The following is a 57,671-nucleotide window of genomic DNA, read 5'->3' as shown; positions in this document are numbered from 1 at the left end:
GTATTAACCAAAAACGTTTTAACCAAAAAAGTTTAGTAAACCGAACGGTTTGATCAACTGGATAACGATAAGGATCATTAGGATGCAGCTCAACAAATTATTAAAAGCTCTGGCGATTGCCGTTCCAATGGCAACTTTAGCCGCATGTAGCTCTACATCAACAACTGACTCAGGCATGGGTTCAGGCCAAGAAACCGGCCAAACCACTGAATCAGGTTCTCAATCAGGCGTTCAAGTCGGTGCTGCTGACCGTGCTAAAACTCCTGAAGAAGTGCGTGAAGAGCAAATGGAAGCGCTGCGCAAAGAGCACATTATCTACTTTGCATTTGACCGTTCAAGCGTTCAGTCTGAGTACGCAGAGTTGCTAGCCGCTCATGCTGACTACTTAGTCAAGAATCCGAACGTTACTATCGTTATCGAAGGTCACGCCGACGAGCGCGGTACGCCAGAGTACAACATCGCATTGGGCGAGCGTCGTGCTAAAGCGGTTGAAGACTACCTTGTGAACTTAGGTGTTCAAGATTCACAAATCTCAACTGTTTCTTATGGCGAAGAGAAGCCGTTAGTTAACGCTTCGAACGAACGTGCGTACGCTAAAAACCGTCGCGCAGTATTGGTTTACTAATCGCCATTCGACGTTTAACTAAATAACGGATAGTTCATGAAAAAATCATTGTTGGCTATCTGTCTACTGATGCCTGCCGCCGCTATGGCGCAGGCACCAGTGTCCAGCCTAAATCAATCAGCCAGTTCACTTGAGCAACGTCTAGCCACCATCGAGCGCATGCTTGATGCACGCCAAGGCGCTCAGCTCGAAATGCTCAATACCCTTTCTTCTTTGCAACAAGACGTTGCAGAGCTACGGGGGATTACCGAAGAGCATGAGTATCGCCTTGAGCAACTACTTGAGCGTCAACGCGAAATCTATCAAGAGATCGACCGTCGCTTTAGTCAGTTTAAGCAACAAGGGGGCGGAGCATCGTACAGCATGAACGATATGCAAACCGTGCCGACCTCTAACGAAGGTGCGAGTAACGCATCAAGTAGCGGAAATAACGGCTACAGCGCCAATATGAGCGAAAATGATGCGTATGATAAAGCGATTGCACTCGTGCTTGAGGATAAACGCTACGATGCCGCGATACCCGCATTCGAGTCGTTTTTGCAAAACTTTCCAAACTCAACGTACGTGCCCAACGCACATTACTGGTTAGGTCAGTTGCTGTATGCGCAGCAAGAATACCAAAAAGCGCACGACCACTTTAAACAAGTGGTGGATAACTACCCCGACAGCAACAAGCGCGCAGACTGCTTGTTAAAGCTCGGTGTTATCGCAGCAGAGCAGGGCAAAACCGCCGATGCCAAGACGTTCTACCAACAAGTATTGACCGAATACTCGGACAGTACCGAAGCGAATTTGGCGAAGCAACGCCTGTCTAACCTGTAACATCGGTCCAACAACTGATCGAATTGTAAGCAGTCAGACAAAAAACTGAAATTATCAGTTGCATCACAGCGTTATTTAAGTAAACTATGCCGCCGTTGCCAAGGACAAATGGCAGCGGAAGGCAGTGCCAGAAAGTGGGTTGTTAGCTCAGTTGGTAGAGCAGTTGACTTTTAATCAATTGGTCGCAGGTTCGAATCCTGCACAACCCACCACTTCTTCTGCCTCGCGCCTTCGGCGCTTTTTTCGCACCGACGTACCTTGCGCATTCTGTTGTAGCTTGCGCATTCTGCGCAAGAAAAAAAATGGGTTGTTAGCTCAGTTGGTAGAGCAGTTGACTTTTAATCAATTGGTCGCAGGTTCGAATCCTGCACAACCCACCACCTCTTTTACCTCGCGCTTTCGCCGCACTGACGTACCTTGCGCATCCTGCGCAAGAAAAGATCATCCCCGATACCCCAGAACACCCAACATATTAGCCGCCACCCTTGAAATCCGATATAATCACACATACGTATATAAAACGAACATCCAAACGAAGTAACATCATGTCAGCTATTCAAACCGTCGATAACTTAGATTACGCATTTCCACCTAAGCCCAAACCCTTAACGGATGAGCAAAAGGCGGAATACAAAGCGCGCATAAAACAATTACTGCAAGACAACAACGCAGTACTCGTCGCGCATTATTACACCGATCCCGAAATCCAGGCGCTTGCCGAGGAGACGGGCGGGTGTGTCGCGGATTCTTTAGAAATGGCGCGCTTTGGTCGTGACCACGATGCCGACACCTTGATTGTTGCCGGTGTACGTTTCATGGGTGAGACAGCAAAAATTCTCACACCCCACAAAACCGTCTTAATGCCCACACTCAAAGCCGAGTGTTCACTTGACTTAGGCTGTCCGCCGGATAAATTCGCCGAGTTCTGTGACCAGCACCCAGACCGCACCGTAGTGGTGTACGCCAACACGTCTGCGGCGGTTAAAGCACGCGCCGATTGGGTTGTCACCTCAAGTATGGCACTTGAGTTAGTCGAGCACCTCGACAGCCAAGGCGAGAAAATCCTCTGGGGACCGGACCGCCACCTCGGTAGCTATATCCAAAAGCAAACCGGTGCCGATATGGTGATGTGGCAAGGTGCGTGTGTAGTACACGATGAGTTTAAAGCCAAAGCACTGCGCGACATGAAAAAGCTTCATCCAGAAGCAGCGATCTTGGTTCACCCCGAATCACCGCAGAACATTGTTGAGATGGCGGATGCGGTTGGCTCAACCTCACAGTTGATTAAAGCCAGCCAAACCTTGCCAAACGAAACCTTTATCGTGGCAACCGACCGCGGCATCTTCTACAAAATGCAGCAGTTGCAACCTAACAAGACATTTTTAGAAGCACCTACCGCGGGTAACGGTGCGACTTGTCGTAGTTGTGCCCACTGTCCGTGGATGGCAATGAACGGCTTAGTCGCAATTGCCGAAGCCCTTGAACACGGCGGCGAACAGCATGAGATTCATGTTGATCCGCAGCTCGCGAAAGAGGCGATGATCCCGCTTGATAGAATGCTCGCATTCAAGAAGTAGCATAAAAAGCGAATATACAAGTTAAAATCTGCATGATAATGTAGTTCCACTGAATAACTATTCGTGGAGATATCATGCGTCTGTATCACGCCGATGACGTCCGTGATAATTGCGGATTCGGCCTAATCGCGAGCATCGAAGGTGATGCTCGCCATGATCTCATCAGCACCGCTGTACAAGGGCTTGACCGAATGCAGCACCGTGGCGGTATCGGTGCCGACGGCAAGACCGGAGACGGCTGTGGCTTGCTGCTACAAATCCCAGAACAGTTCTTTCGTGAGTACGCCGAGCAACAAGGGTGGAATCTTGGCAAAAAATTCGCCGTGGGCATGGTGTTTTTCTCACGCAACTCGGACAAACGCGAAGCTGCACGTCATTTAATAGAGCAAGAACTACAAAAAGAGACGTTAAGTATCGTCGGTTGGCGTAAAGTCCCAGTAGATGACACCGTATTGGGTAACGCCGCAAAAGCCGCCGAACCCAAAATCGAACAAGTGCTCATCAGCGCGCCGACCGGTTGGCGTAAAAAGGACATTGAACGACGTCTCTACATGGCACGTCGACGGGTCGAGCAAAAAGTAGAGCAAGGCGTATTCAGCGCCGATGAACTCTATATCTGCTCAATGTCGAGCCTCTTATTGGTCTACAAAGGTCTGATGATGGCAGGTGATTTACCGCGCTATTATCCCGATCTCGCCAACCCCGCGTTAAAAACCGCTATTTGCGTATTCCACCAGCGCTTCTCCACCAATACACAACCGCGTTGGCGTTTAGCACAACCGTTTCGTTTTCTTGCCCATAACGGCGAGATTAATACCATTCGCGGCAATCGCCAGTGGGCACAAGCGCGCCTATACAAATTTCACAGCCCGTTACTGCCCGACCTACAGCAAGCGGCACCCTTGGTGGGTCAAAGTGGCTCCGACAGCGCATCGCTCGATAATATGCTAGAGCTGTTGCTTGCTGGCGGCATGGATCTATTTCGCGCCATGCGGCTGCTCATCCCACCGGCATGGCAGGGCGATAGCACCATGAGTGACGATATGCGTGCCTTTTACGAATTTAATGCGCTGCACATGGAGCCGTGGGATGGCCCGGCAGGTGTGGTCATGAGTAACGGACGTCATGTTGCCTGTAGCCTCGATCGTAACGGTTTACGCCCCGCGCGATACGTACTGACGAAGCACGGGATCCTCACGATCGCCTCAGAAGTCGGTATTTGGGATTACGACGAACACGACGTACAAGAAAAAGGGCGCCTCGGTCCCGGCCAAATGATGGCGGTAGATACCTACACCGGCCGTATTTGGCATAACGGTGAAATCGAAGCTGATTTAAAGAGCCGCCAGCCGTATCGTCAATGGCTGACTGAGCACCGACGTCGCTTGGTACCCTTTGACCGATGCAGTGCCGATAAAATTGGTCAGCGGCTGTACGATGACCGCACCATGCAAGTGTTCCACAAAACCTTTTTATACACCCGAGAGGAGCTTCAGCAAGTCGTGGCGGTGCTGGCTAAAGACGGACAAGAAGCCGTTGGCTCCATGGGCGACGACACCCCAACCGCGGTATTATCGCAACAGCCGCGTTTGTTGTACGACTATTTTCGTCAGCAATTTGCGCAGGTGACGAATCCCGCTATCGACCCTATCCGAGAGCGCCATGTCATGTCGCTAGAGACCATCATTGGGCGCGAGCACAACGTATTTAGTGAAGCCTCGGGCGATGCCGACCGTGTGGTCTTTGAATCACCGATTTTAATGTACACCGATTTAAAACAACTGCGCGAATTAGACGATAAGCACTACGGTCATGCCACCTTAAGTTTGGCATTTAAACCCACCGAGCACAGCTTGCAAGCCGCGCTACAGAAGGTGGTCGAAGCCGCCATTGATGTGGTGAAAAACCAACAGCGCGTGATGGTGATACTCAGCGATCGGGAGTTCACCAAGGACCAGTTAGTGATCCCCGCGCCGATGGCGGTCGGGGCAGTGCAACAAGCCTTGGTAAAAGCCCAGTTACGTTGTGATTCCAATATCATTGTTGAGACAGGCTCCGCCCGTGACCCGCACCACATGGCGGTGCTACTGGGGCTGGGTGCAACAGCGGTGTATCCGTTCCTGGCTTACGAGAGCGTTGAGCAACTGGTGCAGCAAGGCAAGCTCACCATGGATGTGAAGCAAGCGGTGATGAATTACCGCCAAGGTCTTAACAAAGGGCTGTTAAAAATTCTTTCAAAAATGGGCATCGCCAGCATAGCGGGTTACCGCGGCTCATCATTATTCGAAGCGGTCGGTCTTAACCAAGACGTGCGTGATGCGTGCTTCATCAATGCACCCGCGCGTATCAATGGCAGCGGCTTTGAAGACATTCAAACAGATTTGCAGCGCATCGCCCAACACGCCTGGTTACACCGCAAGCCACTGTCGCATGGGGGGCTGCTTAAATACGTACATGGCGGAGAATATCACGCCTACAACCCCGATGTGGTGACAGCCCTGCAAGCGGCGGTTAAGAGCGGCAAGCGCGAAGACTACGCCGTCTATCAGCGCTACGTTAATGAACGTCCGGTCGCGCATATTCGTGACCTACTAAAGCTTAACCCGAACGCCGCGAAACCCATCGCGCTCGAGCAGGTCGAGCCTCGAGAAGCGTTGTTTCCACGATTTGATACCGCAGCGATGTCAATTGGCGCACTCAGTGCCGAAGCGCATGAAGCACTTGCCGAAGCCATGAACCAAATTGGCGGGCATTCTAACTCCGGCGAAGGCGGTGAAGATCCCAAACGTTTTAACAGCCCAAAAAACTCACGCATTAAACAAGTGGCATCGGGAAGATTTGGCGTGACACCGCACTACCTGGTCAACGCCGATGTTATCCAGATAAAAGTCGCGCAAGGTGCCAAGCCCGGTGAGGGCGGCCAGTTGCCGGGCGAAAAAGTCACCGCCGAAATTGCTCAGCTGCGCTTTGCGGTGCCTGGGACTACACTGATATCACCGCCACCGCATCACGATATCTATTCCATTGAAGATCTCGCACAGCTGATCTTCGATCTTAAGCAAGTGAATCCAACAGCTTTGGTTTCGGTTAAACTCGTTTCCACACCGGGGATTGGTACCATCGCCACCGGCGTTGCTAAAGCCTATGCCGACCTCATTACCGTATCAGGTTATGACGGTGGCACCGGCGCGAGCCCACTCACGTCGGTCAAATACGCCGGTTCACCGTGGGAGCTGGGGCTAGCCGAAGTCCATCAAGCGCTGGTCGAAAATAACCTACGGCATAAAATTCGTCTGCAAGTCGATGGCGGTTTAAAAACTGGCCTCGACGTGGTCAAAGCCGCCATTCTCGGTGCCGAGAGCTTTGGCTTTGGGACCGCCCCCATGGTGGCGTTGGGGTGTAAGTACTTACGTATCTGTCACCTAAATAACTGCGCGACCGGTGTCGCGACGCAAGACGAAACCTTGCGCAAAGAATTCTTCCGAGGCTTACCCGAACGCGTGGTCACCTTGTTTGAGTTTATCGCCGAAGAGGTGCGCGAGTGGTTGGCCAAGCTTGGTCTAAACCGCATCACCGATGCGATTGGCCGCGTAGATTTGCTGGAGCGCTTGCCCGGTGACACGCAACGACAGCAGCATATCGACCTCGAACCGCTGCTCGCCGCCGCAGGAAGTCGTTCGGAACACCCCAAATACTGTGTTGAAAACAATCCACCCTATGACAAAGGCGAACTCAATCAACGCTTGATGGCACTCACCCAAACCGCGATCGATGAGCGGCAGGGCGGCAGCTGGTCGCTGGCTATTCGTAACGACGATCGCTCAGTTGGCGCAACCCTCAGCGGCTATATCGCTAAGCGCTATGGCAATCAGGGGATGGCAAGCCACCCGATTCAGCTCGACTTTTTAGGAACCGCGGGACAAAGCTTTGGTGCCTTTAACGCCGGCGGCCTTAAGCTCAAGCTCACCGGCGATGCCAACGACTATGTGGGTAAAGGCATGGCGGGTGGACGCATTGTCATTCGACCGCGCCCCGGTGTCACGTTTGCCAGTCACGACGCCACCATTATGGGCAACACCTGCCTATACGGCGCGACCGGCGGACAACTCTATGCAGCGGGGTGTGCCGGTGAACGTTTTGCGGTACGTAACTCAGGCGCAACAGCCGTGGTTGAGGGTATTGGTGATCATGGTTGCGAATACATGACCGGCGGTATCGTGGTTGTGCTAGGTGAATGCGGAATTAACTTTGGCGCGGGCATGACCGGCGGCTTTGCTTATTTGCGTGACAAACACGGTGATCTGCATCGCCGTCTAAACACCGGGCTGGTCGAAGCGGTTGCCGTGGATAAACCCATCATAAAAGAACATCTGCGCGGACTCATCAACGAACATCACGAAGCAACACAGAGTGAGTACTCACGTATGCTGTTGACCGAATTCGATACTCGGGTCAACGAGTTCGTCATCGTAAAACCTAAGTCCGCCGATATGGCTTCGATTTTAGGGCACCGTGCCCGCTCGACCGCCGAATTACGTGTGCAGGTGATGTAATGAATAAAAACGTATATCAATTTTTAGACGTACAGCGCATCGACCCACCCAAGCAACCGGTGGCATCGCGGCGTATCGAATTTAAAGAAATCTACGAACCCATGACCGATGTGCAATTGCAAGGTCAGGCCGATCGCTGTCTGGATTGCGGCAACCCCTATTGTGAATGGAAGTGTCCCGTGCACAATTACATTCCGCAATGGTTGCAGTTGGCGAACGAGGGGCGAGTATTTGAAGCCGCTGAGCTGATGCACAAAACCAACAGCTTACCCGAAGTGTGCGGACGCGTGTGCCCGCAAGATAGGCTGTGTGAGGGCGCGTGTACTCTCAACGATGATTTTGGTGCGGTCACCATTGGCAGCATCGAGAAGCAAATGGTCGACCAAGCCTTTGCTCAGGGTTGGCGACCCGATTTAAGTGCGGTGGAAGCACGCACCGAAAAAGTCGCCATTATTGGTGCCGGTCCTGCCGGGCTTGCGTGTGCCGATGTGCTGGTGCGGAACGGCATCAAACCCGTGGTATATGACCGTTATCCCGAAATTGGTGGCTTGCTCACTTATGGTATTCCACCATTTAAGCTCGATAAAAACGTACTGAAACTACGGCGCGAGATCTTCAGTGGCATGGGCATCGAATTTAAACTCGGTGTTGATGTTGGAAAAGACGTTAGTTTTGACGACATCATGACACAAAATGACGCCGTATTTTTAGGCTTGGGGACCTATAAAGCGCTTGATGGGCGCCTTGAAGGTTTGGACACCCCCGGTGTCTATCCGGCATTACCGTTTTTGATTGGCAACACCCAACGACTCCTCGACAGCCCCATGCCCGACTATCCGTTAATTGACGTCAAAGATGAACAGGTCGTCGTGTTGGGCGGTGGCGATACCGCGATGGACTGCGTGCGGACATCCATCCGGCAGGGCGCGGCTTCGGTCGTGTGTGCTTATCGGCGCGATGAACACAACATGCCCGGCTCGCGCCGCGAAGTGCAAAATGCGCGTGAGGAAGGCGTGCAATTTGAATTTAATTTACAGCCGTTGGCGATAGTTTCGGACGAGGCGGGGCATGTCGCGGGCGTAAAAATGGTCAAAACCGAACTGGGTCAGCCCGATGAGCAAGGGCGTCGGCGTCCGCAACCCGTACCCGATTCAGAATTTATCATGCCTGCAACCGCTGTGCTGATTGCCTTTGGCTATCAACCGAATCCACCCGAGTGGCTCGACGCACACCAGGTCGAGTTGAGCGAGTGGGGCACAGTGCTTGCCACCGCAACGCCCGATGCCATGGGTCGTTTTGCCATGCAAACCAGTAATCCCAAGATTTTTTCCGGGGGCGACATGGTACGCGGTGCGGACCTGGTGGTCACAGCGATAGCCGAGGGCCGTACCGCGGCAGAAGGTATTCTCGATTATTTGGACAGCACCGCAGATAATCTTTAAGATGAAGCCCATGAATATACTCTTATTAGGTTATGGCGATATCGCCCAACGCAGTGCCCGTCTCATGGTCGCCGAACAGCATCATGTGATTGGCGCGTGCCGACATCCCGACGACAAGCCACTGATCCCCGGTGTTGAGACCGTCAGTGCCGATGCCAGCAACGAGCAAGACCTGCGCGGTTTGTTTAACGCGCACGGTAAAATCGATCTCGTGGTCGTAACATTAACGCCCAGCGAATACTCCGAAGAAGGGTATCGTCAAGGCTATGTCGTGCCGTGTCGACACTTACAACAGATCATCAGTGAACTCGATTACTCTCCCTACGTGATTTATGTGTCCAGTACCGGCGTGTACGGCCAGCACGAAGGTGAATGGGTAGATGAATCCTCACCCACCGCCCCCGACTCCGACTCCGGTAAAATGCTGTTGCAAGCCGAGTACTTAATTCGTGACTTACCCGTACCCTCAACGATATTGCGGTGTAGCGGTATTTATGGCGAGGGGCGTGACTTTATGCGCAAACAGCTGCAAGCGGGCAAAGCCACCTTGCGTGACAGTTGGACCAACCGCATTCATCAAGATGACGTGGCGAGCTTTATATACCACTTGGTGCGCTTTCCGCAGCATCGACACCGGATGTTTTTAGTGTCGGACGATCAGCCCTCAAAGCAGTATCAAGTCTACCAATACCTCGCCGAACAAGCCGGTATTACACTGAACGAACCGGTGCAGCCAGGACCCGGACCGCGTGGGTCAAAACGCTGCAGTAACCGGTTATTACGCAGCACCGGCTACACGTTAATGTACCCGACTTACAAAGAAGGGTTGGCGCACACTGAATAGCCGATTCATGTAAAAAATGCGTAAAACGTGCCGTATGACTATCTTCATATTTGCAGAGCGGTTATTTTATATTCAAACAGTGTAAATGTAACAAATTTGTTGTTGCGTAAAGATTCGGCGTTTGGTCTAATACCGCTCTTCCTTGTAGGACATAACCTAACTATACTGTACTGTCGCGACGTAAAGTCGTGTCGACGCATGCCTGTTTTACGGCGTGTTAAAATTCGTAACTGAACAAATAACTGTAACGGTGATTGGGGACCGCAACTCATGGGCGGTAGCGTGTCCAATCGTCGGACCATCTAAACCAGTGCTTAATATTGTGTCAGTCTGTGATAAACTTTGCGCCACTGAGCGATTAAAATCACAACAAAATAACCTGTTGGAATCTAAATGAGACGTTTACTAGCCATTTTTGCAACCACCTTATTGGTATCGAGTTGTGCATGGGCGCCAGGCGCGCACCTAGACAGTGATGAAGACTACGCCAGCGGCGAACCGCTCTCGCAAGAGGAGCTGAATCAGCGCGTGGATATTCACCCCATCACTCCACAATTATTAAGCCAACTCCAACAGCAACAACCCCGCACCGAATTACTCCCCAATCCGCAGCTTGAGCAACAACGACAAGATTATGACTACGTCGTGGGCCGCGGCGATATTTTAAATATTACCGTTTGGGACCATCCCGAGCTCACCATTCCGGCAGGCTCTATGCGCGGTCCGGCTGAGGCGGGTAACTGGGTACACAACGACGGCACTATTTTTTATCCTTACGTAGGCAAGCTTGAAGTTGCCGGTAAACGCGTAACACAAATTCGCGATATGATCACCGAACGCCTCTCAACCTACATTGAAAAGCCACAAGTGGACGTCACCGTGGCGGCATTCCGTAGTCAACGGGTTTATGTCACCGGTGAAGTGAAAAAGCCGGGCACCTTGCCCATTAGCAACGTACCCCTCACGCTGATTGAAGCCGTCGCGCAAAGTGGTGGTCTAACCGAAATGGCGGATTGGACCGACGTCATACTTAAGCGCGGCGATGATGAGATGCAGTACTCACTGCGCGAGCTCTATCAACAGGGCAACACCCAAGAGAACGTGATCCTGCAGGCGGGCGATATCGTCAACATTGCCCGCAATGACTTCCGTAAAGTGTTTGTCCTGGGTGAAGTGGGTAAACCCCAAAGCTACCCGATGGGCCGCTACGGTATGAGCCTTGCCGAGGCGCTGAGCGATGCCGGGGGGCTATACAATACCACCGCCGATGCCTCAGGCATTTTTGTAATCCGCCAGCCTGAGCCAGATAGCGATAAATTGGCTCAGGTGTTCCAACTCGATGCCAGCAACGCCACCGCATTGGTGATGGCGGAGCAGTTTGAGATGCAACCTCGCGATATCGTGTTTGTAACCGCCGCGCCGGTGGCACGGTGGAACCGTGTGATGAGCCAGATCTTGCCGTCATTGACGGGGATTTACAGCGTGACACGCGCACGCAGTGATTTACAAGACTAATACGGGCTCGACGAGACGACTATGTTTGACCGAATTTTAGTGGTATGCACCGGCAATATTTGCCGCAGCCCCATTGGTGAACAGTTGCTACAACAAGCGCTGCCGCACAAACACATTGCCAGTGCTGGCGTAGCGACGGAGCGTTCGGGCTTAAATGGCCACGACATTGATAACGATGCGGCGCAGGTGGCACGTGACAGTGGCATGACCCTAGTGCCCCACCAAGCGCAACAACTCACCAGCGAGTTGGTGAATAACCACGACTTGATTCTGGTGATGGAACAGCGGCATAAAGAAATTATTAGTGAGCGCTACCCACAAGCACGGGGCAAACTCATGCGTTATGGCGAATGGCTGGCGCGCCCAGAGGGCGGCACCGGCAAAGATATTGCCGACCCCTATAAAAAGAGCTTAGAAAGCCATCAGCAAGTGTTTAATGAACTCAAGCAAGCCAGCGCAAGCTGGACTCAAAAATTAAATTAACCCGCGGTAGGACAGTTGAATGAGTGAGCGTAATCCACCTTCTAATACATCACATAACAACAACGAAGATGAGATTGATCTACGCCGACTAGTCGGTGTGCTGTTAGATGCCAAATGGTTAATCATTGGTATTACGTTTTTATTTATGTTGGGCGGCGTGGCGTATGCCTTGCTCGCCACGCCAATATATAAAGCCGATGCACTGCTACAGGTGGAAAAAAAGTCTTCGGGTATGCCGGCTCTGTCGGAGAATATGGCCGACATGTTCTCGCAGGAGAGTGAAGCCGATACCGAGATACAGATTATGACCTCGCGGATGGTCATCGGCGCCGTGGTGGACCAACTCGACTTAACCACCGTCAGCCAACCAGACTACATGCCGATTGTGGGTGAGTTTTTAGCCCGCCGCAGTGAGGGCAACGATGAGCTCACTATTAATACCTTTAAGGTGCCACAATATGCGGTAGGTAAGGGCACGCAGCTGACATTACGCGATGCCAACCGCTATGAGCTTACCTTTGAGGATGAGGTGGTACTAAAAGGTAAAATAGGTGAACTTGCCGAGCAGGGCGACTGGCAACTTGAAATTACGCGGGCGCAAGCGAGCAATACGCAAACCTTTAATTTAACCAAACTCAGCCGTTTGCAAGCCATTAATAACTGGAAAGCGCGTTTAGCGGTGGGTGAAAAGGGTCGAAAGACAGGCATTTTAACGGCTAGTATCGCCTACCATGACGGCGATCAGGCGGCACGGGTTTTAGATGCGATTACCAATGAGTACATGCTGCAAAATATTCGCCGCAATGCCGCCGAGGCACAAAAAAGTCTGGATTTTGTGCAAGAGCAACTGCCTGAGCTTAAAGCGGAACTGACGGCAGCGGAAGAGAAGCTCAACCAGTACCGCTTAAGCAATGAGTCGGTCGACCTAAGCCTAGAAACGGAAGGCATGCTTAAGCAGGTGGTTGAATATGAAAAGCGCCTCAATGAGCTCAGCTTTAAAGAGGCAGAACTCGCCCGTTTATACACCGAGCAACACCCTCAGTACCAAGCGCTGTTAGAGCAAAAGGAGCGCCTGCAAAACGAGAAAAAAGCGCTGACTAAACAGATTAGCGAATTGCCTGAGACTCAACAAGAAGTGCTGCGCCTAACCCGCGATGTAGAGGTGAACCAACAAATTTACCTGCAGTTGCTGAACCGAATGCAAGAGTTGAATGTGATGAAAGCGGGTACAGTGGGCAATGTGCGGATACTGGATGAGGCGGTCGTCCAACCAGATCCCATAGCGCCGAAAAGGGCATTAATCGCAGTGATAGCCACCTTATTAGGCGGGATGGTGTCGGTCGGCTTTGTGTTTGTCCGAGCCCTATTTAACCGAGGGGTGGAAAGTGCCGAGCAGCTTGAAGAAGTGGGCATTAATGTGTATGCCAGCGTGCCCAAGTCGGATGTGCAGTTAAAACTCGAGGAGCAAATTGCCAAACAACGCAAAGGCCGAAGCAGTAAATCGGTGCCTAGCTATGTGCCGCTACTGGCTGTGGCTGAACCGACCGATTTAGCGGTAGAAGCCTTACGTGGCTTACGTACCAGCTTGCACTTTGCCATGCTTGAAGCGAAAAACAATATATTAATGATTTCAGGCCCGAGTCCCGGGGTGGGTAAATCATTTATTACCGCTAACCTCGCGGTCGTTTTAGCACAGTCCGGTAAAAAAGTGGTGGTGATTGATGTCGACTTACGTCGCGGGTATCTCCATGCGCTATTACACTCCGGTAATGAGGACGGGCTTTCTGACTATTTAGCCGGTGAAATCACTACCGAGCAGCTTATTAAAGGCACCGAGGTAGAGGGGCTGGATGCGATTAACCGCGGTACGGCACCGCCGAACCCGTCTGAGTTACTCATGCATGAGCGATTTAAAAACCTGTTGGATGAACTGAGCGCCAAGTACGATTACGTACTCTGTGATACACCACCGATATTAGCAGTGACTGATGCCGCCATTGTTGGTCGCTATACGGGGACAAATCTATTAGTAACCGGCTTTGCTCAGAATCCCGTTAAAGAGGTGGAGGCGACCATAAGCCGATTTGACCAAAACGGTGTAACGATAAAAGGTACCATACTGAATAAGGTCGAGCGCAAGGCAAGTAGCTATTACAACTATGGGTATGGCTACGCATATACATCTAAAAACGATTAACCAACTTATTTTATTCGCACACCTCTGTTATCAATGATTGTCTCGGGTCATAAGACCCGAGACACGACACAAGTTTTAAATACTGAGATAAGCACATGGAATTGAATCAGGTAAAAATAGCGGTGATTGGACTCGGTTATGTTGGACTGCCGCTTGCCGTGGAGTTTGGTAAAAAGTACGACACATTGGGCTTTGATATTAATAGTAAGCGCGTTGCGGAGCTCCAAGGTGGCACAGACCATACCAAGGAAGTGGAGCCAGAAGAACTAAAAAAGGCAGAACAACTAAAGTATAGCGCGGATGTAGCGGATCTTGACGAAGCAAACGTTTACATCGTCACAGTACCCACCCCGATAAATAAGTTTAAACAACCCGATTTAACCCCGTTAATTAAAGCGTCTGAGACCATTGGTCAGACGTTGAAAAAGGGGGATACGGTGATTTACGAATCAACGGTATACCCGGGGGCAACCGAGGAAGACTGTGTGCCTGTATTAGAACGGGTTTCGGGCTTAACCTTTAATCAAGACTTTTTTGTCGGCTATAGCCCAGAACGAATCAACCCAGGTGATAAAGAACACCGCGTAACGACTATATTAAAAGTAACCTCCGGCTCAAATCCAGAAACCGCAGAATTTATAGATGCCTTATACCGTTCAGTGATTACTGCAGGTACGCATAAAGCGGAAAATATTAAAGTTGCTGAGGCGGCGAAGGTTATCGAAAATACGCAACGTGATGTGAACATTGCGTTGATAAACGAACTTGCCATGATTTTTAGTCGCATGGGAATCGATACTGAGGCGGTATTAAAAGCCGCTGGCACCAAATGGAATTTTTTACCCTTTCGGCCAGGCCTTGTTGGTGGTCATTGCATTGGTGTTGATCCGTATTACTTAACGCATAAGGCGGAGTCTATCGGTTATCACCCAGAGATGATTCTTGCCGGTCGACGTATTAATGACAACATGAGTCGCTACGTAGCCTCGGAGTTTGTAAAAGCCCTTCTGCAAAAGGGGATCACTGTTAAGGGTGCTAATGTATTGCTCATGGGGTTAACCTTTAAAGAGAATTGCCCAGACATACGCAATACCAAAGTGGTTGATATCATCGACGAACTCAAGCAGTACGGCGTTAATGTAGACGTTTATGATCCGTGGGTTAACAAGCAAGAAGCATTACATGAATATAGAGTTGAAGTGATTGATCAACCAAACGAAGCATCGTACGAAGGCGTTATCGTTGCAGTGGCTCATAACGAGTTTAAAACACTTGGAATAGAGGGCATTCGGGCGTTAGCGAAACCGACTCATGTAATCTATGACCTGAAGTACATTATTGACGCTAACTCCGTCGATATTCGCCTTTAAAGAGTTCTCACACATCAATTGTTAAAAATACCGAGGGAAGCTACCTTATGTCACGGTACGAAGAAGTTAAAACACAACTTAAGTCTGAACCTAAGATTTGGTTAGTAACAGGCGTAGCGGGTTTTATCGGCTCCAACTTACTCGAAACCCTTCTAAAACTCGATCAAACGGTAGTCGGGCTGGATAACTTCTCTACGGGATTTCAGCATAATTTAGACGAGGTTCAGTCACTGGTTACGGAAGAGCAGTGGGCAAATTTCGAGTTCGTAGAAGGCGATATTTGCGATCTTGAGACGTGCCGAGGCGTGATGACAACGGATAAAGGACAGAAAGTAAACTATGTTCTTCATCAAGCAGCATTGGGATCGGTACCGCGGTCGATCAACGATCCCATTGCAAGCAACAAAAGCAATATCGACGGCTTTTTGAATATGTTGGTTGCAGCGAAAGATGCGGAAGTGGATAGTTTCACGTATGCGGCCAGTAGTTCGACCTACGGCGATCATCCTGCTTTACCAAAAGTTGAAGAAAATATCGGAAATCCCTTGTCACCTTATGCGGTAACGAAGTATGTAAATGAGCTATACGCCAGTGTATTTGCAAAAGTATATGGCTTTAAAACGATTGGCCTACGCTATTTTAACGTATTCGGTCCTCGGCAAAATCCTGATGGCGCTTATGCAGCAGTTATTCCTAAATGGACTGCGGCTATGATTAAAGACGAAGAAGTGTTTATTAACGGAGATGGTGAAACCAGTCGTGACTTCTCGTTTGTGGCAAATGCGGTGCAGCTAAATGTGTTAGCGGCGACAGCTGATGACGGTTCAAAAGACGAAATCTACAACATGGCGTTAGGTGACAGGACTACATTAAACAGCTTGTTCCACAGTATTAAAGATGCTCTAAAAGATAACTTAGTTCAATATAATAAAAAACCAAATTATCGCGAGTTTCGTGCAGGCGATGTGCGTCATTCACAGGCTGATATTTCTAAGGCGAATACGAAACTAGGTTATGAGCCAAGTCATCCCATTCAAAAAGGTGTGCACGAGGCAATGCCTTGGTATGTTAAAAGTCTAACTTAAGTTGAATTCAGATAATAACCGCAACACTCATGTAATGGGATAGGTCGGAAGGAGGTCAGCTACCCACATGTGGTAGTCTTACTTTTCGACCAAAAAAAGTGAGCTCTAACATGAGTTATCGGCAGCTGACCGAGGGACAACTATACCCGTTTTCTGCGTTGCTCTCAGAAGAATTTTCACAACGAGAGATTGCAAGAAAACTGAACATTGCGCCCTCGACCGTCCATCGAGAGTTGCGACGTAACAACAGTTTATGAGGGTCTTATGACCCTCAACTGGCTCAAGAGCGCACGCTAAAACGGCGTTTAAAGCCAAAGCCCAAAAGGGTTTGCGAGAATACGCGAAACGCTGTAGAGCTGATGCTCGAGATGGACTGGAGCCCGGAGCAAATATCGGCTATCTGCACTCGAATAGGCTATCCAGTCAGTCACGAGTGGATTTATAATTATGTATTGGCTGACTTTTATGGCGGAGGTGGTTTATTTACTCACCTTCGCCACCGGTTAAGACGCTATAGAAAACGCCTGCACAAGCAGCGTGGTCGCATTTTAGGCCGCCGCTCGATACACGTCGGCCTGCAATTATTGATGACCGAGAACGCTACGGCGACTGGGAAATTGATACTGTTATCGGCAAGCGCGGAACCGGGGCTATCGTCACTCTGCTTGAGCGAAAAAGCCGTTTTTATCTTGTAAAAAAAGTTACAAGTAAACAGGCTGAAGTCGTTGCTGACGCGACTATAGAAATGCTGCAGCCCTTTAAAGCTCGGGTTCTCAGCATTACGGCCGACAACGGTTTAGAATTCGCGGGTCATGAACGAATTGCAAAAGAGCTCGAGACCGACGTTTATTTTGCTGACCCGTATGCTTCTTATCAGCGCGGCGCGAACGAAAATGCGAACGGCTTATTGCGTCAATACGTGCCAAAAGGTACTGATTTGAGCACTGTAACCAACGAGCTGATGGCTAAATACCAGCAGCGCTTGAATTTACGTCCCAGGAAAACACTGGGGTTTATTCAGCCAGACATAATTTTTAAAGAGCAATTGCAACAAACTATGAGTGAGCGTTGCTGTTATTAGTTGAATCTAAGTTGTGTGAGATGTTAATCATTCTTGTGCTCCCACTTTTGACTGGTTAGTACAAGTAATAGAGGCGACTCAAATTTTTTAAAGCATCTATTTGTTAAGTAGCAAAAGGAAAAGTCTACAAGCGACTTTTTCGGTTGATAATAGAGTCTATAAATTTAAATTGGCGTGTAAGACTAAGGCTTAATATGAAGGAAATAATTAAAAAACTAATTCGTAAATTCGCGTCACTTTTAAACGACGAAAATAATGCGCGTCTATATTACTTGATAAATCACTATAAGTTACCAAACTTAAAAAAACCTTCGACATTTAATGAAAAGATATTGCACGCGAAATTATATAAAAATAACCAACAATTAGGATATCTAGTTGACAAAATAAAAGTAAGGCAATTTGTTCGTGACAAAATAGGAGAAAAGCACCTAACTGAACTTCAGTATACAGGTAAAAATATTGACTCTCTACTTAGGAACGATATTAGATATCCGGTTGTAATAAAAAGTAATCATGCCTCAGGTCAATATAAGCTTATTAAGAGTCAAGCAGAGATAACTCCAGCTATTAAAAAAGAGATAGATAATTGGCTTAATGTAGACTACTACGTTGAAGGGCGGGAAAAAATCTATGCAGCCATAAAGCCGTTGCTTTTAATTGAGTCTATGCTTTTGGACGAAGATGGAAAGTTGCCGAAGGATTTTAAATTTCATTGTTTTAGAGGAAAGGTTGCGTTTATTCAAGTAGACGTTGATAGGCAACAAAATCATAAACGAGTATTTTATGACGAAGATTGGAATAAGTTAGACTTTACTTTATGTATAAATCGTTTTGGTAAGCCTACTAAGCCAAATGATGTTGATGTAAAGAAACCTATGAATCTGGAAACAATGCTGAATATTTCTTCAGTTCTTTCGGAACCATTTGATTATGTACGCGTAGATTTATACAATATTAATGGTTCAATTAAATTTGGTGAGATGACCTTTCATCACGGCGGAGGATATGAGAAGTTTAGTCCCAGTTATTTTGATTACCTTTACGGCCAAAAATGGGTCGGCGAAAAAGCATGCAAATAGCACTTTTTATAATATTCTTTGTTAGCTGCATCTTTTCAGTAATATACTCGAAAGACTTATTTGCTCCTTCAAAGGTTTTTTTGAGTATTATTTTAGTATTCTTCTCTGCAGCATACTTCCAACCGATAGAATCGGAAAGCTATTTTCTTATTTTGTTGTTAATTTGGTTGTTGCCAGTAGTTTCAATTTTTGTAGAGCGTATCCATAACGACTCTAACTCATCTGGAATTGCCTCTAGGTTATCAAAGAAGAGGGCAATATTTACACCAAAGTTTCACCTAAGACTTTGGATTGTTTCTGGGATTCCTATAGCTGCACAACTTTTAATGATATCTAAATTTGGCGGGATTTTTGGATATTTAGATAGTATTGCCTTGAGAGTTGATGCGTGGAAGGGTGAAGGAGTTTTATTATTATTAATTCGAATTATTTCAGTTGTAAATCTTATCTACTATTATCTTTTACGGACCTCAGCAAAAAAAACAAAGCTTGACTATATCTTCTTCAGCTTTAATTTAATTGTTTTTATTACAATCGCGCTCTTGTCGGGGTCACGGAGCATGCTTCTATGGAACTTTGTGTACATGCTTGTAATAAATAATGTTATATCAAAGAAAATCAATCTCCGTACCGTTTCTATAGCTGTTGGAGTGATAGTATTTATTGCAATGTTCTTAGGCGTTGCCCGTGAATCTATAAATGTTGATAATACCAGTCTCATAGACTTGACTGGCAACGTATTAAAAAGTGATAACTTTAACTATGGTCTCGATCCGATAAAAATTTATTTAAATAATGCTGCGGAAAATGAAAATGTAGAGCTATCCTTGGGAAAAACCTATCTCACCGTTTTTACGAACTTAATACCAAGAAACTTATGGCCTTCTAAGCCTGACACCGGGGGTGTTGTCTTTACTAAGAGGTTGTTAAATAATAAATTTAATGGTAACTCGTTCATATCTACAGGGATTTTCGGGGAAGCCTTTATAAATTTTGGACTCTATGTTGGGGTGGTGTTCGCATATGTTCAAATTTTATTATTAATTTTTGTACTTGCAAAGGTTCGCTCTAAGCTAAAAACCACCGATTCTGATTTATACTTAGTGAGCTATCCTGTTTTACTATTTGGATTACCTGCCTATCTCTATTCAGAGTTTACAACCAACACATTAAGCATATTCTTTTTCAAAATATTCATATCATATTTAGTCCTCGCATTTATAAAAATAAAGGTTAAAAATTAAGATGAAAACTTATTTTGCTTTGGGTGATGTGTACATCGATAATTTCGAAGACTGTAACAAATTAATTTCTATACTGTCCAAAGTACTCTTAACTTCTGATGAGGTGTTTATTAACCTTGAGGCTCCGATTACCAAAAATAGTCGAAACATTAGAAAGACTGGCCCATGTTTAAGAATGGATCCTAAATATTGGACCTCTATATTCGAACGATTTGGACAAAAAATAATATGTTGCTTAGCTAACAACCATATCTTTGACTTTAATCAAGAGGGTCTAAACGATACTATAAAAATGTTGGAGCAATATAATGTGAAATATATCGGTTTATCATCTGATGATGGTCACGTTAATCCCGTTTTCATTGATGATGATTTGTATGTATTAAATGTATGTGAGTCCGAGTGGTCGGTTTCCAAATTTAACAATTTTGGTGCAAATCAATTTGATTTGATTGACGTAATCCGGCACTTGGAAACTAGCAAAGAACTCGGTTTGAAATTCGTACTAATTTATCATGGGGGGGTAGAGTATTACGACCTGCCCACCCCGGAAATAAAAAGAAATTTTGACTTTCTTATTGAACAAGGTACGTCATTGATACTAGCTCACCATACTCATATAATTTCCGGTAAAAGTTCGGGTATCAATGGGGTTGCATATTTTGGTCTAGGAAATTGCATATTCAGTAAGATATCTAGCTCACGTCAATCTGAATCGTGGTACTACGGGCTCGGTGTTGAATTCAATTTTAATTCATTTGGCGTGGTAACTAGCGAATATTTAATTGATAGTTCTAGTGAAAATGCGACAATTAATTCAATTAATGAAACCAAATATTCTTCGAAATTTGAGAGAATTAATGAAACCATAGCTAACCAAGAGTTATTACTGAGAAAGTATGATGAATTGGTCGACTCAGTCGCTTATGACTATTTAGAATTTATAAAATTTGAACCTAATATACGCAGAGCTCGTAAATTACTGAGATTTAACCGTTTATTCGCTGTCAACAATTTTTCATTTCGGCTTCGCAACTTTTTGACGTGTGAATCTCATCGTGAAGTATTAATCCGAGCTTTAACAAAAAAACTCAAAAGAGGCTAATATAATTGAGTAAGGATTCCTTTTTTTCGTTCGTTTCTTCTATTATTATGCGAACGACCATGTTAGGTATCTTTGTATTGTTATCTCATTTCTTTTCATCGTTAGAGTATGCTAACTTAGCTCTTGCAAGAAATATCGGAAGTATAATCGAAACAGTTGTTGGAGTTTCGGGGGCTTTAACTGTAGCGTCAATTTTAGGAGGGAGATATAAAGCATTTATAAATAAAAATAGCATTTTTAATTTAAAGTATTATCTCCTGTCCTTCGTTTTAGTAAGTTTTTTCACTAGCTATGCTTTAATTGAATGGTTAGACTTAGAGTTAGTGAACTGGCTTGTATTATCTTATTTTATAATCGCTCAAAGCTTATTTCAGTTCTTGTTCTTTTTAAGTAAAGGAGTCTTTGAGAATAAAAAAACATTTTTCTTATCCTTAATATATTGTCTAACTAATATAGTTTTTATTTATGGACTTTTTTATTTAAATATTTTAAATGTAAACTTTGTGCTTTTAGTTGTTGCCTCAGCCAGTTTGTTTGGCTCTTTATATTATTTTTTCAGTTTCATTTTAGATGAAGGTAAAGTCACAAGGCAATCAGCGTCTATTCAAGAAGTTATTTCTGCGAAACGTTTTTCTGTTAACTTCTTAAGAATATCTTGCTCATCAATTTTCGTACCGTTATCGATTGTATTAGTTGGCTTTTGGTTTTCGAACTATATTGGGGCTCCTGAGTTATATGCATCCTTTAATTTTTCCTTTTTAATTTTTGGAGCCTGTTTGTTTTTCCCGAATATTTTTTCAGAATTTATATTTGGTAAAATGAATGTGGGTTTGTTAGAAATCCATAAATCTTTTTTAATCAAGGTGTTAACACTGTTGCTGGTTGGTTTTGCTAGCGCAATCGTAGCGTATGCATTTATTTCGTTTTTCGAAGGTCTGATTCCATCGCATTTTAAAGATATTAAATCAACATTACTTATCCTGCTTTGCGCAGTTCCATTCTCGTCGGTACTACCTCTACTTGGTAAAATCCTTATTACAAAGCAGCTCAATGGTATGAATCTAGTTTTTAACTTTTGTTGGTTAGCGAGTTTGTGTATTGGTTTATTTGTTGGCGAGCGATTTTTTGATTCGACATTGAAAGTCGCGTCAATTTCATTTTTTGTAAGCTACGTTATCTCGTTTGTAGCTCAATTTGTTTTCGTTTTTAAGAGAGTGGTTTATGTCACGCATTGCGATAATCGTTAGAGGTGATCCTTTCGTTTCACCGACAGTCCCTAATTATATTAGATCATTTGTTGAGTTGGGATATGAAGTAACTTGCATATGTAGCACATGGAGTGGTGAAAAAATCCCCAACGTTGAAGTTATTTCTACTGGTATCAAACTTACAAAGCTTCCAGTTGTAAATAAATTAATGTCATATCTACATTTCTCTTTAAAAGTCAATAGATTGCTAAAAAGCTTGAATGAAGTAGATAAGATTTGGGTCGCGCGTATTGACACAGCAATTTGTTTGCGAAAAGGCGTTGTTAGTAAATTTGATTCTGTTTTAGCACTACACGAGCTACATGATGAATTTCCTCTTTGGAGGTACCTAACCTCTCGAATAATTCACAACTATAATAACGTTGTTGTTAATGAGATAAATCGGGCTTTTATTGTAGCCGCGTTTTACGGATTAAAGACTATTCCGAGTGTCATTCCTAACATACCGAAGCTGAATATCGATGAAATACCATCACTCAACGCTGATATTTCTGAGCATATATCTAAGGACCAAAGAGTTATTAAAATAGCTTACCAAGGTTCTTTAAAGGCAGATAGAAACCTCGATCCTGTAATAAATGCGATCAGCAAGTTGTCGTTTCCCGTTCAGTTAATCATTTTAGGTAAGGATATCCACCATAGGCTTGAGGCTTGGCGTTCAATACTTCCTGATATTTTGCATATAGACTGGATTGCTCCTCCTGGGCACCTAGCCGTAACGCGCGAAATTGATATTGGTATAGCGGTTTATGACCTAGACTGTTTGAATTCTTTATTTTGCGCTCCCAACAAAATTTGGGAGTATTCATTTTTTGGTAAGCCAATTTTAGCGCAGCAAATTCCTGGTTTAATTAAACCTGTTATTGATAATGATATCGGAGTTGTATTCGATATAAATTCTGAAAATAGTATCAGAGAAGGTTTGGAGAAAATTGTTAATAACTATGATTACTATTCGGAAAATTCGACTAGATTTTTTTCAAGCAACAATTTTTCTGATTATGTTGCAAGGGTTTTACAGTTGGGAGACAAATAGTGAAAGTGCTAGTGTGGTGTCCAAATAACAGAGTCGGCGGCGCCCTTCAGAATGTCTGTAACTTTATTGTTGAGACTTCAAAGCTTAATGATATTGAGTTTCACTATGTCGTTTCAAAAAGATGTAAAGATTTTTTATATCGAAATAGACTTTTAGCCACTGAGAATTTCACCTTTGTGGAAGATAGTTCGAATTTACTTTCAAAAATTTTTCTTAGTCGTAAGATCGAAAAAAAGTTTATTCCTGATATAGTTTATGTTATGGCTGGCCCGTCTTATACCGCATTTAAGGCACCAGTTTTGCAAGGAGTCAGTGACGCGTTTATAACGCATGCGCCCTTTTCGTCATTTTTCAAGAATAGAGGGCTAATTTCGGCTTTGGCTCTTAAAATAAACAGATTTATTAAAGGCATTATAATAAGGGTATTTAGCGACTATGTAGTCTTTCAAACCGAAACTGCAAAACACGGATATTGCGCCCGATACTTTTTAAATGAACGTCGAGCATATGTTATACCAAATGCCATTAACAGATGGTTTATCAGAGCCCGAAAGGAAGGTGTTTATAAAAAGGAGTTTGGCGATAGAGGCGTCACCTCCGTTTTTGTTCCGTCAGTAAACCATCCCCACAAGTGTTTAAACCAAGTTGGCGAGTTAGCGTATCTAGCTCGAGACTTAAATATAAAATTTTTTGTCACCTTGCCAGAGTCAGATTACGGCGATTTGTTCAATAAACTTCCGAGTGAAGTGATGTCACAGATAATAAATATTGGACCGTTTAGTCCTGAAGAAGGTCCAGCTTTATATAAGGCTGCTGATGTCGTCTGGTTACCTAGTATTTGTGAGACATTCTCGACGTCTTATATAGAAGCTATGGTTTTTAATAAGCCGTTGTTAGTTCCGAGTCTTGATTTCGTTAACGAGATTTGCGGTGAGTATCCTTTCTATTACAGACCAGACGATTTGAATGGTATTCTAAATATGATTTCGTCTTCCGAAATTTATGAACGAGGAAAACGCGAAAGCATTGGAGAAGGCGTACTCGCTCGTTATGGTAGTCAAGAGCGTCGAACAAGAAGAATTATTGACCTATTACGCTGTTGCATGATCAGCAATACAAAGTAAAGGAGTTATAATGAAAAGGCTTAAAATTTTTGAATGTGAGCAAAAGGTATTGTTGATCACTGGTGGAACCGGTTCATTTGGTAATGCAGTCTTACGCCGTTTCTTAGACACAGATATTTCTGAAATTCGCATTTTTAGTCGTGATGAGAAGAAACAGGATGATATGCGTAAGGCATATAACAGTCCTAAACTAAAATTCTATATTGGCGATGTAAGGGATTACCAAAGTGTGTTGAACGCGACACGGGGTGTCGACTACGTTTATCATGCGGCTGCTTTAAAGCAGGTTCCGTCGTGTGAATTTCACCCCATGGAAGCAGTTAAAACTAATGTTCTGGGTACTGAAAATGTTCTCGAGGCGGCAATTCAGAATAACGTAAAGCGGGTTGTATGTCTCAGCACCGACAAGGCTGTATATCCGATTAATGCCATGGGGATATCCAAGGCGATGATGGAAAAGGTCATGGTTGCTAAGTCACGCAATGTTGACGAGAATCAAACAGTAATTTGCGGGACTCGCTATGGCAATGTGATGGCATCCCGTGGATCTGTAATTCCATTATTTGTCGACCAAATACGGGCAGGAAAACCAATCACTATTACCGATCCGAATATGACTCGCTTCATGATGACGCTAGACGATGCTGTCGATTTGGTTCTGTATGCATTCGAACATGGGACAAACGGCGACATTTTTGTGCAGAAGGCTCCGGCAGCAACGATTGAAACGCTAGCAAAAGCGGTACTATCGTTAGGCAAAATGGACGACCATCCATTGCAAGTTTTGGGTACTCGTCACGGAGAAAAACTGTATGAGGCGCTTCTATCTCGCGAGGAAATGGTTTGTGCTGAAGATATGGGCGAATATTACCGCGTGCCTCCTGATTTACGCGATCTAAATTATTCGAAATATGTAGAGCAAGGTGACTCTCGTATTGAAAAGGTCGAGGATTATAATTCGCACAATACTGATCGGCTGGATGTCGAGGGAATGAAAAAATTGTTGTTGAAACTCGAGTTTATGCGAGCCTTTGAAAAAGGTGAGTACGTTAATCCGGTTGGCTAAGCGAGTAGGTTGTATATGAGAGTGTTAATTACAGGCGCAAATGGTTTTGTCGGTCAAAACCTTACTACCCATCTAAATGAGATCAATGGTGTTGAAGTCATAAAATACACGCGGTCTAATTCTCTTGATGAACTCCCTTATCTTTTGGCAGGCGTTGACTGCGTTGTTCATCTTGCCGGTGTTAATCGTCCGGAATCTAATGATGAGTTTGCCAAAGGTAACTCTGACTTTACCAAATCTTTGTTGAGCGTTTTATCTCAGCAAGATAGAAAGATACCCGTCATTTACAGCTCCTCCATCCAGGCGGAAAGAGACAACCCCTATGGTACCAGTAAGCGTTTAGCGGAAGATGCTGTGGTTTCATACGGTGAAGAGAATGACGTCGCTGTTAAGATTTACCGCTTAGCTAATGTATTTGGCAAATGGTGTCGGCCGAATTACAACTCAATGGTAGCCACGTTTTGTTACAACATATGCAATGATCTTCCGATTCAAATAAATGATGAAAGTGCCGAAGTTTCTTTGGTCTATGTTGACGATGTCTGCAAAGAGTTCATTAAAGTAGCTAAGGAGCTTGCTAGCAATAGCGAGCAGAGAACCGAAACTTTTGGTGAAGTAGCGCCCGTATATAAGCAAACAGTTGGTGAAGTAGCTAAGCTGCTACACGAATTTAAAAAAAGTAGAGATACTCTCATTTCTGCACGAGTTGGTGATGGTTTTATTCGCAAGCTATATTCAACTTATGTTAGCTACCTTTCAACAGACAACTTCTCTTACAAAGTACCTAAATACGGTGATGAGCGGGGCGTTTTCGTTGAGATGTTGAAAACAAAAGATTCCGGTCAGTTTTCGTTCTTTACGGCCCATCCTGGTATTACGCGCGGCGGTCACTACCATCATACCAAAAATGAAAAATTTTTAGTGATAAAGGGCAGAGCTCGTTTTTGTTTCCGACATATGATTACCAATGAGTTTTACGAGCTTATAACAGATGGTGATACTCCAGAAATTGTTGAGACTGCGCCTGGCTGGAGTCATGATATTACTAATATCGGTGACGGAGAAATGGTTGTCATGCTGTGGGCAAATGAAATTTTTGACCGTGAAGCTCCTGATACCTATGCAGCGCCAGTAAAGCTAACCGATTAATAGATTTAAGAGTAACCGAAATGGAAAAGCTGAAAGTTATGACAATTCTGGGAACACGCCCAGAGATTATCCGTTTGTCGCGCGTGATGGCAGCGCTTGACCACGTTGTGGACCATAAGATCGTTCACACAGGTCAAAACTATGACTATGAACTAAACGATGTTTTTTTCGAAGAACTCGGCGTACGTCAACCCGACCATTTTTTAAATGTTGATACTTCGAGTCTTGGAAAGAGCCTAGGCGAAATCCTGATGAAAACTGAACAGGTTATTCTTGAGGAAAAGCCTGACGCGGTATTGGTGCTGGGCGATACAAACAGCGCAGTCGCGACAATGATGGCGAAGCGCATGAAAGTGCCGACTTATCACATGGAAGCCGGAAATCGTAGTTTTGATGCAAATGTGCCGGAGGAAATCAATCGCAAGTTAGTTGATCATTTAGCCGACTTTAACTTAGTGTACACTGAACATGCGCGACGTCACCTTATTAGTGAAGGGCTTTCCCACCGGTATATATATTTAACGGGTTCGCCAATGCGTGAAGTTCTTGAACATGTTGAGCCACAAATCGAAAGTTCAACAGTCCTTGAGAAAATTGGGCTGAAGCCGAAAGAGTTTTTTATTGTCAGCGTGCATCGTGAAGAAAACGTTGATAGCAAAGAGAACCTACGAAAAGTCGTGGATGCTCTGAAGGCGCTGCATCAACAATATGGCTATCCCGTGGTTGTTTCAACCCATCCCAGGACTCGCAACCGGCTAGAAAAGCTTGGTTTAGCGGATAACAATGATGGAATACAATTTTTAAAGCCCTTCGGATTTTTCGACTATAACAAGCTGCAGAAAGAAGCATTTTGTGCTATTTCAGATAGCGGAACTATCAGCGAAGAGTCTTCAATTTTAAACTTTCCAGCTGTCACTATGCGTCGTTCTATAGAAAGACCAGAGGCTCTTGATACCGGCGCAATAGCGCTCACCGGACTCGATGTTGACACACTACTTGCGGGTGTTGAGATCGCAACAGCAAACCGCGAAATTTTTTCGGGATCACAACGCGAGATTCCAGAAGAGTATAAAATCGGAAACACATCGGAGCGGGTAGTGCGTCTTATCACAGGTACGGCCAAACTAACTCCTCACTGGAAAAATATGGATAGTTTTAGTCGGTATGATTGGTAACAAGATATTAGTAGCTGCGGAATACATTAGCCCATCCACAAATTCAACCGGTGCGTATTTTTTTGATATAATTGAAAAAATATGTATGGAGAAGATCAGTGTCGTAGTGATCGCGCCGAATTCAGAGCATAATCGAGCAGCTATAACTGAGTTAAAAAATAGATTTCCAAAATTTATTAATTTTGAGCCATGTATGACTAATAGTAGTTCTCAAGGCGACTCATTAATAAAAGCTTTTCATCTTCTTTCGATAACATTTCATTTGTATAGAGGAATAAAGAAAAGCTCTTCTAAAGGCGATACGGTATTTTTTGGAACCAACCCTACCTTTCTTTTGATTTTGGTGGCCTTTTTGCTAAATGGAAAAAGTTTAAAGAAAGTCTTACTCTGCTATGACATATTCCCCGATAACCTTTTAGCTAGCAGTCATAACTTGCTATCAAAAATTGCTGGAGTTTTAGTTAAACCTATTTTTAAACGTGCGTTTAGAACAATCGATTCGATTTTAGTAATTGGTCGATGTATGAGGGAAAAACTTATAGCTAAAGGCGTTTCAGAAAATAAAATATTATTAGTTAATAACTGGTGTGATGGTAAAAAAATATATCCAGAAGACAATGAAAGAGATTTTACGCAATACATAAAATTTCAGTTTTTTGGAAACTTGGGTCCTCTCCAAGGGGTGATGAATATAGTAGAATCATTTAAATATGTTTTAGCTGAAAACGTAATGTTTACTTTCATTGGTCGAGGGAAACTTTATGAGAGCTTAAAAAAGGTTCAGAAAGAGAATCAGACAAAAGTTAAAATTTTTGTTTCAACACCTAACGAAGATGACAATAAAAATGATATTCTGAATAATTGTGATATCGCGGTAGTTTCTTTGAATAAGGAAATGACAGGGCTTGGAGTACCGAGTAAAACATACTACTCTCTAGCCGCCGGAAAACCTATTTTTGTGATAGCTGATCGGAGAAGCGAGCCCTCATTGTTGGTTAACGAACACAAGATTGGTTGGGTCGCATCAATTGACTCTTCTAAGTCTATAGCAGAAACTATTGATTCAATATGCAAAATTAGTAACTTCCCAAAAAGAGAAAGAGTTAGGAGCGTATTTGACGTCCATTTTAATAAGGATGTCAGTGTGTCTAAAGTTGTTAATTTTATTCTTGGACAGCAAAAATGAGAATTTTGGTTTCAGGTAGCACTGGCTTTGTTGGAAGTAATTTAACTAATGAACTCAATGAAAGAAATTTTGACTTTGGTATCGTAAAACGAACTTCAAATTCTTTTCATTTCCAGCCACATACAAATTATGATGTTCTAATCCATTTGGCCGGACGGGCTCATATTCTTCGTGAAGAATCGTCTGAGCCTAGAATAGAGTATCACAACGCGAACGTAATGTTTTCCGAAAACCTTGTGAAGCAGGCAGTGAAGGCTGGAGTAAAGCGAGTGGTTTTTGTGAGTAGCGTTGGCGTTTATGGCTTAACAAAGTCAGATATTAAAATTACTGAAGATTCGCTAACGCTTCCTAAAGAAGACTATGCTGTCTCAAAATTAGAAGCCGAAGAATCTTTAACTTCACTTTCGAAAGCATTAGATTTTGATTTAGTGATTGTCAGACCTGCATTAGTTTATGGTCCTGGTGCACCAGGAAATATTAGAAGATTAGTGAATTTGGTAAAATCATCCTTTTTATTACCTATAGGTGAAAGTAATAATAAAAGATCGTTTTTATCAGTAGATAATTTAAGTGACTTTTTGATATACGTTTCATCTCACCCAAAAGCAGCGTCTGAGGTTTTTAATCTCTGTGATTCCGATGATGTCTCGACCAAAGAATTCCTGGAAATACTAGCTAAAGGAATGGGAAAGAGGAGGTTGGTTTTTATGTTTCCAAAAGTGGCTTATTACATTATATTTCGATCAATCGGAAGAAAGAAAATGTATGAACAACTTTTTCTTAGCTTAAAGTTTGATTCATCTAAGGCTAAAGATCTCCTTAATTGGTCACCTCCATTCTCAATCCATCAAAAGCTAAAAGAATTTGGAAAACATATCAAAAATAATCGTTGAGGTTTATGTGAATAGTGTTAATTTAATTGTGGTGGCTCATCCTGATGATGAAATCCTTGGGTTCGGTGCGTCTGGTGCTAGGTTAGTAGTTGAAGGAGAGACAGTTCAACCGGTAATTCTCTGTGGCAATGTTGATATTCGCAGTAAGCGTCCAACTGACAAAGAACTGTATAATGATATGTGTGCGGCTAACGAAAGTCTTGGATTTTCGGAACCTATATTAGGGGACTTTCCAAATATAAAAATGAATACCGTTCCACATGTAGAGATTGTGCAGTTTATAGAAAAGCAGATAGAGCGGTTTAGACCAACACGAATTTTCACACACCATCCTGGTGATCTTAATGACGATCACGTTCAAATATCGAAAGCGTGTCAAGCAGCCTTTCGTTTATTTCAACGGAGAGAAGATATTAATGCTCCAAATTCACTTTATTTTATGGAGATACTTTCTTCAACTGACTGGTCATTCGCTTCAACTGGCGAGAATTTTATTCCAACAACGTTTTTTGAAATAGACCAAGAAGGCGTTGATAAAAAGTACACAGCCCTTAAGAAGTATCGTAACGTTGTGAGGCCTTTCCCACATCCACGCAGTTATGATGTTTTGAAAGGATTAGCTGCATATCGTGGTGGACAATCCGGGCATAATTATGCTGAAGCCTTTCAATTAATATTTAGTCGAGAACTTTAAAGTAATATGAAAATTTATGAGAGTAGTTTTAAACGTTTGTTGGATATTTTTCTGTCAATTGTTGGCATATTGCTCTTATCCCCAATATTTATTTTAACAGCCATTTTTATTAAGCTTTTCGACCCGGGTCCCATTATTTTTATACAAGTACGTGTAGGGAGAAACTCGAGAAAGTTTGCTTTCTTTAAGTTCCGTAGTATGCCTGTTAATACCGGCAATAAAGCTTCACATGAATTAGGCGACGTTAAACTCACTTGGATAGGGCGATTTATTAGGAGGTCAAATATTGATGAACTTCCTCAGCTTTTCAATATTTTGATTGGCGATATGAGTGTTGTGGGCCCTAGACCTCCAATTCCCCAGCAACAAGAGCTTTTGGACTTGCGAATTGAAAATGGCTCGTACTCTTGTCGACCAGGGTTAACGGGCTTAGCTCAGGTGGAGTCTTATGATGGTATGCCTACAGCTGAAAAAGCATATTTTGACGGTAAATATTCAGCTAATATCTCTTTTTTAGGAGACTGCATTATCATTATTAAGACCTTTTTGTATTTGTTCAAAAAGCCCCCTGTTTATTGATGAATATGCAAAATAGGAAGATTAATAAATGCCGAAAATAGGATTTGTAACGTGCGTTCAACTCGGCTTGTCGTGTATGGAAGCCATTTATGATGCTGGTGGAGAGCTAAGTCTCGTAATTACTCTTAATGACGATCAGGCTAAAGATAAATCAGGTAGGGTATACCTAGATGATTTTTGTGAAACTAGAAGTATTCGATTAGTAAAGTCAAGTCACATTAATAATGAGGATGTCGTCAAAGCTATTGACGAAGCAAATTTGGATTGGTTATTTATAATTGGATGGTCTCAATTGGCTAGCAAGTCAGTTTTAAGTAGGCCTAAAAAAGGGTGTCTAGGTATTCATCCGACGCTTTTACCGCAAGGAAGGGGACGAGCATCAATACCGTGGGCAATTTTAAAAGGTTTAGATAAGACAGGTGTGACTCTGTTTAAGCTTGACGAAGGTATCGACACTGGTCCTATTGTTTCTCAGATTGAAATACCTATCGACTCAGACGATAACGCTACAAAACTTTATGCTCGGGTCAAAGAAGCTCATGTGGCTCTAATGTTAAGGGTGATTCCTAAAATTATGAATAATTCTGTTGAGCTGGCCACTCAAGATGAATCCTTTGCAACTTATTGGCCAGGACGAAAGCCCGAGGATGGTGAAATAGATTTTACAAAATCCGTTCTCGAAGCTTATCGTTTAGTACGCGCAACTTCAAAGCCATACCCAGGAGCGTTCTATTATGAAAACGGGTATAAAGTCGTTATCTGGGATGCTAAAGTCGTTGATAAAGCTACCAGTCGAGCATTAGCCTTTTCAGACGGTTGGTTAGAGCCTACCTCTTTAGAGGTTGTAAATTCTTCACTTGGATAAATTTAATACTGTTGTTTCCTAGCGCATCCGGAGACTGTTTAGATTATCTTTTTATTGGCTAAGCTAAAAAAAGGAGAAATGACAAGAGATCAAAGGCATTTTCGGTATGGAGCGATATAAAAGATGTATTCCGCTATTTAGCCTAGTTGTCTAGTTTGCGATTCCGATTATTTGATAAACGGTGGGTTGTTATTTTCATGTATGCGATGTTCTTCTGGATAGCGTAAAGAAGCAATCGCCTAAAAATTGCTATTTCCATATAGTCGCTGTGTAAATTTTTTGATTGATGAGGGTGGGAGTTGTTCGCAAACACCTTGTTTCATTAGGTAAGACAAGGACGTATGGATAGCTTGTAGTGCTTTGCCAGCAACGCTGATAGTAAGCGTCAGGTAAAGTAAGAGCAAAAATAGCAGTCAAACAAATCAAAAAACGTAAAGCCGACGCTTGCCAAAAAAGGAAAATGCTTGGTCAATATTAGACCACTGTTAGTGCTGTCAGATGACCTCAAAGCCTTACACGGGAACAAATAAAGACAAAACGAGCGTGTAAGGCTTCTCGATTACTTAACGAAACATTTAATAGTGGCGCCCCCACCCACACACCATTGAGTAGCGATCATTACGAGTAAAAGACAGCGCACAATGGTGGACTGGCTTAACAGTCCAACTCCGTGAAAACCAGTTGTGAGAGCTGCAGTAAAATAACGATGGGGATTAGCATGAGGAACATCGCATTACAATGGTCTGTAACTTAGTGCAGTATGGCGATTTACCAGCCTCGTAAATTCTGCCGTTACGGCCAAATGTTGGCACTTATAGTGGCTCTGAACAACCCTTTACTGGTTGTTGTAAAGCACGGCAATTGAAAAATCGGCGAAGAGCTCTTCCAGAATGAATATAAGCTGCCGGCTGGTTACATAGCAAGCGGACTAAGTCAGGCTCGTAACTGTGGTATCAGTTATTGTCACTCAAATGTTGAAGGCGTTGCTGCTAGTGCTTGTAATCAATTCTCGGTATTTACAGCCTCTAAACTGTCGGTTTGGGAATCCATCAATCAGCATCTGATGAACTAACAAAAAATTAGTTGAACGAAGGTTGCTGGCATAATCTAAGGGTTCTGCATTTAGATAGGGAGACACAGATGGGCTCGTTCAAACTGAAGCCACCGTTAACCAGCTTAGGCATGCAGGTATCTTATAATCGGTTTCGCGTGAGCAACCGACAATCCGAATTTACAGTTCTTTCTTCTAGACCATAAAGTAGAGTCTGAAATGGCTACACAAACAGTTTAGATAATTTAGCATACTCGGTAGTGGATGATGTACATCGTTAATATTTGTAATACACATCATCTGTACACAGGTATGAGTTTTGTAGTACCAAGCAGCTCATACACCGAGGAAAACACTTCCATATTAACGGGAAGTCCGGCATTACATAAGCAGCACAAACGCAATCGCTGCGAGAGCTGGTGATGAAAAGCCAGAGGTTGGTTGTGGAGTGGTGAGGTCGTGTTGAATCCATCCAACGGCGAGGGCGTGAGCATAATACTGCGGTTGCTAAAAGAGGACTTTTTGGACGACTGGGCTGAAAGGTACCCATTAAAGGCCAACAACTTTGCTCAACTTGAAACCTCTTGTGTCAATGTGTGCTACTAACGAAGCTAAAAATAAGAGTTATTATAAAAGGTTCTGTAAGCTCAGCATGTCTACGCTTGCTCCCATCGGAACTATTATTGTATTAATTAAGGAATTTTTAAGAAATGAAAGTTTTACTCGCATTTGGCACCCGTCCAGAAGCCATTAAAATGGCACCATTAGTTAAAGTGCTTGAAAGTGATCCTGCATTTAACGTTGTTGTTGCCGTTACTGCACAGCATCGAGAAATGCTGGATCAGGTGCTAGAGTTGTTTGAGATAATGCCTGACTACGATTTAAATATTATGAAGTCGGGACAAGACCTTTACGATGTATCCAGCGCAGTGCTTCTCGGCATGCGGGATGTATTAAAAGAGTCACAACCTGACATCGTATTAGTTCACGGTGATACCGCGACAACGTTTGCTGCATCCTTGGCCGCTTTCTATGCGCGTATTCCAGTGGGTCACGTCGAAGCGGGCTTGAGAACCCACGATCTCTACTCACCTTGGCCCGAAGAAGCTAACCGCCAATTGACAGGTCGTATTGCACAATGGCACTTCGCACCGACGGCAAGAAATCGTCGCGATCTATTGGCCGAGCAAGTCAACGAAAATCAAATTTTAGAAACGGGTAATACCGTCATAGATGCACTGCAGTGGGTTACACAAAAAATAGAAAGCTCTGATGAGCTTAAAGCTGCTATCAGTGAAAAACTGCAACAAGCGGGCCTTACAACCTCATTGTCTGATAAACGGTATGTGCTCATTACCGGACATCGACGCGAAAACTTTGGCCAAGGCTTTGACAACATCTGTTCAGCCCTTAAGCAACTAGCCGAAAGCTACCCCGATGTCCATTTTGTTTATCCAGTTCATTTGAACCCGAATGTACAGAAACCCGTTCGTTCATTACTCGCCGACCTCAGCAATGTTCACCTGATTGAACCACTCGGATATGAACCCTTCGTATGGTTGATGCAAAACTGTCAGTTAGTGCTCACCGACAGCGGCGGCGTTCAAGAAGAAGCGCCAGGTCTCGGTAAACCCGTGTTGGTCATGCGCGATACGACAGAGCGCCCAGAAGCGGTTGAGGCAGGCACTGTGAAACTCGTCGGCACAGCGGCTGACACCATCGTTTCGGAAGTCTCACGCTTACTCAGTGACGATGACGCATACGCCGTCATGTCTCGCGCCCATAATCCTTATGGTGATGGGAAGGCGTGTGAGCGTATTCGTGATTTTCTGTCTAAGAACATGACTCGAAACTGATTAACCATGCAAACCTACGAATTTTCCCTCACCTTTAGTCTTGCGGGAGTCGATGATCCTAAGCGTGTGGTACAGCATCTGTACCACACCACTTGTCATGATACGTTAATTTGTATCATTGACGAAGAGCACATTGAGGTGTGTTTTGAGCGCGAAGCACCGTCGTTATCGCTCGCGCAAGAGCACGCTATATCCGATGTGGTCGATTCTGTCTCTTATGCCAGCTTTATTGGTGCGGGTACGAAGCGTAAGCACGCTTAACGGATTTTTTGATTATGTCTCAACAAAACGCCACATTTATCGTTCAGTTTTGGGAAGTGATTTTCCGCTTTCTGTCCAAGTTGTCGGTGTTTTTTGTTGTCCGTAAAGTGGTTAATCGCTTTTTGAGTAAACACCAACAGCATATATTTGTTGAGGGGTGGGCGCTGGGTCATCTGTTCTTGTCCATTTTGGCAATACCCGGTGTGCTGTATATCCCTTATGCGTGGGTCGGGTGGGCGATAAGCTTGTACGGCTTAGTGCGCGTATTTGAAGTGGTGGTGTACCAAGTTAATGTTTTACTGTTTGACCAGTTTCGACAGCCCAACCGAAGCCAACCCTATGAGGTATTAAGCTATCGTCGGTTGATTATTCTGCTCATCCAAAATTATTTTGAGATTATCTTTTGGTTTGCAGCGCAGTATGTGTTCTTTGGACAACTGTTTAGCTTTTTAGTAGAAGGCACCGCCGATAGTGTATTGGGTGCTGTGTATACGTCATTTGTTGTGATGACAAGCTTCGGTGTCGAGAACATCTCTCCCTCAGGCGTCTTAGCGTATACCATCGTCATTGCTCAAGCGATGATAGGTCTGTTTATGACGCTACTCAGCCTCGCTCGTTTTATTGGACTTCTCCCCGCCCCAGGCACGATGACGAAAGAAGAGCAGTCGTAGCTATCTCCCAACTATAAAAAAGAGCCCCTCTGCGAGAGTCCCAGCCATGGATTATGAAAGTTTGCAGAGGGGCTAAAGGCTTCAACGTTCATCCTTGAACACCGTGTTGAAGCATCTTTATTAAAAGCCATCGTAGGTCATAAGTCTTTAGGTGTTCGTCGTATCGTGATGTAGGACGATGTCACTGTTTACAGCGCTTTGATAAATGCCAGTAGCGCTTGCCGTTCGGCGGGTGTGAGATCAAAGGGTGTGAGCAACTGCGTGGTGGTTGGGTAGTATTGCTCTGCGGGCAGTGTTGCTGGTCGACGGGGTCGTGCGCCGCCGTGCTCGTACATCCGTATAATGCCTTCGAGTTGGGTAAACAAGCCATTGTGCATCCAGGGTTTGGTTGCCATTAAATGACGCAGTGAGGGTGTTCTGAACGCACCCATGTCTTGATTCTTACCTGTGATCTCGTAGCGTCCGAGATCTTCAAACTTCCTTCCAAAATAGTGCAACCCGGTATTATGAAAGCGTTGGTCCGACAGTAGCGGTCCGTTATGACACTTGATGCAACCGGCTTTGGTACGAAACAAGTGTAAGCCTTGCAATTGCTGGTCTGTGAGTGCATTTTTGGCTTCTTGCCAGTCACCTGCCTCTATCGCCAATAAAAAGGAATCGAGCGGTTGTGTCTTGGGGTCATCCATTAACGTACGCTGAAATTCTGCTAACGATTCGGCAAGCAGTTCTGATGACAACAAAAAATTGGACGATATCAGGATGATAATATTGTTAAGTCTATGTTATCATCCTGTTTTTTTTGAATGGGAAATTTAATATGTTTCGTTGGTTTTTAATCGTTTCGGTATTACTTATCACCCCTCGTGCATTCGCTGTCGACGAATATTCGACTGCGTCAGACGGTGAAAAGAAACTGATTAAGCAAATTGTAGAAGTTCTTAAACTCGAACCGAGCACAGAGGTTGAGAAAAAAATATACGACCGTATCGACTTTGTATTTGATACAAAAAACTGGAACTCATATTGGTTAGGCTATAACGACCTAGAGTCCTCAAAAATAAAAGATCCGGGCGTTACGTTTGTCGAACAATATATCAACACCAGCGATAGCGGCACATTTATCATCAGCTTTTTATACGATAAAGAAGCCAAACAAATTTTGGTGACCTCTAAGCAAATTCGCTATGCTTCAAAAGACATTGCATTAGATGCTTTCAAAACCACCAAAGCCGACGAAGAAAAATTTTCCGTGCTTCATGAAACCGCCAACTATGCCTTATTACAAGAAAAAGGAAAAGTCAGCTATTCTAATTTCCACATCGGCGGCAACGCCGGCATAGTCGTCTACATCGAACAAGGCATCATCGACCTGTAGGTCGCGCCTTTGGCGCGACGATCGACACCGCCCCGTGCGCCGGTGTGCGATAGCGCCGCCACCCCGTAGGTCGCGCCTTTGGCGCGACGATCGATGTTGGCACGATAAGGAGAGAACAAATGAATAAACATCAAGGTTCTTGTTTATGTGGGGCCGTGAAGTTCGAGGTCCAAGGCGCGTTTGATAGCTTTTATCTGTGCCATTGCCAGCATTGTCAAAAGGATAGCGGCTCTGCCCACGCGGCTAATTTGTTCTCTCAATCGGCTCGTCTTTTTTGGCATTCTGGCGCCGACGCAGTCACCTCTTTCACATTAACCGGTACGCGGCATCATAAAAGCTTTTGTAAGCACTGCGGATCGGCCGTGCCGAACACACAAATCGCGGGTTTGCTCGTGGTTCCAGCCGGTAGCCTAGACACAGATCTCGACATCCGTCCGACCGCACATATTTTCTCATCCAGCCGCGCACATTGGGATAACCCCAACATCAAAACCCCCGTGTTCGACCGTTTACCCCGGTAGGTCGCGCCTTTGGCGCGACATCAAATATCGCCCGTGCGCATAATGCGCACGCTACGCGGGTGTTGTACGTCGCGCATTGTGCGCGACATCAAATATCGCCCGTGCGCATAATGCGCACGATTCGCGGGTGTTGTACGTCGCGCATTGTGCGCGTCATCAAATACCGGCCCGTGCGCATAATGCGCACGCAACACGCGACGATCATGATGGAAACTTTTCAGTTTATTTACAGCCACACCTTTCTCAAAAAACATTTATTCAACATTTTCTCATGATAATTTAGGATGCACTGTGAATAATTTAAAAACGTTCTTGCTTGTAGGTATGGTCTCGCTTGTTTCTGCTTGTAGCAGTATTCCGTTAAGCACCATGGTCAAATTGATGGATCTTAACCCTTTAGAGGCGGACCCGAACCAGATTATTGTGGCAGTGAAATCTCCGGATGGAGTCAGTGTTAACGACGGTGATGTAGTGCTAGATTTTAGTTTTAGAACAGGCGAACCTGAAAGCAGCTTTAACCATACTTTTCCGGTTATAGTTGATTCAGATTACGCGTTATCCGCGGAGCTGAAAGACGAGCTTGAGAACGATGAGCAGTTTACCGTAATGCGTTTATCTGAGGCTGATGCTCAACGCATGAAGAGTGGACAAAAAACAATTCGTGAGTATCGCAGTCAGCATGAGGAAGGCGGAGCTGGCAGCATAAATGTCAGATTAATCTCGGCATGTCAAAGCGGTGGTTCTGCTTGGAAGGATTCGGAGCTTGACGTTTATCTAAAAACCGACCAAAGCGATGAATTTTTATTGTTTTTAGACGACATAGAGCTTAGCGAGTTGGACGTCAAAAACGGTTGTTAACCGTATTACGAGCCCGTGGGCACAATGCGCACGCTACGGTGATGCCGAACGTTAAACCGGACGTACGTCGCGCCTTGGGCGCGACAATCGATGCCGCCCGTGCGCACAATGCGCACGCTACGGTGATGTTGAACGTTTAACCGGACGTACGTCGCGCCTTGGGCGCGACAATCGATGCCGCCCGTGCGCACAATGCGCACGCTACCACATGTCGTAATCGGCGAAATTGTCGTCCACCCATGCGTCTGTGATGTATTGCCATGATTCTGGGTAACGACCTTGCTTTAAATACGTGTTGAGGGTTGAGTAAGGCCATTCTAAGGCATTCTTGACATAGCCATGTTTGACAGGATTAAAGCAGCAATACAGCGTATACATGTAGAGCTCTTGCTCATTACGAATGATTCGGTCGTAGAATCTATTGTGCCAAAGGCTCCCTTGCCGTCGTCGGCGTTTGGAAAAATTAGATTGTGAGTTTTTATAGGAAAACTCGGGTAGGGCGCGCGTGGTGAGCGCTTTAATTTTTCTAATGCGCAGATCGACTTTTTGGTCGGCAACGCCAATCAACAAATGCATATGATCGGGCAAAACAACCCACGCCTGAATATCAAAAGGGTGCGATACCATGGTCGTGCGCACAGCATTGCGCAGCGCCTGAATAACCGGCTGGCGCGTTAGGTGAGGCTTGCGACCTTGAGTAGCGACGGTAATAAAAAAATAGTAACCGTCTTCGAAATAGCGACGAACATTTTTCATGCCGCTTATTTAAGACCAAAAGTCCCACCACAACATTTTAAAATCGTGTACGTAGGTCGCGCATTGTGCGCGACATCAGATGTCGCCCGTGCGCCAGAGGCGCACGTTACGTCGGAGGTTGATATCACCGCCATTCCGTAGGTCGCGCATTGTGCGCGACGATGGGTTTGTCCCCGTGCGCCAAAGGCGCACGTTACGCCGGTGGTTGATATCACCTCCGTGCAGTACGTCGCGCATTGTGCGCGACATTGCTATTAAACCGGCTTTACCATGATGAAGTTTTGTAGCTCTTCGCCGCGCACTTTGACGTGTTGTGATGTGCTTACGATAAAATCGAAGCGCTCGAAAAAGGGGCGTGCGGTGATGCTGACATGTGAGTAAAGCTTACTGATCCCGCGGGTTTTCGCGTCACCTATTATATGCTGCATGAGCACGCCGCCTACGCCCTTTCGCTGATATTTGTGGTGACAGAAAAAGTGGTCGATAAGACCGTCTTGCTGAAGATCTGCGTAACCTGCGATATCGGCGTTTAATTCTGCAACGTATGGCGCGATTTTATTCATCTTACGTGCCCACTCATTCGAATCGTAATCGCTTGGTGCCCAGGCTTCGACTTGTGCTTGCGAGTAGTCTTTGATGTTGATGTTTCTCACGGTGTCGAAAAATATATCTCGCAATGTTGCCGCATCGGTCGGTTTATAGCTTCGTATTTTGATGTCGTACATGTTTGTGTTGTTCCGCTTTTTGGATATCACCGCCATTCCGTACGTCGCGCATTGTGCGCGACATCAGATGCCGCCCGTGCGCCAAAGGCGCACGTTACGTCGGTGTTGTAGGTCGCGCATTGTGCGCGACATCAGATGCCGCCCGTGCGCCAAAGGCGCACGTTACGTCGGTGGTGTAGGTCGCGCATTGTGCGCGGCATCAGATGCCGCCCCGTGCGCCAAAGGCGCACGCTACGCCTAAATTTTATATTGGTAATCGGTTGTTTCCATGTGTTTTGTGAAAATATCACGAGAGATGGCGATGATTTCGGCGCCTTTTTCATCGTTCGTTTCGTGTGGAGGCTTCATGACTACCGCGCCTAAGTCACTGCCACATTCGTTATCTTTGGTGTTATAGCTTACACCGAAGCCTGGACGGCCATCTGTTCTCAGCCGATATTCGCGAAGCATATCGTTTATTACTTTTGAACCTGCTGCGACGGCTGCTTGTTCAGTTGAATAACAATAGGTTGCTACATTATTTTCTTTAGTTGTTGTGCAAGCTACTAAATTGGTTAATAGTAAACAGATAATAAAAATATGCAGTTTGAATTGATTAATCATTATATTGAATCACTTATATAACAAACATGATTTTTAACTTAGCAACTTTGTTCGGCTATTAAAAATAAATGGAGGGTATACATTGAAAAAATATTTATTTTTTTTGTTCTTGGTGAGTTGTTCAGCATGGAGTGATGTAATTCCAAATGCTCCTCATATCTATGTTGAAGGGTATGCTGAACAACGTGTTAAGCCGGAAATAATCGTTATTAGCGCGTACTTGAGGCATACCGACAAGGACGCCTCCGTCGCCAAAAGTGAAGTTGATCGGCGGTCAGTTGAGCTGTTTGAAGTAGTCAAAAAAATGGGAATAGCTCAAGAAGATATTCGAGCGACGCCACTTAGAATTGCGCCGCACAATGAGTATAAGAACGGCGAGGAAATTAATTTAGGCACGCGCGTCGTGCGCAGTATCGATATTACGTTACGTGATCTTTCCTTATATAACGAACTCAATCAATCGCTGGTTGATGCGGGCGTGTCAGAGACATTAGATGCTGAAGTTAAGGTTGAGAATCCGCGAGAGATTAAGAAGCAAGTGCTGTTTGAGGCATTAAAAAACGCGCGTCAAAAAGCCGAACAACTTGCTGAGCTAAATGGTAAGAAGATAAAAGATGTGTATTCAATCTCAGAATTTAAAACACGTGATGAAAGTGTTTACGATTTGATACCCTCGCAAGAAATTTATGGTCAGTCTTCTAACGAACTTGCCGGTGTATCGGTAAGGTTTCGTGCTGCGCCCCAGCAAGGCGGGCTTTTTGAAATAGGCGAAATGACCGCATCCGCCACCGTATATGTCGTGTTCACCATACAGTAGGTCGCGCCTATGGCGCGACGTTGGGTTTGTCCCGTGCGCCCAAGGCGCACGTTACGTTGGTGTTGTAGGTCGCGCATTGTGCGCGACATCGAATTCCGCCCGTGCGCAAAATGCGCACACTACGCGGTGGTTGATACCGCCGCCATCGTAGGTCGCGCCTTTGGCGCGACGACCCGTGACCGATATCACCGCCATCGTACGTCGCGCATTGTGCGCGACATCGAATCCCGCCCCGTGCGCAAAATGCGCACGCTACGCGACCGATCCAATCGGCAGGTGATGCCGTAGGTATAGGTGAATGGAATTTAAAGGTAGGAGGAATAATGAGCAATACTGAGAATGCAAAAGTCGCTGGATTTACTGCTCCGGGTTTGAAAGAGGATGCTGCTCAAAAGGCTATCGCTCTGCTCGATGACCGCTTGGTTGCGCTTATCGACCTTCAACTGACTTTGAAACATGTTCACTGGAATGTGGTGGGTCCGAATTTCATCGGTGTGCATGAAATGCTTGATCCGCAGGTTGATGCGGTGCGAGAAATGACAGACACCATTGCAGAGCGAATCGCGACGTTAGGTGGTGTACCTGAAGGAACGCCAGAGGCGGTTGTGAGAAAGCGCTCTTGGAAGGATTATTCAATCGGCAAAGGGCTTGTAGCTGAACATTTATCCGAACTGGATAAGGTCTACAATGGCGTGAATGGTGACCACCGCAAAGCCATTGATGAGCTGAGCGAGATTGACTCCGTATCAGAGGATATGCTGACAGGTCAGCTCGGCGACTTAGAACAGTTCCAGTGGTTTGTCCGCGCGCATATCGAGTCGTCTTCGGGCGAATTGAAACGGTAACGTAGCGTGCGCATTTTGCGCACGGGCGGGATTTGATGTCGCGCCAAAGGCGCGACGTACGGCATGGCGGTGATATCGACCACCGATGTAGCGTGCGCATTTTGCGCACGGGGCAAACGCAATGTCGCGCACAATGTGCCACGTACGATGCCGGCGGTATCAACCGCCGGCGTACGTCGACAGGCGGGGCGGCCTAGCCGTAATATTGGACGCCGATTTCGATGCGTTTGCGGTCGTTTTTGACTCGCCATCGGTTGGTGTCTCGCAAGGAATAGATACATCCGCAGTATTCTTGCTGGTAAAACCGTTCGCGTTTTGCCAGCTCTACCATCCTGCTGGAGCCCCCTTGCTTGCGCCAGTTGAACGTCCAGTATGTCACATCGTCGTAGCGAGCGGCTGCGCGTTCTCCACAGTCGTTGATTTGTTGCATGTTCTTCCAACGCGAGATTCCCAAACAGCTCGTAATGACGTCAAAACCATGCTCATGAGCATACAAGGCGGTGCGTTCAAACCGCATATCAAAGCAAACCGTGCAACGTTCGCCCCGCTCTGGTTCCCACTCTAAACCACGCACACGTTCAAACCAGTTTTGGCTGTCGTAATCGGCATCAATAAACGGAATGCCCAACTTCTCGGCAAAGCGAATGTTTTCTTCTTTGCGAATCAAATACTCCTTTTCAGGGTGAATATTCGGATTGTAGAAGAAGATGGTGATATCGATACCGGCATCCACCATTCGTTGCATGACGTCCCCTGCGCAGGGGGCACAGCAAGAGTGCAGTAAGACTTTATTTGATTCGGTGGGTGCTTCAAGCACGATGCTTTGTTGCTTTGCCATGGTGGATTCCAGTTATTTGAGCATAAGGTCAGTATTGTGCATTTTTCGGGGCAAAAATAAAGTCAGCGTGCGCATTTTGCGCACGGGTCGATATTTGATGTCGCGCCAAAGGCGCGACGTACGATGCAGGCGGTACCAACCACAGACGTAGCGTGCGCCTTTGGCGCACGGGGCGATATTTGATGTCGCGCACAATGCGCGACGTACGATGGTTGCGGTATCAACCACCGACGTAGCGTGCGCATTTTGCGCACGGGGCGATATTTGATGTCGCGCCAAAGGCGCGACGTACGATGGTGGTGGTATCAACCACCGACGTAGCGTGCGCCTTTGGCGCACGGGCGGGATCCGATGTCGCGCCAAAGGCGCGACGTACGATGCTGGCGGTACCAACCACCGCGTAACGTGCGCATTTTGCGCACGGGCGGGATTTGATGTCGCGCACAATGCGCGACGTACGATGCAGGCGGTACCAACCACCGACGTAGCGTGCGCATTTCGCGCACGGGGCGATATTTGATGTCGCGCACAATGCGCGACTTACGATGGCGGCGGTATCAACCACCGCGTAGCGTGCGCATTTTGCGCACGAGACTGTGATTTATGGTTTTTTTTGAGCCAGTTGCTGCGTGAACCAAACCTGCGTTTCCTTGGAGTTCAGCGCCCCGATTTTATTAAGCAATTGTTCAGTTTGCGTTACCTCATGAGCCGTATACCACGCCAACAATTGCTCAAAATTATCAGCCCCCATGCGATCGGCAAGCCGCTTAAGCAGTAAAGGGCCTAACCCATAGTTGACGCGATGGGAGGCTCGTTTGGGGTCATCCGAACGCCATACAAACTCGACGCCTTTCGCTAAGTTATGCCAACGTTTAACAGCGTCGGCATAGGCTTCTTTGCCAAACCGTTGTTTGAGCTGCTGTGCGGAAATGTACTCAGCAAATGACTCCATCATCCAATAGTCATGAGACATGGCATCCGCAAAGGGGGTCCAGTTGTGTGCGAGCTCGTGGCAGATGTATTGATAGTCCGCCTCCCGAGAGGAAAGGCTACTTTTACTCATTGATATGTAGGGCCCACGTGCAAAGCTGGGTCCGCTGCGGTCAAGAATAATTAAATCGGCATGATCGAGTGTATTTTCTGCACGCATTGTAGCGTTAAGAGAACTGAGGCATTGAGTAGCGTCATCGGCTAGATGTTGTGCTTGTTTTGCGTCAATGCCTTGGTAAATCACCTCTACATGCTCGGTTGTTATGACTTGAGGAGATTGCTGAGCAAATAATACAACATCAATCGCAGGCATTTGGTTGCGGACCATGACGGTGTTTTGGGTAGGTCTCTCTTGCTGTCCAGGCGAGTAGACGCGCCAATTGGAGGGGACGGTGAGTGCAAGCGTCCCCGTCATTTTGGTGGCAAAATCAGCAATAAATGGATGCCATGCCGAATCGAGGCTCAAGTGCGCGCCTTGTGCGTTAATATAGTTGCCGTGCCCAGCTTCCGCATTGATCGCGCCGCTGTATTTTAGCTTGACCTTATAATTGCTTTGACCGGTTTTTTTAAAGTTCAGTGTAATGCGGTTCCAAGGCGGCACGCGAGGTGATGACTCGATATTTGAGGATGCCAGTTGTGCACCGGATATTTCGGTCACTGACTGTTGTTTGTTGAGCAATAGGGCGATCGCTTGGTGCGTCAGTTTTTCTGCTGGGATCGTGAGTGTTGTGTCGGCTGTGAAGCGCGAATCGTTGGGTTGGAAGACAACGTTGGTATGGTATTTAATCGTGGTGTCGGCTTGTTGCTGGGTATTGGCTAAAAGTTGCGCCGGCATAACCAAAGCAAGCAATGCGGTCATTAAATAAATTTTCATTGTTGTCTCCGATAAATTTGATGTCGCGCACAATGCGCGACGTACGACGATGATGATATCGTACACGGGCCGGCATCGGGTGTCGCGCCAAAGGCGCGACGTACGATGGTGGCGGTATCAACCACCGACGTAGCGTGCGCATTTTGCGCACGGGGCGATATTTGTTGTCGCGCCAAAGGCGCGACGTACGATGGTGGCGGTATCAACCACCGACGTAGCGTGCGCATTTTGCGCACGGAACGATATTTGTTGTCGCGCCAAAGGCGCGACGTACGATGGTGGCGGTACCAACCACAGATGTAGCGTGCGCATTTTGCGCACGGAGCGATATTTGTTGTCGCGCCAAAGGCGCGACGTACGATGGTTGCGGTATCAACCGCCGACGTAGCGTGCGCATTTTGCGCACGGGGTAATCCGCGTGTCGCGCCAAAGGCGCGACGTACGACGATGATGATATCGTACACGGGCCGGCATCGGGTGTCGCGCCAAAGGCGCGGCGGATTAAATTAGGTATTTCTCCCAATGTTTAAATTTTAACCATGTGTCTATTATCTCGCCATCATTCGTGTGTGGGATAAGTTGGTGGAAAAAAATTCAATTTCTGTGTTGATACTAGATGACGAGCCATTGGTATGTCAGACGGTCGAAACCATGCTGAATGCCATTGGTTGTTTAGCACAATCAACGTGTAATCCGACTCAATTTATTGATCTTGCCTGCGCCGAGTCCTTTCACCTATTGATTGTTGATTTAATGATGCCGCTGTTGAGTGGCGAAGAGGTCGCCGCGTTATTGGCCGCGGAATCTGTCAACACGCCTTTAATCATCATGAGCGGGAGTGACTCTAATTTATTAAAGACTGCCGCGCTTTCCGCTAGAGAAAAAGGGCTACAAGTTATTGGTACGCTTCGAAAGCCATTCTTTGTTAATCAGCTACAAACCGTTTTACAACGTCTGACGTCATCTTTGAATAGCGCTGTTCATCAGCCTGCTGCTCACAGTTACACGCGTGATGATGTGCTAAAAGGTATTCGTGACCACGAATTTTTTTGTGTTTACCAACCCAAGGTTGGACTGCCGACTCGCGAGCCTGAGGGGGTTGAGGTGCTGTTACGGTGGCAACACCCCATACTAGACGCCATTCCGCCGAGTGAATTCATTATTTTTGCGGAGCGTGAAGGACTGATTGACGACTTGACTCAATTTGCCATCGCTGAGTCACTCACGTGGTTCTCCGAGATAATTCAACGTGTTGCGTTAAATAATTTATCGATCGCGATTAATATTTCGGCACTTGTATTTAGTAAAGACTGGTTGCTCGATTTTCTCATGGCGACGTGTCAGCAAAATGCCGTGCCACCGCAACGGATCATATTAGAAATTACTGAGAGCGCGGTGCTGGATGATCAGGCCGATGTGTTAAAGCGTGCACTTGATCTAAGGCTGCGTGGGTTTAGATTTTCGCTAGATGACTTTGGCACAGGTTACTCGTCGCTTAAACAGTTAGTCCGGTTACCGCTGAGTGAACTTAAAATTGATAAAAGCTTTGTGCTTTCCCATGAATACAGCGACGAATCAAAACAGATTATGCGCGCGATCGTGGAGTTGGCGCAATCATTGGGACTGAAAACGGTGGCTGAAGGGGTTGAGCGCGAAGAGATAGCCACTTATTTGCGTCAAATTGGCTGTGATACGTTACAAGGCTATTTGTTTGCAAAGCCCTTAGAAGGGAGCCGTGCCGAAGCGTGGTTAATGAAGCAAGCCGCCGCGACGAGTCAACGACGCAGCAGTTTAGCGCGCGCTATTGTTGGTCCTTGCGAGAAACGTAGTGTTAATTTTAGCTATATTACGCATTTTATTCAGTATTTTTTGCGATTTGATGTGGCATTTATATCGTTAGTCGAAGGCGATCATGTATTTGTGCGTTCCGCGGTGGGAGTCGAGGAAACGATTATTCCGCTTAACCAATCGCTCGTACAGTATGTTATGAAGAATAACCGTACCACGACGTTCGACAACTTTACCGCTTTGTCAGGAATGAAAGTCAACCTGTCGCCTTTGTTGAGTCATGGTCTCAACTTTTATGCCGGTTTTCCGTTGTACAATTCGAACGGTCTGTTTATTGGCTCTTTGTGCGCATTACACCGAAGCGCTCGACGTTTGAGTTTAAAAACAATTGAGGTCTTGGAAAAGCTGGCGCACTTGGTTGAATTCGAAATACATCATTTTATCGAGACTTCTAAACATGAGCATATGTTGGCGCGTCTTGATGAAGAGCGCTATAAGCGATTGCTTGCGATCGTGAAGGATACTGATTTGTCAGCGACACTGATTCGATTGACCCCTAAAGATAGTGCACTGTTTCCTGTCGCTCCGCTTAATGAGGCTTTGCGACAATCTGTGCAGGCATGGGATTACGTATGTTCTTTGGATAATGTATCAGCGTTGGTGTTATTGATTCATCCGACTGGTGAGTCACCCGTTGAATTCGTCTTGCAGCGTCTTGAAACACGTTTAGCCGATATGTATGACCAAATCTCCATTGAAGTAGCTTGGACCGAACAACAAACACAACAACCCCATTCATTACAATCATTATTCGGCCGCCTCGCCGACATCAACACCATCGCGTAGGTCGCGCCTTTGGCGCGACATGCGGATTTGCCCCGTGCGGTAGGTCGCGCCTTTGGCGCGACATGCGGATCGGCCCCGTGCGCAAAATGCGCACGCTACGCCGGTGTGGGTGGATCCCCCGTGCGGTAGGTCGCGCCTTTGGCGCGACATGCGGATCTTTCCGTGCGCAAAATGCGCACGCTACGCCGGTGTGGGTGGATCCCCCGTGCGGTAGGTCGCGCCTTTGGCGCGACATGCGGATCTTTCCGTGCGCAAAATGCGCACGCTACGCCGGTGTGGGTGGATATCCCCGTGCCGTAGGTCGCGCATTTTGCGCGACATGCGGATCGCCCCCGTGCGCAAAATGCGCACGCTACGCCGGTGTGGGTGGATATCCCCCGTGCCGTAGGTCGCGCATTTTGCGCGACATGCGGATCGCCCCCGTGCGCAAAATGCGCACGTTACGCCGGTGTGGGTGGATCCCCCCCGTGCGGTAGGTCGCGCATTTTGCGCGACATGCGGATCTTTCCGTGCGCAAAATGCGCACGCTACGCCGGTGTGGGTGGATCGGCCCCGTGCGGTAGGTCGCGCATCATGCGCGACATGCAGATCCCCCCCGTGCGCCAAAGGCGCACGCTACGCCGGTGTGGGTGGATCCCCCCGTGCGCAAAATGCGCACGCTACGCCGGTGTGGGGGGATCCCCCGTGCGCCAAAGGCGCACGCTACGGGGTGATGTGGGGGGTGTGTTGGTCGAGGGTGGTGTTTTCGACGATGATTTTGTGGTCGGGTAATTCTTGCCAGATGCCGTTGACGGCGAGCTTTGATAGTTTGTCGCGCGGGCAGTCGCTGGTCATTTCCAATACAATGTATTGCTCACGGGCGAAGGTCATGGTTGACCAAGGTGTGTTTGTGTCCAGTGTGAGCTTACACGGCTCTGAATGCGATTGGATGATCAGTGTCTTTTGCGCGAACAGCTGTAACTTGTCTAGATTTTGATTCAGCATTTCACCACTAATACGATCCTCGGGCATCCAGGTTTGATTCAATGCCAGTAGATCGTGGAACGTTAGTTGCCAACGAATCTGCATGCCGTCGGCTTGCCCTTTGAGGTTAATAAATGAAGTACTAAACGTATGTGCCATACCTGTAGGCACCACGCCCACTAGCAAAACCAGTGACAACAAAATAAAGCGAATCGAGCTCATGGTGCAGACTCCTGCGTCGGTTGCAGCGCGTTCGCTGCAGAGAGTAAACGATAATCGAACGGTTCTTGTGCCACTTCTATATTTTGCTGTGCCCAATAGCGTGCTTGCTCAGCATCGGGCTCAACATAGGTAAAATAATAGGCAATATCGGCGCTGTGCAGCTTTTCGTCGCGCATCACGCGTAGTTGCATCCGCTCACGCGCATAGTCCTGCCAACAATGGCCCTCTTGATTACGCTTTTCAGCCCAGGCTAAGCGAATGGTGATGCTATCAACGGGCGTTTGCTTGCAGTCAAGCATGAGTGCATCCGGGACTTGCGCATCGGTATCCCATAAGTAGCTGTCTAAGCGTCTTTTTTTATCGACCACGTTTAGAGGTGTTGGCATCGATGCAGTCCATCGCTGAGCGGCTTGATAATCACCTAACAGCAAAGCTTGCTCCGTTAGGATTTGTAGCCGCCAGTGCGCAATGGCTGATTGTGCCTGACCCGGCTGTTGTTCGTGCAATTGTGTTAAACGCGTATAGGCGCGCTCAAGGTTTCCTGACCGTCCTTGCACTTCGAGTAGACAGGTTGACACAACACCCAACGCGGCGCTGCCCATTAAATCGGTGCAATGCTGTTTGGCAGTGTCTGTTTCGTTTAAGGTGAGTGCGATGCGCGCCAACATAAGCTGAGCTTGCACATCGCGTGGAGATTCTTCGAGCACGCGATTAAGTACGGTGCGCGCCTCGGCAAACTGATGTTGATACTGCAATGTATCAGCGATGGCGATGAGCCAATCGCGTTGCGAGTGGTCAGATCCCACGTCGGCGATGAGCTTATTCGCCAGATTAAGATAGTGATGACCTTGCTCGATACGTGCCTCGCGAAGGTATCCAGTCAACAACGCTGAGGCCAAATGAATGTTTTCGGGATGCTTTTGTAATGCCGCTTCAGCTTGTGTGATATCGGTAGGCACTGTGGCAGCCTCAGGCTGCCACAGTACGTCGCTTTGATCCGATGGTGCGCTGATAAGGCCCGTCATCAAAATCAAGGCACTTAACATCATTGCTGACCCTCCGACACTAAGTCGGCAAACTCAGCCGTGTTAGCCACATCGTCAGTAAACTCACGACCATTGACTGATAGTGGCTGTGCGCGCTCATCTTGATTAAATGCATCGCGCACATAGGCTGCCGTCGACACGGTTTGTGCTTCAACCGTAATCATGACATCACCGGTATCACTGAACTCACCGTCAGAGACGCTGTAACTGAACATCGCGGTGCCGGTATACTCCATTGGCGGCGTGTAGTTAAAAGAACCATCTGGGCTGACCGAAAGCTCACCGACGTCGACTTCTGAAGCCAACGAATAGGTCAATTCGTCGCCGTTGCCGTCGAAGCCTTTCAATTGCTCCATTAGCGTGGTATCCGCCTCGACCCTGTAATTAGCGTCACGCGCAGCGGGCGGCAAGTTGTCATCGCTGTCACCACCGCAACTGGCAAGAAGCACCGTAGCGGCTGCGAGCGAGAGTGTATGTAGTTTCTTCATCATGTATCCCTCCTCAGCTTACTGGTTTGGTGAACCTGCAATGGGGGTTTTTAAATAAGGGAATTGCGTATCCACGTAGCTCGCGTCGATTGGCGCGCCATCGGTAAACGGTACGTTACCCACGGGTGCCTGATCGGGCGTACAGAATCCGAGGTTGGTGGGCTCGCCGTTGACTGGGATGTCGTGGCAAAGCGCTCCCATGACGACACGCAAAGCAATATCAACCACGTCATCTCCTGGGCGACGTCCATTTGGGAAGCCTGCTAAATCATCCCCGGCTACGCCAAAGGCGGACTGTTGGTCGGCCGGTGTCGCTGGAATAGCAGTATTCAAACGCAACATCTCGGAAGCGGTAACGGTCGCTTGTTGGTTGACCCCTTCAAAACCGGTCAAGAACGCGGCAACGAGATCGGTACGCGGATAATTACTCGGTGCGAGTGAATCGATGTTGGTTCCTAAAGTGGCGTTCACCGGCTCGTTGAACAATACATCTAAAATGACCGGTAACGTCGGGTGTGTCACATAGTCGGCAAATTGACCATCGTCGCTGGGGTGTGCTGAGTTAAAGGTGTCTTTATCGTCGATACCAATAACGAGTTCATTCACCAGTGGCGCACCTAAACGTGAGACCTGCACTAACGCACCGCCGTTCACTTCGGGCTTTTCGAAGTTCGCATTTGGGTTTTGCAGACGCGCTTGGGGCACATGGGCAGTGGTCCATGCTCCTACGACACCATTACCGTTGCCAGTGACACAACTTTTCGGTAACTCAAGTGCGATAGTATTCACATTTTTGTCTGCTAAATCGTCATTAGCATCACTTTGTTCGATACCGCCCGGAAAGGCGCCCGCTTCGATAGGCACATAGTTGACCAAATCAAAGGTCTCACCCAGATTAACTACGAACGGGTCTTTGCGTTGACCGACAAATAAACGGCCGGGCGCAGAACAGTTGGGGATATTGATCTCGTAAACATATTGGTTGGCATAATCAGAGTAGCCAGAGGCACTGCCAAAGGTTTTCTCACCCACAAATGCAATGGGCTTGGTGAACGATTCAGCGCCGCCCGTCGAGGTTACCGGCGACGACATCCCCGACATTTGGCCACCGCTAACGACATTAACGCTGTACTGTTCGTTAAAGTTAAGTGCGCTTTGGTCCATTGCCGAAACTTGTCCGATAAACTTCAGCGGTACGCTGACATTTTTATCGCCCACTGGCAGCTTAACGCCCCCATTAGGCAGGGTGTGGTCGAAGCGAAACTCAAAGGTTAAATCCTCTTGAGCGTCACCGTCGCTGTCAAAATGGATCGCGTAGACGGCGGCTGGATCCATGGCAAAGTAGTTTGGACCGCCATAAGCATCCTGTAAGGGTACATAGTTGGCTATGGCAGTGATGTAATCTTCGCGCCCTGGTTCATAACTGTTAAACAGATAAAAGTCAGTGGAATCAAGCGCAGGAAAGCGCGAAATATTCGGTGCCTCGCGGTGGCTCGACGCATTCGCATCTAGGCTGGTTACCACACCTACGGCCGATACGGTTAGAGCGACAGCGCCGGCAAGCGCTGAGTGTTTAAATGCTGTGTTTTTCATAACAACCCTCTCTGGTTTTTATAGGTATTCATCACCTATCCGAACCAGAGAGGGCTTTGGATGCAAAAAATCTAAATTTTTTTTACAAAGTTATAATATCTGTTGTGTAGAGGACCGGCCCCGTAGGCGCTCCGGTCGTGGAACCGCCTGTTGGCTCTAGGCTGACTGCAAGCGCTCCGACGCGAGCTAACTGAAATTCAGCCGGTGGATTCAATGCCGTTGGCTGTGTTGATTCGGGTAACAAACCGAGTGACACCGGCGCGCTCCCATCCTTCGGCAACATCCAAAGCTCGTAGTCTTTATCAGTACGTGCTTCAACGTTCGCCTGAGCGGTGGCTTGAATTTTGTCGGGCTTCACATTGAGTACCCACAACGTACGTTGCTGTTCGCTTTGAATCAGCGCGATACGTTCACTCGGAGGCGCCTCGGGTGTTTGGGTTTGTAGTTGCACAACCACGATCATCAGTACCGCGGCGGTGGCTGCCGCCAAACCACCAAATAGACGCCAAAAAGGAGCGCTATTTTGGGATGGCTTAAATAATGTTTGCTGTATCTTTTGCCAAACTTGAGGTCGGGGCTTCATCGGGCTCAGTTGCTCGGTAAGTCCATTAAGATGCTGTTCCCAAAGCGTCACTTGCTGAGCAATGCGCGAGTGCTGGCTAATGAGGTAACGAAAGCGAACGCGTGCCTGGCCTCGCATGAGACCGATAACATAGCGGTGAGCGAGGGTATCGATCAGTGTATCATTTTGGTAATTCATGATTGCAAACACCTCTTCAAGCTATCTAAGCCACGACGTATCCAACTTTTGATTGAGCCTAAAGCTTCACCGAGATAATCGCTGACTTCGCGGTGGCTCAAACCATATAAAAACGCAAGGTGAATAGACTGTCGCTGTGTACCGTCTAGATCCGACATGCAATTTTCCAGCTTATCGGCATCGGGCGCTGCTGTTGGGAGGCTGTCGCTGGCGCGTTGATCGAGTAATTGCTCGATATCTTTGCTGGTAAATGGTTGGCGATTTGCGTTTCGCAGCATATCGATTGCGCGGTAGCGCACCATACTGGTTATCCAGCACATAACCGACCCCGCATCACTGCGGTAATCCGAGGCGGCATGCCAAATTTTTAAATAAGTATCTTGAAGTGCTTCTTCAGCGAGCGCACGTTCCCTAAGAATTGCGTAGCTCACGCTCATTAGCTTTGGGGACGTAGCTTGATAAAATCGCTCAAACGCAGAGCTGTCGCCCAGCGCGATGCGATGCAACGCGTGTGAAAGTTCGTATTCAGTCATATATGCCCAATTGTATTTAACATTCAAATAACAACATAGCAAAGAATCAACCCAAACGCTCGTGGTAGGTCGCGCCTTTGGCGCGACATCCGGATCTTTCCGTGCGCAAAATGCGCACGCTACGCCGGTGTGGGGGACATTACCGGCATCGCCCCGTGCGCAAAATGCGCACGCTACGTTGCGATTTCGGTGCGGGCGCGGCCGGCGGCTTTGGCGCGGTAGAGGGCGTGGTCGGCGTGACGCATGATTTGGCTAATGTCTGGTGATTGTGTGTTGGTTGTGGCAATGCCGACGCTTGCGGTACAACTGAGGGTGGCATCGAAGTAATTTAATGTGATGTCTGAAATAAGCGCTTGCACCTGGTGGGCAATAGCGACGAGTGCATCTTGTGAAGCTCCGGTTACCGCGATGGTAAATTCCTCGCCCCCGGTTCGGGCAACAACGCTATTTTTATTATTTAGACTACGCAGCGCTTTACCAATTGCGGAAAGCAATTTATCGCCAGCTTCGTGACCAAAGCGATCGTTGATCGATTTAAAATGATCGATATCCAATAAGATAATCGCAAAATAAGCGGTTTGTACTCTTAACTTTATCAATTCATCGACATAGCGAAAAAATGCACGTCGATTATACAAGCCAGTCAGACTGTCTGTTTCGGCCAGGGTTGTCAGTTCTTTTTGAGCGCGCTGCAAAGCCTCTTCGGCTTCCTTACGTTCGCTAATATCGGTCGCCACCTCGAGTCTAACCAAGCGGCCGTCATGCCACTCAATTAACCTATCGCGGCACTGGTACCAGCATTGATTACGTGTGTTTTTAAACTCCCAGACTAGCACATCACCATTGGCGGGTAGCTTTGCGTTTGTGCAAAAATCGCACGGACGTGTCTGATTTTTTTGCAAGACCGCGTAGCAGGGTAAATGAGCAATATCTGAGAAGTTATCGGCATGAGCGATATGACGCAGTGCGTAGGTGTTCATGAACAACAATTCGTGCGTATCCGTATCAGCCACGTATACGACAGCGTCTAAGTTGTTCAGTATATTTTCGAAATCGGCAGGTTTTATTTGCCGTTCTTCATGCATACCTGCTCCTATGGCCCTGTACGTTTTGGGTGGATACCACCACCATCGTAGGTCGCGCCTTTGGCGCGACATGTGGATCTTTCCGTGCGGTAAGTCGCGCCTTTGGCGCGACATGCGGATCTTTCCGTGCGCAAAATGCGCACGCTACGACGTTTGGGTGGATCGCCCCGTGCGCCGATGGGGGATACCACCGCCACCGTAGGTCGCGCCTTTGGCGCGACATGTGGATCTTTCCGTGCGCCAAAGGCGCACGCTACGGCGTTTGGGTGGATCGCCCCGTGCGCAAAATGCGCACGCTACGTTTTGTTTTTTATTTCATGGTACACTTCTTCGCGGTGAACGGGCACTTCTTTCGGTGCTTCGATGCCCAATGTGACCTGCCTTTCTGTCGCGTTGACCACAATAATTTTGACTTCGTCATTGATAATCAGTGATTCACCAATTTTTCGGCTTAATATCAGCATAGCCACCTAAAAGTTGAATGTTTGTTTTATCACTATATGCAAGATCACGACATAAGTTTACGACTATATGAGTAAAAAGCGGTTAATGTGTCAACTGACGTCAAACAACGCCTAACAGTAAACTACGAGGTATGTTTCATCAAAGTCACACGACTAAATGTTGATTTAAACCGACAAAAACAGGTGCGAAAAATTCGTTTTCGGTTTATAAAATAAAAATCAGGCACTGATGCCGTGTTTGTAGTGAGATTTTTGAATTGAAGCCATATCAACTGACTCGTAGCGGGTTGCGCACGCTTAAATCCTTTATCGATAAAGGTACTACCTTTTCGGTACTTGATATTCAGCTCTCGGCGACCGCATTTTTTGAACCTTCTGGCCTTGACTCTACACCGAATGAGCAACGTGATAAGGCGTTTGTACACTTATTAACTCAGCGTCTTAAGCATCATGCGTATACGGATTCGCTCGCCTGGATGCAGCGCCCCAAAAGTCCGGCTATCCGACTGCACTTGTTTCAACGAATCGTAGTCACCGAGCTTCAGCTCAGCGAGGCTCAGCGACTTTGTATTGTCTGGCAGGTGGTCTCGGATAATGCCGATGGCGCATTTATGCAATTTGACTCAGCGTTGCAAACCCAGTTACTGATCAAACGGTTGCTCGAGCAGCCCGCTGTTGCTGAAGTTGTTGCCGAAGAAATCCTCACTATTTTACAACCGCTATTAACATTTGACGGCCGTTAGGCACCCATTAATAGGTAATTTTACTTATTGTTGCGCGACGATCGTTTTTTTAAACTTTTGCCCAATAATCGTAAAGCGAGGTAGTGGCGATGCGCTATTATGTTTTGGGCATTGGTCAGTTAGATAACGGACAAATAAAACGGTTGGTACACCAGCACGGATGCATAAAAACCAAAGGTAAGCCTGGCGTTGTATCGTTGGGAAAACAAATGACGATCCAGCACGCCATGCTGGAGGCGCAGAAGCTCTACCGCGATATCGAGAAGTGCGATCAATGTGTTTTGAAGTGATTAAAAAATAGTCTGTTGTTATTGGGTCGGTTGGGCTATGATGCAAATTAGGTTCTAAATGCGCCATGGAAACGACTGACGGGATGTCTAAAATTTATAAACGCCAGCAACGGTTGATCTCTTCACAGCTGGTTATTATCGCAATCGGCTTTCTTGTATTCGTTGTATCTTTAGTCGGTTTACATATCAATAAAGAACGCGAAGTCGCCTATCGAATTGATACGCTGGAACTGTTGGATGTGGCAGCGGATGATTTTGGTAGTGGCTTGCTTGGGCTGTCGATGACACCCGATTCGGATGCGCTGCAACAAGCCTATTACGTAGGACGTATCCAATCGGCACTACATAACTTTACCACCGTCAGTGAACGACTCAATAATAACGACCTCAGAGATAAATTTCGTGCATTGTTGAGAGACTTCCAAACCGAGCTCAATGATGAGGATGGCTCACCCCATTTAAACGACCAAGCGTACAGCTTCCAATCCCAAGTACATTTATTAGAACGACAGTTAATGCGCAATTTGATTAATGATCGCGAAACTCAGCAGTTCTGGTTTTTTGTGTCCCTGTTTGGCACGATCTTAGTCATGGGCTTTATTATTCTTGCGATGTTGCGTTCAGAGTATCGTCGCAACCGTATCGAATTAGAACTACGCCAAAGTGAAGGACGATTTCTTGAACTCGCTGAGCGCATTGACGAGATCTTTTGGCTAGAAGACTTACAAAGCAATGAATTAGTCTATTTGTCACCGGCATTTGAACGCGTTTATGGAGTATCCATTGCTGAGGTGGTGGAAAACACTGAGCGTTGGTTTGATTGTGTGCATCCTGATGATAAAGCAGACATTCTGGCACTGCGCGAACGTAGCTTTTATGAACCTGTAGTGATGGAATACCGAATTATCCGACCGGATGGTGCTATCCGTTGGATCAATGACCGTGTATTTCCAATTTATTTAGAGGGTGATGATCCCACTGGTAAAGCAAGTCGATTAGCGGCGGTGGCATCGGATGTGACCGAGCATAAAGAACTGAGTCAGCAATTATTTGTATCACAGAAAATGGAAGCGTTGGGTCAGCTTACGGGCGGCATATCGCACGACTTTAACAACCTGCTTACGGTTATTATGAACAATGCGGAACTGCTCGCATGGCAACTTGCCGATGATGATCGATTAAAGCGAACGGCACAATTGATCATCAAAGCCTCAGAGCGGGGCGCGCGCTTAAATCAGCAGTTGCTGGCGTTTTCACGCAAACAAGACCTGCACCCCGAAATGGTAGAAATGCGTGGATTGCTTGAGGAAACGGTTGAATTGCTGGAGCGAACACTGCCGGCGCGCTATTGCGATAAAGCGATGGCATTATTTGCTCAGTTGGCAGAAGAACGGAATTTAAAACTCAGTCAGTTCGATGGGCGCATTTTTGGCGGTGGTCAACTGACCGCAGGTGAGCGCATGCGTAGCGTTTTAGGCGAAGAACAACTACGCCCAGTGGGGCAAAAAAATGCTACGGCAGCCTTTCAGGCATTACTTGCGCATGGGGTCAATATTAAGGAAGCGGATGTAGGCGAGTTCGGTTATCGAAAAGTGCGTTTGAACTTACTGAATGGTGAGTGTGAAGTGCAGTTCGAGGCCTGTTAATGCCTCGAACTGAATAACGTTAACGAACAGTTACATTGCGTCGTGCTAGGAAGTCGAGTAGCCAACCATGCCCCTCGACTGACTTAGAAATGCGAATGACTGT

55 protein-coding genes, 2 tRNA genes and 1 pseudogene (1 of these 58 cut by a window edge) are annotated in these 57,671 nt (G+C 46.4%); 40 read left to right on the top strand and 18 right to left on the bottom strand.

Translation table 11 applies throughout. The features are described from left to right. The first annotated feature begins 82 nt into the window (after positions 1–82). The 31 genes and pseudogenes from pal to AC3AP5_RS08480 all read left to right on the top strand — a co-directional run bounded on the left by pal (position 83) and on the right by AC3AP5_RS08480 (position 35,899). Positions 83–625 carry a peptidoglycan-associated lipoprotein Pal gene (pal, locus tag AC3AP5_RS08630; protein WP_006954945.1) on the top strand — a complete coding sequence of 181 codons (543 nt, stop codon included), beginning with the start codon at positions 83–85 and terminating at the stop codon, positions 623–625. 36 nt (positions 626–661) lie between these two features. After that, on the top strand, positions 662–1,447 hold the full coding sequence (ybgF, locus tag AC3AP5_RS08625; protein WP_286682056.1) for a tol-pal system protein YbgF: 786 nt from the start codon (positions 662–664) through the stop codon (positions 1,445–1,447). 136 nt (positions 1,448–1,583) lie between these two features. After that, a tRNA-Lys gene (locus AC3AP5_RS08620) sits at positions 1,584–1,659 on the top strand. 92 nt (positions 1,660–1,751) lie between these two features. Beyond that, positions 1,752–1,827, top strand: a tRNA-Lys gene (locus tag AC3AP5_RS08615). 165 nt (positions 1,828–1,992) lie between these two features. Continuing rightward, on the top strand, positions 1,993–3,024 hold the full coding sequence (gene nadA / locus AC3AP5_RS08610) for a quinolinate synthase NadA (RefSeq protein WP_006954949.1): 1,032 nt from the start codon (positions 1,993–1,995) through the stop codon (positions 3,022–3,024). Between the two features lie 74 nt (positions 3,025–3,098). Beyond that, entirely contained in the window at positions 3,099–7,577 is a 4,479-nt protein-coding gene (gene gltB, locus AC3AP5_RS08605; RefSeq protein ID WP_487326519.1) for a glutamate synthase large subunit, read from the top strand. Next, positions 7,577–9,019 carry an FAD-dependent oxidoreductase gene (locus tag AC3AP5_RS08600; RefSeq protein ID WP_487326518.1) on the top strand — a complete coding sequence of 481 codons (1,443 nt, stop codon included), beginning with the start codon at positions 7,577–7,579 and terminating at the stop codon, positions 9,017–9,019. Before gltB ends, AC3AP5_RS08600 begins: the two co-directional genes overlap by 1 nt. Positions 9,020–9,029: 10 nt before the next feature. Further along, positions 9,030–9,863 (top strand): SDR family oxidoreductase, encoded by an 834-nt coding sequence (locus tag AC3AP5_RS08595; protein WP_487326517.1) that lies wholly within the window; start codon positions 9,030–9,032, stop codon positions 9,861–9,863. A 393-nt stretch (positions 9,864–10,256) separates the two neighbouring features. Further along, positions 10,257–11,378: a polysaccharide export protein gene (locus AC3AP5_RS08590; protein ID WP_487326516.1), complete on the top strand. Its 1,122-nt coding sequence runs from the start codon at positions 10,257–10,259 to the stop codon at positions 11,376–11,378. Between the two features lie 21 nt (positions 11,379–11,399). Beyond that, on the top strand, positions 11,400–11,861 hold the full coding sequence (locus AC3AP5_RS08585) for an arsenate reductase/protein-tyrosine-phosphatase family protein (RefSeq protein ID WP_487326515.1): 462 nt from the start codon (positions 11,400–11,402) through the stop codon (positions 11,859–11,861). 19 nt (positions 11,862–11,880) lie between these two features. Continuing rightward, positions 11,881–14,058, top strand: coding sequence for a polysaccharide biosynthesis tyrosine autokinase (locus AC3AP5_RS08580; protein WP_487326514.1), 2,178 nt, complete (start codon positions 11,881–11,883; stop codon positions 14,056–14,058). Positions 14,059–14,153: 95 nt separating this feature from the next. Beyond that, positions 14,154–15,428, top strand: a complete 1,275-nt coding sequence (tviB, locus tag AC3AP5_RS08575) for a Vi polysaccharide biosynthesis UDP-N-acetylglucosamine C-6 dehydrogenase TviB (protein WP_487326513.1) — start codon at positions 14,154–14,156, stop codon at positions 15,426–15,428. A gap of 47 nt (positions 15,429–15,475) precedes the next feature. Continuing rightward, positions 15,476–16,513, top strand: a complete 1,038-nt coding sequence (locus tag AC3AP5_RS08570; protein WP_487326512.1) for an NAD-dependent epimerase/dehydratase family protein — start codon at positions 15,476–15,478, stop codon at positions 16,511–16,513. A 110-nt stretch (positions 16,514–16,623) separates the two neighbouring features. Beyond that, positions 16,624–17,594 (top strand): annotated as a pseudogene (locus AC3AP5_RS08565) (IS30 family transposase). Positions 17,595–17,788: 194 nt separating this feature from the next. Then, the gene (locus tag AC3AP5_RS08560) at positions 17,789–18,676 is read left to right on the top strand and encodes an ATP-grasp fold amidoligase family protein (RefSeq protein WP_487326511.1); all 888 of its coding nucleotides are present in this window, start codon (positions 17,789–17,791) and stop codon (positions 18,674–18,676) included. After that, entirely contained in the window at positions 18,667–19,920 is a 1,254-nt protein-coding gene (locus AC3AP5_RS08555) for an O-antigen polymerase (RefSeq protein ID WP_487326510.1), read from the top strand. Before AC3AP5_RS08560 ends, AC3AP5_RS08555 begins: the two co-directional genes overlap by 10 nt. A gap of 1 nt (position 19,921) precedes the next feature. Further along, positions 19,922–21,025, top strand: coding sequence for a CapA family protein (locus tag AC3AP5_RS08550; protein WP_487326509.1), 1,104 nt, complete (start codon positions 19,922–19,924; stop codon positions 21,023–21,025). 59 nt (positions 21,026–21,084) lie between these two features. Then, on the top strand, positions 21,085–22,272 hold the full coding sequence (locus AC3AP5_RS08545) for a hypothetical protein (RefSeq protein ID WP_487326508.1): 1,188 nt from the start codon (positions 21,085–21,087) through the stop codon (positions 22,270–22,272). Then, complete coding sequence (locus AC3AP5_RS08540) at positions 22,247–23,329, top strand: glycosyltransferase family protein (RefSeq protein ID WP_487326507.1); 1,083 nt, start codon at positions 22,247–22,249, stop codon at positions 23,327–23,329. The genes AC3AP5_RS08545 and AC3AP5_RS08540 overlap by 26 nt, the downstream gene beginning before the upstream one ends. Continuing rightward, complete coding sequence (locus AC3AP5_RS08535; protein ID WP_487326506.1) at positions 23,329–24,453, top strand: glycosyltransferase family protein; 1,125 nt, start codon at positions 23,329–23,331, stop codon at positions 24,451–24,453. Before AC3AP5_RS08540 ends, AC3AP5_RS08535 begins: the two co-directional genes overlap by 1 nt. 10 nt (positions 24,454–24,463) lie before the next feature. Next, the gene (locus AC3AP5_RS08530) at positions 24,464–25,519 is read left to right on the top strand and encodes a polysaccharide biosynthesis protein (RefSeq protein WP_487326505.1); all 1,056 of its coding nucleotides are present in this window, start codon (positions 24,464–24,466) and stop codon (positions 25,517–25,519) included. A gap of 15 nt (positions 25,520–25,534) precedes the next feature. Further along, the gene (gene wbjC, locus AC3AP5_RS08525) at positions 25,535–26,668 is read left to right on the top strand and encodes a UDP-2-acetamido-2,6-beta-L-arabino-hexul-4-ose reductase (protein ID WP_487326504.1); all 1,134 of its coding nucleotides are present in this window, start codon (positions 25,535–25,537) and stop codon (positions 26,666–26,668) included. Between the two features lie 20 nt (positions 26,669–26,688). Next, positions 26,689–27,843, top strand: a complete 1,155-nt coding sequence (gene wecB / locus AC3AP5_RS08520) for a non-hydrolyzing UDP-N-acetylglucosamine 2-epimerase (protein ID WP_487326503.1) — start codon at positions 26,689–26,691, stop codon at positions 27,841–27,843. Continuing rightward, positions 27,833–29,029 (top strand): glycosyltransferase family 4 protein, encoded by a 1,197-nt coding sequence (locus AC3AP5_RS08515; RefSeq protein ID WP_487326502.1) that lies wholly within the window; start codon positions 27,833–27,835, stop codon positions 29,027–29,029. Before wecB (AC3AP5_RS08520) ends, AC3AP5_RS08515 begins: the two co-directional genes overlap by 11 nt. Next, positions 29,026–29,922, top strand: a complete 897-nt coding sequence (locus AC3AP5_RS08510) for an NAD-dependent epimerase/dehydratase family protein (protein WP_487326501.1) — start codon at positions 29,026–29,028, stop codon at positions 29,920–29,922. The genes AC3AP5_RS08515 and AC3AP5_RS08510 overlap by 4 nt, the downstream gene beginning before the upstream one ends. Then, positions 29,894–30,616, top strand: a complete 723-nt coding sequence (locus AC3AP5_RS08505; protein WP_487326500.1) for a PIG-L deacetylase family protein — start codon at positions 29,894–29,896, stop codon at positions 30,614–30,616. Before AC3AP5_RS08510 ends, AC3AP5_RS08505 begins: the two co-directional genes overlap by 29 nt. Before the next feature lie 6 nt (positions 30,617–30,622). Next, entirely contained in the window at positions 30,623–31,195 is a 573-nt protein-coding gene (locus tag AC3AP5_RS08500) for a sugar transferase (RefSeq protein ID WP_487326499.1), read from the top strand. 76 nt (positions 31,196–31,271) lie between these two features. After that, on the top strand, positions 31,272–32,060 hold the full coding sequence (locus AC3AP5_RS08495; RefSeq protein ID WP_487326498.1) for a formyltransferase family protein: 789 nt from the start codon (positions 31,272–31,274) through the stop codon (positions 32,058–32,060). A gap of 1,761 nt (positions 32,061–33,821) precedes the next feature. After that, a complete protein-coding gene (gene wecB, locus AC3AP5_RS08490) occupies positions 33,822–34,967 on the top strand; it encodes a non-hydrolyzing UDP-N-acetylglucosamine 2-epimerase (RefSeq protein WP_487326497.1) in 1,146 nt (381 codons plus the stop codon). A gap of 6 nt (positions 34,968–34,973) precedes the next feature. Next, complete coding sequence (locus tag AC3AP5_RS08485; protein WP_487326496.1) at positions 34,974–35,228, top strand: hypothetical protein; 255 nt, start codon at positions 34,974–34,976, stop codon at positions 35,226–35,228. A gap of 14 nt (positions 35,229–35,242) precedes the next feature. After that, complete coding sequence (locus AC3AP5_RS08480) at positions 35,243–35,899, top strand: hypothetical protein (protein ID WP_006954988.1); 657 nt, start codon at positions 35,243–35,245, stop codon at positions 35,897–35,899. A gap of 188 nt (positions 35,900–36,087) precedes the next feature. On the opposite strand, the gene AC3AP5_RS08475 is transcribed toward AC3AP5_RS08480, so the two are convergent. Next, positions 36,088–36,639 (bottom strand): cytochrome-c peroxidase, encoded by a 552-nt coding sequence (locus AC3AP5_RS08475; RefSeq protein ID WP_487326495.1) that lies wholly within the window; start codon positions 36,637–36,639, stop codon positions 36,088–36,090. A 77-nt stretch (positions 36,640–36,716) separates the two neighbouring features. Between AC3AP5_RS08475 and AC3AP5_RS08470 the strand changes: the two genes are divergently transcribed. Further along, positions 36,717–37,274 (top strand): hypothetical protein, encoded by a 558-nt coding sequence (locus AC3AP5_RS08470; RefSeq protein WP_286682343.1) that lies wholly within the window; start codon positions 36,717–36,719, stop codon positions 37,272–37,274. Between the two features lie 119 nt (positions 37,275–37,393). Next, the gene (locus AC3AP5_RS08465; protein WP_006954998.1) at positions 37,394–37,795 is read left to right on the top strand and encodes a GFA family protein; all 402 of its coding nucleotides are present in this window, start codon (positions 37,394–37,396) and stop codon (positions 37,793–37,795) included. Positions 37,796–37,815: 20 nt separating this feature from the next. Here AC3AP5_RS08465 and AC3AP5_RS08460 read toward each other — a convergent pair whose 3' ends face one another. After that, positions 37,816–38,049: a hypothetical protein gene (locus tag AC3AP5_RS08460; protein ID WP_487326494.1), complete on the bottom strand. Its 234-nt coding sequence runs from the start codon at positions 38,047–38,049 to the stop codon at positions 37,816–37,818. A gap of 37 nt (positions 38,050–38,086) precedes the next feature. On the opposite strand from AC3AP5_RS08460, the gene AC3AP5_RS08455 reads away from it, so the two are divergent. Beyond that, complete coding sequence (locus AC3AP5_RS08455; protein ID WP_287832012.1) at positions 38,087–38,653, top strand: hypothetical protein; 567 nt, start codon at positions 38,087–38,089, stop codon at positions 38,651–38,653. Positions 38,654–38,854: 201 nt separating this feature from the next. Here AC3AP5_RS08455 and AC3AP5_RS08450 read toward each other — a convergent pair whose 3' ends face one another. From AC3AP5_RS08450 to AC3AP5_RS08440, 3 genes are all read right to left on the bottom strand, one after another. Further along, entirely contained in the window at positions 38,855–39,409 is a 555-nt protein-coding gene (locus AC3AP5_RS08450; RefSeq protein ID WP_287832313.1) for an REP-associated tyrosine transposase, read from the bottom strand. Between the two features lie 254 nt (positions 39,410–39,663). Then, positions 39,664–40,134 (bottom strand): GNAT family N-acetyltransferase, encoded by a 471-nt coding sequence (locus AC3AP5_RS08445; protein WP_348671577.1) that lies wholly within the window; start codon positions 40,132–40,134, stop codon positions 39,664–39,666. Between the two features lie 237 nt (positions 40,135–40,371). Further along, complete coding sequence (locus AC3AP5_RS08440) at positions 40,372–40,737, bottom strand: hypothetical protein (RefSeq protein WP_287832407.1); 366 nt, start codon at positions 40,735–40,737, stop codon at positions 40,372–40,374. Positions 40,738–40,819: 82 nt separating this feature from the next. Between AC3AP5_RS08440 and AC3AP5_RS08435 the strand changes: the two genes are divergently transcribed. Next, a complete protein-coding gene (locus AC3AP5_RS08435) occupies positions 40,820–41,554 on the top strand; it encodes an SIMPL domain-containing protein (RefSeq protein WP_287832409.1) in 735 nt (244 codons plus the stop codon). A 51-nt stretch (positions 41,555–41,605) separates the two neighbouring features. On the opposite strand, the gene AC3AP5_RS08430 is transcribed toward AC3AP5_RS08435, so the two are convergent. Next, a complete protein-coding gene (locus AC3AP5_RS08430) occupies positions 41,606–41,749 on the bottom strand; it encodes a hypothetical protein (protein ID WP_487326493.1) in 144 nt (47 codons plus the stop codon). 128 nt (positions 41,750–41,877) lie between these two features. Here AC3AP5_RS08430 and dps point away from each other — a divergent pair, with 128 nt between their 5' ends. Then, entirely contained in the window at positions 41,878–42,399 is a 522-nt protein-coding gene (gene dps / locus AC3AP5_RS08425; protein ID WP_487326492.1) for a DNA starvation/stationary phase protection protein Dps, read from the top strand. Positions 42,400–42,592: 193 nt separating this feature from the next. Here the strand turns inward: dps and AC3AP5_RS08420 are convergent, their stop codons facing one another. The 3 genes from AC3AP5_RS08420 to AC3AP5_RS08410 all read right to left on the bottom strand — a co-directional run bounded on the left by AC3AP5_RS08420 (position 42,593) and on the right by AC3AP5_RS08410 (position 45,565). Then, complete coding sequence (locus AC3AP5_RS08420; protein WP_006955007.1) at positions 42,593–43,237, bottom strand: epoxyqueuosine reductase QueH; 645 nt, start codon at positions 43,235–43,237, stop codon at positions 42,593–42,595. A 601-nt stretch (positions 43,238–43,838) separates the two neighbouring features. Continuing rightward, positions 43,839–45,101, bottom strand: coding sequence for a M1 family aminopeptidase (locus tag AC3AP5_RS08415; RefSeq protein WP_487326491.1), 1,263 nt, complete (start codon positions 45,099–45,101; stop codon positions 43,839–43,841). Further along, positions 45,098–45,565 (bottom strand): hypothetical protein, encoded by a 468-nt coding sequence (locus AC3AP5_RS08410; protein ID WP_487326490.1) that lies wholly within the window; start codon positions 45,563–45,565, stop codon positions 45,098–45,100. The genes AC3AP5_RS08415 and AC3AP5_RS08410 overlap by 4 nt, the downstream gene beginning before the upstream one ends. Positions 45,566–45,683: 118 nt before the next feature. Here AC3AP5_RS08410 and AC3AP5_RS08405 point away from each other — a divergent pair, with 118 nt between their 5' ends. Continuing rightward, the gene (locus tag AC3AP5_RS08405; RefSeq protein ID WP_487326489.1) at positions 45,684–47,735 is read left to right on the top strand and encodes an EAL domain-containing protein; all 2,052 of its coding nucleotides are present in this window, start codon (positions 45,684–45,686) and stop codon (positions 47,733–47,735) included. A gap of 702 nt (positions 47,736–48,437) precedes the next feature. Here the strand turns inward: AC3AP5_RS08405 and AC3AP5_RS08400 are convergent. From AC3AP5_RS08400 to csrA, 8 genes are all read right to left on the bottom strand, one after another. Then, positions 48,438–48,920: a hypothetical protein gene (locus AC3AP5_RS08400; protein WP_287832216.1), complete on the bottom strand. Its 483-nt coding sequence runs from the start codon at positions 48,918–48,920 to the stop codon at positions 48,438–48,440. Further along, complete coding sequence (locus tag AC3AP5_RS08395) at positions 48,917–49,969, bottom strand: tetratricopeptide repeat protein (RefSeq protein ID WP_487326488.1); 1,053 nt, start codon at positions 49,967–49,969, stop codon at positions 48,917–48,919. The genes AC3AP5_RS08400 and AC3AP5_RS08395 overlap by 4 nt, the downstream gene beginning before the upstream one ends. Beyond that, on the bottom strand, positions 49,966–50,457 hold the full coding sequence (locus tag AC3AP5_RS08390) for an Ig-like domain-containing protein (RefSeq protein ID WP_272977807.1): 492 nt from the start codon (positions 50,455–50,457) through the stop codon (positions 49,966–49,968). The genes AC3AP5_RS08395 and AC3AP5_RS08390 overlap by 4 nt, the downstream gene beginning before the upstream one ends. A 15-nt stretch (positions 50,458–50,472) precedes the next feature. Beyond that, positions 50,473–52,047 (bottom strand): DUF4331 domain-containing protein, encoded by a 1,575-nt coding sequence (locus tag AC3AP5_RS08385; RefSeq protein ID WP_272977806.1) that lies wholly within the window; start codon positions 52,045–52,047, stop codon positions 50,473–50,475. Between the two features lie 82 nt (positions 52,048–52,129). Next, on the bottom strand, positions 52,130–52,807 hold the full coding sequence (locus AC3AP5_RS08380) for an anti-sigma factor (RefSeq protein WP_272977805.1): 678 nt from the start codon (positions 52,805–52,807) through the stop codon (positions 52,130–52,132). Continuing rightward, a complete protein-coding gene (locus AC3AP5_RS08375) occupies positions 52,804–53,340 on the bottom strand; it encodes a sigma-70 family RNA polymerase sigma factor (RefSeq protein WP_272977804.1) in 537 nt (178 codons plus the stop codon). Before AC3AP5_RS08375 ends, AC3AP5_RS08380 begins: the two co-directional genes overlap by 4 nt. Before the next feature lie 173 nt (positions 53,341–53,513). Next, a complete protein-coding gene (locus AC3AP5_RS08370) occupies positions 53,514–54,425 on the bottom strand; it encodes a GGDEF domain-containing protein (protein ID WP_487326487.1) in 912 nt (303 codons plus the stop codon). A 296-nt stretch (positions 54,426–54,721) separates the two neighbouring features. Next, positions 54,722–54,889 carry a carbon storage regulator CsrA gene (csrA, locus tag AC3AP5_RS08365; RefSeq protein WP_487326486.1) on the bottom strand — a complete coding sequence of 56 codons (168 nt, stop codon included), beginning with the start codon at positions 54,887–54,889 and terminating at the stop codon, positions 54,722–54,724. A gap of 257 nt (positions 54,890–55,146) precedes the next feature. Between csrA and AC3AP5_RS08360 the strand changes: the two genes are divergently transcribed. From AC3AP5_RS08360 to AC3AP5_RS08350, 3 genes are all read left to right on the top strand, one after another. After that, positions 55,147–55,632: a hypothetical protein gene (locus tag AC3AP5_RS08360; RefSeq protein WP_487326485.1), complete on the top strand. Its 486-nt coding sequence runs from the start codon at positions 55,147–55,149 to the stop codon at positions 55,630–55,632. A gap of 89 nt (positions 55,633–55,721) precedes the next feature. Next, positions 55,722–55,922 carry a hypothetical protein gene (locus AC3AP5_RS08355; RefSeq protein WP_286682363.1) on the top strand — a complete coding sequence of 67 codons (201 nt, stop codon included), beginning with the start codon at positions 55,722–55,724 and terminating at the stop codon, positions 55,920–55,922. Between the two features lie 83 nt (positions 55,923–56,005). After that, positions 56,006–57,568 (top strand): PAS domain-containing protein, encoded by a 1,563-nt coding sequence (locus AC3AP5_RS08350; RefSeq protein WP_487326484.1) that lies wholly within the window; start codon positions 56,006–56,008, stop codon positions 57,566–57,568. 19 nt (positions 57,569–57,587) lie between these two features. On the opposite strand, the gene AC3AP5_RS08345 is transcribed toward AC3AP5_RS08350, so the two are convergent. Beyond that, on the bottom strand, positions 57,588–57,671 hold the 3' portion of the coding sequence (locus tag AC3AP5_RS08345) for a hypothetical protein (RefSeq protein ID WP_487326483.1). Its footprint extends 411 nt past the window's final position; the window shows 84 of its 495 coding nt (coding positions 412–495); its start codon lies beyond the right edge, outside the window; it ends in the stop codon at positions 57,588–57,590.

This window comes from Idiomarina sp. D18 (assembly GCF_057748155.1).
The sequence above is the reverse complement of the archived record's forward strand: the minus strand, read 5'-3'. Positions and strand labels throughout refer to the sequence as shown.

Excerpts from the sequence above, each read along its gene's own strand:
- pal (WP_006954945.1), top strand. The coding sequence starts at position 83 with ATGCAGCTCAACAAATTATTAAAAGCTCTGGCGATTGCCGTTCCAATG.
- ybgF (WP_286682056.1), top strand. The coding sequence starts at position 662 with ATGAAAAAATCATTGTTGGCTATCTGTCTACTGATGCCTGCCGCCGCT.
- nadA (WP_006954949.1), top strand. The coding sequence starts at position 1,993 with ATGTCAGCTATTCAAACCGTCGATAACTTAGATTACGCATTTCCACCT.
- gltB (WP_487326519.1), top strand. The coding sequence starts at position 3,099 with ATGCGTCTGTATCACGCCGATGACGTCCGTGATAATTGCGGATTCGGC.
- AC3AP5_RS08600 (WP_487326518.1), top strand. The coding sequence starts at position 7,577 with ATGAATAAAAACGTATATCAATTTTTAGACGTACAGCGCATCGACCCA.
- AC3AP5_RS08595 (WP_487326517.1), top strand. The coding sequence starts at position 9,030 with ATGAATATACTCTTATTAGGTTATGGCGATATCGCCCAACGCAGTGCC.
- AC3AP5_RS08590 (WP_487326516.1), top strand. The coding sequence starts at position 10,257 with ATGAGACGTTTACTAGCCATTTTTGCAACCACCTTATTGGTATCGAGT.
- AC3AP5_RS08585 (WP_487326515.1), top strand. The coding sequence starts at position 11,400 with ATGTTTGACCGAATTTTAGTGGTATGCACCGGCAATATTTGCCGCAGC.
- AC3AP5_RS08580 (WP_487326514.1), top strand. The coding sequence starts at position 11,881 with ATGAGTGAGCGTAATCCACCTTCTAATACATCACATAACAACAACGAA.
- tviB (WP_487326513.1), top strand. The coding sequence starts at position 14,154 with ATGGAATTGAATCAGGTAAAAATAGCGGTGATTGGACTCGGTTATGTT.
- AC3AP5_RS08570 (WP_487326512.1), top strand. The coding sequence starts at position 15,476 with ATGTCACGGTACGAAGAAGTTAAAACACAACTTAAGTCTGAACCTAAG.
- AC3AP5_RS08560 (WP_487326511.1), top strand. The coding sequence starts at position 17,789 with ATGAAGGAAATAATTAAAAAACTAATTCGTAAATTCGCGTCACTTTTA.
- AC3AP5_RS08555 (WP_487326510.1), top strand. The coding sequence starts at position 18,667 with ATGCAAATAGCACTTTTTATAATATTCTTTGTTAGCTGCATCTTTTCA.
- AC3AP5_RS08550 (WP_487326509.1), top strand. The coding sequence starts at position 19,922 with ATGAAAACTTATTTTGCTTTGGGTGATGTGTACATCGATAATTTCGAA.
- AC3AP5_RS08545 (WP_487326508.1), top strand. The coding sequence starts at position 21,085 with ATGTTAGGTATCTTTGTATTGTTATCTCATTTCTTTTCATCGTTAGAG.
- AC3AP5_RS08540 (WP_487326507.1), top strand. The coding sequence starts at position 22,247 with ATGTCACGCATTGCGATAATCGTTAGAGGTGATCCTTTCGTTTCACCG.
- AC3AP5_RS08530 (WP_487326505.1), top strand. The coding sequence starts at position 24,464 with ATGAAAAGGCTTAAAATTTTTGAATGTGAGCAAAAGGTATTGTTGATC.
- wbjC (WP_487326504.1), top strand. The coding sequence starts at position 25,535 with ATGAGAGTGTTAATTACAGGCGCAAATGGTTTTGTCGGTCAAAACCTT.
- wecB (WP_487326503.1), top strand. The coding sequence starts at position 26,689 with ATGGAAAAGCTGAAAGTTATGACAATTCTGGGAACACGCCCAGAGATT.
- AC3AP5_RS08515 (WP_487326502.1), top strand. The coding sequence starts at position 27,833 with ATGATTGGTAACAAGATATTAGTAGCTGCGGAATACATTAGCCCATCC.
- AC3AP5_RS08510 (WP_487326501.1), top strand. The coding sequence starts at position 29,026 with ATGAGAATTTTGGTTTCAGGTAGCACTGGCTTTGTTGGAAGTAATTTA.
- AC3AP5_RS08500 (WP_487326499.1), top strand. The coding sequence starts at position 30,623 with ATGAAAATTTATGAGAGTAGTTTTAAACGTTTGTTGGATATTTTTCTG.
- AC3AP5_RS08495 (WP_487326498.1), top strand. The coding sequence starts at position 31,272 with ATGGAAGCCATTTATGATGCTGGTGGAGAGCTAAGTCTCGTAATTACT.
- wecB (WP_487326497.1), top strand. The coding sequence starts at position 33,822 with ATGAAAGTTTTACTCGCATTTGGCACCCGTCCAGAAGCCATTAAAATG.
- AC3AP5_RS08485 (WP_487326496.1), top strand. The coding sequence starts at position 34,974 with ATGCAAACCTACGAATTTTCCCTCACCTTTAGTCTTGCGGGAGTCGAT.
- AC3AP5_RS08480 (WP_006954988.1), top strand. The coding sequence starts at position 35,243 with ATGTCTCAACAAAACGCCACATTTATCGTTCAGTTTTGGGAAGTGATT.
- AC3AP5_RS08470 (WP_286682343.1), top strand. The coding sequence starts at position 36,717 with ATGTTTCGTTGGTTTTTAATCGTTTCGGTATTACTTATCACCCCTCGT.
- AC3AP5_RS08465 (WP_006954998.1), top strand. The coding sequence starts at position 37,394 with ATGAATAAACATCAAGGTTCTTGTTTATGTGGGGCCGTGAAGTTCGAG.
- AC3AP5_RS08460 (WP_487326494.1), bottom strand. The coding sequence starts at position 38,049 with ATGTTTTTTGAGAAAGGTGTGGCTGTAAATAAACTGAAAAGTTTCCAT.
- AC3AP5_RS08450 (WP_287832313.1), bottom strand. The coding sequence starts at position 39,409 with ATGAAAAATGTTCGTCGCTATTTCGAAGACGGTTACTATTTTTTTATT.
- AC3AP5_RS08445 (WP_348671577.1), bottom strand. The coding sequence starts at position 40,134 with ATGTACGACATCAAAATACGAAGCTATAAACCGACCGATGCGGCAACA.
- AC3AP5_RS08440 (WP_287832407.1), bottom strand. The coding sequence starts at position 40,737 with ATGATTAATCAATTCAAACTGCATATTTTTATTATCTGTTTACTATTA.
- AC3AP5_RS08430 (WP_487326493.1), bottom strand. The coding sequence starts at position 41,749 with ATGGCGGTGATATCGGTCACGGGTCGTCGCGCCAAAGGCGCGACCTAC.
- dps (WP_487326492.1), top strand. The coding sequence starts at position 41,878 with ATGAGCAATACTGAGAATGCAAAAGTCGCTGGATTTACTGCTCCGGGT.
- AC3AP5_RS08420 (WP_006955007.1), bottom strand. The coding sequence starts at position 43,237 with ATGGCAAAGCAACAAAGCATCGTGCTTGAAGCACCCACCGAATCAAAT.
- AC3AP5_RS08415 (WP_487326491.1), bottom strand. The coding sequence starts at position 45,101 with ATGAAAATTTATTTAATGACCGCATTGCTTGCTTTGGTTATGCCGGCG.
- AC3AP5_RS08400 (WP_287832216.1), bottom strand. The coding sequence starts at position 48,920 with ATGAGCTCGATTCGCTTTATTTTGTTGTCACTGGTTTTGCTAGTGGGC.
- AC3AP5_RS08395 (WP_487326488.1), bottom strand. The coding sequence starts at position 49,969 with ATGATGTTAAGTGCCTTGATTTTGATGACGGGCCTTATCAGCGCACCA.
- AC3AP5_RS08390 (WP_272977807.1), bottom strand. The coding sequence starts at position 50,457 with ATGATGAAGAAACTACATACACTCTCGCTCGCAGCCGCTACGGTGCTT.
- AC3AP5_RS08385 (WP_272977806.1), bottom strand. The coding sequence starts at position 52,047 with ATGAAAAACACAGCATTTAAACACTCAGCGCTTGCCGGCGCTGTCGCT.
- AC3AP5_RS08380 (WP_272977805.1), bottom strand. The coding sequence starts at position 52,807 with ATGAATTACCAAAATGATACACTGATCGATACCCTCGCTCACCGCTAT.
- AC3AP5_RS08375 (WP_272977804.1), bottom strand. The coding sequence starts at position 53,340 with ATGACTGAATACGAACTTTCACACGCGTTGCATCGCATCGCGCTGGGC.
- AC3AP5_RS08370 (WP_487326487.1), bottom strand. The coding sequence starts at position 54,425 with ATGCATGAAGAACGGCAAATAAAACCTGCCGATTTCGAAAATATACTG.
- csrA (WP_487326486.1), bottom strand. The coding sequence starts at position 54,889 with ATGCTGATATTAAGCCGAAAAATTGGTGAATCACTGATTATCAATGAC.
- AC3AP5_RS08355 (WP_286682363.1), top strand. The coding sequence starts at position 55,722 with ATGCGCTATTATGTTTTGGGCATTGGTCAGTTAGATAACGGACAAATA.
- AC3AP5_RS08350 (WP_487326484.1), top strand. The coding sequence starts at position 56,006 with ATGTCTAAAATTTATAAACGCCAGCAACGGTTGATCTCTTCACAGCTG.